The 57,671-nt window shown below is 63.3% G+C and carries 42 protein-coding genes and 3 pseudogenes (1 of these 45 running past the window's edge); 22 read left to right on the forward strand and 23 right to left on the reverse strand.

What is annotated here, in order from left to right; all coding sequences use genetic code 11:
* The 3 genes from GGR61_RS17380 to GGR61_RS17390 form a co-directional block, all read right to left on the reverse strand.
* On the reverse strand, nucleotides 1–458 hold a 458-nt coding region (locus GGR61_RS17380; protein ID WP_184622941.1), incomplete at its 3' end, for a condensation domain-containing protein.
* A 5-nt stretch (nucleotides 459–463) separates the two neighbouring features.
* Complete coding sequence (locus GGR61_RS17385; protein WP_184622943.1) at nucleotides 464–6,862, reverse strand: non-ribosomal peptide synthetase; 6,399 nt, start codon at nucleotides 6,860–6,862, stop codon at nucleotides 464–466.
* Nucleotides 6,859–20,451 (reverse strand): non-ribosomal peptide synthetase, encoded by a 13,593-nt coding sequence (locus GGR61_RS17390; RefSeq protein ID WP_184622945.1) that lies wholly within the window; start codon nucleotides 20,449–20,451, stop codon nucleotides 6,859–6,861. Before GGR61_RS17390 ends, GGR61_RS17385 begins: the two co-directional genes overlap by 4 nt.
* Nucleotides 20,452–20,897: 446 nt before the next feature.
* Here GGR61_RS17390 and dpgA point away from each other — a divergent pair, with 446 nt between their 5' ends.
* From dpgA to GGR61_RS17425, 7 genes are all read left to right on the forward strand, one after another.
* The gene (dpgA, locus tag GGR61_RS17395; protein ID WP_184409502.1) at nucleotides 20,898–21,992 is read left to right on the forward strand and encodes a 3,5-dihydroxyphenylacetyl-CoA synthase DpgA; all 1,095 of its coding nucleotides are present in this window, start codon (nucleotides 20,898–20,900) and stop codon (nucleotides 21,990–21,992) included.
* Between the two features lie 39 nt (nucleotides 21,993–22,031).
* Nucleotides 22,032–22,775, forward strand: coding sequence for an enoyl-CoA-hydratase DpgB (gene dpgB, locus GGR61_RS17400; protein ID WP_184622947.1), 744 nt, complete (start codon nucleotides 22,032–22,034; stop codon nucleotides 22,773–22,775).
* Nucleotides 22,772–24,049: a (3,5-dihydroxyphenyl)acetyl-CoA 1,2-dioxygenase DpgC gene (gene dpgC / locus GGR61_RS17405; RefSeq protein WP_184622949.1), complete on the forward strand. Its 1,278-nt coding sequence runs from the start codon at nucleotides 22,772–22,774 to the stop codon at nucleotides 24,047–24,049. The genes dpgB and dpgC overlap by 4 nt, the downstream gene beginning before the upstream one ends.
* Entirely contained in the window at nucleotides 24,046–25,392 is a 1,347-nt protein-coding gene (locus tag GGR61_RS17410) for a PLP-dependent aminotransferase family protein (RefSeq protein WP_184622951.1), read from the forward strand. Before dpgC ends, GGR61_RS17410 begins: the two co-directional genes overlap by 4 nt.
* On the forward strand, nucleotides 25,389–26,186 hold the full coding sequence (dpgD, locus tag GGR61_RS17415; RefSeq protein ID WP_260288234.1) for an enoyl-CoA-hydratase DpgD: 798 nt from the start codon (nucleotides 25,389–25,391) through the stop codon (nucleotides 26,184–26,186). Before GGR61_RS17410 ends, dpgD begins: the two co-directional genes overlap by 4 nt.
* 76 nt (nucleotides 26,187–26,262) lie before the next feature.
* Entirely contained in the window at nucleotides 26,263–27,978 is a 1,716-nt protein-coding gene (locus tag GGR61_RS17420; protein WP_184622953.1) for a cyclic peptide export ABC transporter, read from the forward strand.
* A gap of 105 nt (nucleotides 27,979–28,083) precedes the next feature.
* Nucleotides 28,084–28,302, forward strand: a complete 219-nt coding sequence (locus GGR61_RS17425) for an MbtH family NRPS accessory protein (RefSeq protein ID WP_053834197.1) — start codon at nucleotides 28,084–28,086, stop codon at nucleotides 28,300–28,302.
* A 112-nt stretch (nucleotides 28,303–28,414) separates the two neighbouring features.
* On the opposite strand, the gene GGR61_RS17430 is transcribed toward GGR61_RS17425, so the two are convergent.
* Together GGR61_RS17430 and GGR61_RS17435 are read right to left on the reverse strand one after the other, a co-directional pair.
* Nucleotides 28,415–30,013: an MBL fold metallo-hydrolase gene (locus GGR61_RS17430; RefSeq protein WP_184622955.1), complete on the reverse strand. Its 1,599-nt coding sequence runs from the start codon at nucleotides 30,011–30,013 to the stop codon at nucleotides 28,415–28,417.
* A 14-nt stretch (nucleotides 30,014–30,027) separates the two neighbouring features.
* Nucleotides 30,028–31,611, reverse strand: a complete 1,584-nt coding sequence (locus GGR61_RS17435; protein ID WP_184622957.1) for an MBL fold metallo-hydrolase — start codon at nucleotides 31,609–31,611, stop codon at nucleotides 30,028–30,030.
* Nucleotides 31,612–31,809: 198 nt separating this feature from the next.
* Here GGR61_RS17435 and GGR61_RS17440 point away from each other — a divergent pair, with 198 nt between their 5' ends.
* The gene (locus tag GGR61_RS17440) at nucleotides 31,810–32,763 is read left to right on the forward strand and encodes a TauD/TfdA family dioxygenase (RefSeq protein WP_184622959.1); all 954 of its coding nucleotides are present in this window, start codon (nucleotides 31,810–31,812) and stop codon (nucleotides 32,761–32,763) included.
* Between the two features lie 185 nt (nucleotides 32,764–32,948).
* Nucleotides 32,949–33,332: a DUF3653 domain-containing protein gene (locus tag GGR61_RS17445; RefSeq protein WP_184622961.1), complete on the forward strand. Its 384-nt coding sequence runs from the start codon at nucleotides 32,949–32,951 to the stop codon at nucleotides 33,330–33,332.
* 25 nt (nucleotides 33,333–33,357) lie between these two features.
* On the opposite strand, the gene GGR61_RS17450 is transcribed toward GGR61_RS17445, so the two are convergent.
* The 12 genes from GGR61_RS17450 to GGR61_RS17505 form a co-directional block, all read right to left on the reverse strand.
* Nucleotides 33,358–33,495, reverse strand: a complete 138-nt coding sequence (locus GGR61_RS17450; RefSeq protein WP_184622963.1) for a hypothetical protein — start codon at nucleotides 33,493–33,495, stop codon at nucleotides 33,358–33,360.
* Between the two features lie 39 nt (nucleotides 33,496–33,534).
* Nucleotides 33,535–33,828, reverse strand: coding sequence for a hypothetical protein (locus GGR61_RS17455; protein ID WP_184622965.1), 294 nt, complete (start codon nucleotides 33,826–33,828; stop codon nucleotides 33,535–33,537).
* Nucleotides 33,815–34,087 carry a hypothetical protein gene (locus GGR61_RS17460; RefSeq protein WP_184622966.1) on the reverse strand — a complete coding sequence of 91 codons (273 nt, stop codon included), beginning with the start codon at nucleotides 34,085–34,087 and terminating at the stop codon, nucleotides 33,815–33,817. The genes GGR61_RS17455 and GGR61_RS17460 overlap by 14 nt, the downstream gene beginning before the upstream one ends.
* A 196-nt stretch (nucleotides 34,088–34,283) precedes the next feature.
* Nucleotides 34,284–35,459, reverse strand: coding sequence for a zonular occludens toxin domain-containing protein (locus GGR61_RS17465; RefSeq protein ID WP_184622968.1), 1,176 nt, complete (start codon nucleotides 35,457–35,459; stop codon nucleotides 34,284–34,286).
* Nucleotides 35,456–35,776 carry a DUF2523 family protein gene (locus GGR61_RS17470; RefSeq protein WP_184622970.1) on the reverse strand — a complete coding sequence of 107 codons (321 nt, stop codon included), beginning with the start codon at nucleotides 35,774–35,776 and terminating at the stop codon, nucleotides 35,456–35,458. The genes GGR61_RS17465 and GGR61_RS17470 overlap by 4 nt, the downstream gene beginning before the upstream one ends.
* Entirely contained in the window at nucleotides 35,776–37,149 is a 1,374-nt protein-coding gene (locus GGR61_RS17475) for a hypothetical protein (RefSeq protein WP_184622971.1), read from the reverse strand. The genes GGR61_RS17470 and GGR61_RS17475 overlap by 1 nt, the downstream gene beginning before the upstream one ends.
* 127 nt (nucleotides 37,150–37,276) lie before the next feature.
* Nucleotides 37,277–37,534 (reverse strand): FeoB-associated Cys-rich membrane protein, encoded by a 258-nt coding sequence (locus GGR61_RS17480; RefSeq protein ID WP_184622974.1) that lies wholly within the window; start codon nucleotides 37,532–37,534, stop codon nucleotides 37,277–37,279.
* A 22-nt stretch (nucleotides 37,535–37,556) separates the two neighbouring features.
* Entirely contained in the window at nucleotides 37,557–37,805 is a 249-nt protein-coding gene (locus GGR61_RS17485; protein ID WP_221237437.1) for a hypothetical protein, read from the reverse strand.
* A 3-nt stretch (nucleotides 37,806–37,808) separates the two neighbouring features.
* Nucleotides 37,809–38,105 (reverse strand): single-stranded DNA-binding protein, encoded by a 297-nt coding sequence (locus GGR61_RS17490; protein ID WP_184622976.1) that lies wholly within the window; start codon nucleotides 38,103–38,105, stop codon nucleotides 37,809–37,811.
* Between the two features lie 104 nt (nucleotides 38,106–38,209).
* Complete coding sequence (locus GGR61_RS17495) at nucleotides 38,210–39,283, reverse strand: replication initiation factor domain-containing protein (RefSeq protein ID WP_184622978.1); 1,074 nt, start codon at nucleotides 39,281–39,283, stop codon at nucleotides 38,210–38,212.
* Entirely contained in the window at nucleotides 39,280–39,432 is a 153-nt protein-coding gene (locus GGR61_RS17500) for a hypothetical protein (protein WP_184622980.1), read from the reverse strand. Before GGR61_RS17500 ends, GGR61_RS17495 begins: the two co-directional genes overlap by 4 nt.
* Nucleotides 39,425–39,631 carry a hypothetical protein gene (locus tag GGR61_RS17505; RefSeq protein ID WP_184623009.1) on the reverse strand — a complete coding sequence of 69 codons (207 nt, stop codon included), beginning with the start codon at nucleotides 39,629–39,631 and terminating at the stop codon, nucleotides 39,425–39,427. The genes GGR61_RS17500 and GGR61_RS17505 overlap by 8 nt, the downstream gene beginning before the upstream one ends.
* 155 nt (nucleotides 39,632–39,786) lie before the next feature.
* Here GGR61_RS17505 and GGR61_RS21400 point away from each other — a divergent pair, with 155 nt between their 5' ends.
* Nucleotides 39,787–40,263 carry a DUF3693 domain-containing protein gene (locus GGR61_RS21400; RefSeq protein ID WP_184622981.1) on the forward strand — a complete coding sequence of 159 codons (477 nt, stop codon included), beginning with the start codon at nucleotides 39,787–39,789 and terminating at the stop codon, nucleotides 40,261–40,263.
* A 417-nt stretch (nucleotides 40,264–40,680) separates the two neighbouring features.
* Here GGR61_RS21400 and GGR61_RS17515 read toward each other — a convergent pair.
* Nucleotides 40,681–41,817: pseudogene (locus GGR61_RS17515) on the reverse strand (IS3 family transposase).
* A 342-nt stretch (nucleotides 41,818–42,159) separates the two neighbouring features.
* On the opposite strand from GGR61_RS17515, the gene GGR61_RS17520 reads away from it, so the two are divergent.
* From GGR61_RS17520 to GGR61_RS17560, 9 genes and pseudogenes are all read left to right on the forward strand, one after another.
* Nucleotides 42,160–42,390, forward strand: coding sequence for an acyl carrier protein (locus tag GGR61_RS17520; protein ID WP_184622983.1), 231 nt, complete (start codon nucleotides 42,160–42,162; stop codon nucleotides 42,388–42,390).
* 10 nt (nucleotides 42,391–42,400) lie between these two features.
* On the forward strand, nucleotides 42,401–43,249 hold the full coding sequence (locus tag GGR61_RS17525; protein ID WP_184408466.1) for an alpha/beta fold hydrolase: 849 nt from the start codon (nucleotides 42,401–42,403) through the stop codon (nucleotides 43,247–43,249).
* Nucleotides 43,246–45,033 carry a non-ribosomal peptide synthetase gene (locus tag GGR61_RS17530; protein ID WP_184408467.1) on the forward strand — a complete coding sequence of 596 codons (1,788 nt, stop codon included), beginning with the start codon at nucleotides 43,246–43,248 and terminating at the stop codon, nucleotides 45,031–45,033. Before GGR61_RS17525 ends, GGR61_RS17530 begins: the two co-directional genes overlap by 4 nt.
* Complete coding sequence (locus tag GGR61_RS17535; protein ID WP_184408468.1) at nucleotides 45,020–45,949, forward strand: chlorinating enzyme; 930 nt, start codon at nucleotides 45,020–45,022, stop codon at nucleotides 45,947–45,949. Before GGR61_RS17530 ends, GGR61_RS17535 begins: the two co-directional genes overlap by 14 nt.
* Nucleotides 45,950–45,958: 9 nt before the next feature.
* On the forward strand, nucleotides 45,959–46,381 hold the full coding sequence (locus tag GGR61_RS17540; RefSeq protein WP_184622986.1) for a coronamic acid synthetase: 423 nt from the start codon (nucleotides 45,959–45,961) through the stop codon (nucleotides 46,379–46,381).
* Between the two features lie 9 nt (nucleotides 46,382–46,390).
* Nucleotides 46,391–47,152: an alpha/beta fold hydrolase gene (locus GGR61_RS17545; RefSeq protein ID WP_221237438.1), complete on the forward strand. Its 762-nt coding sequence runs from the start codon at nucleotides 46,391–46,393 to the stop codon at nucleotides 47,150–47,152.
* Nucleotides 47,153–47,157: 5 nt separating this feature from the next.
* Nucleotides 47,158–47,796 (forward strand): alanyl-tRNA editing protein, encoded by a 639-nt coding sequence (locus tag GGR61_RS17550; RefSeq protein WP_184408470.1) that lies wholly within the window; start codon nucleotides 47,158–47,160, stop codon nucleotides 47,794–47,796.
* Between the two features lie 32 nt (nucleotides 47,797–47,828).
* Nucleotides 47,829–48,440: a LysE family transporter gene (locus tag GGR61_RS17555; RefSeq protein ID WP_184408471.1), complete on the forward strand. Its 612-nt coding sequence runs from the start codon at nucleotides 47,829–47,831 to the stop codon at nucleotides 48,438–48,440.
* 83 nt (nucleotides 48,441–48,523) lie between these two features.
* Nucleotides 48,524–49,271, forward strand: a pseudogene (locus GGR61_RS17560) (IS5 family transposase).
* Nucleotides 49,272–49,284: 13 nt separating this feature from the next.
* Here the strand turns inward: GGR61_RS17560 and GGR61_RS17565 are convergent.
* The 5 genes and pseudogenes from GGR61_RS17565 to GGR61_RS17585 all read right to left on the reverse strand — a co-directional run bounded on the left by GGR61_RS17565 (nucleotide 49,285) and on the right by GGR61_RS17585 (nucleotide 54,576).
* Complete coding sequence (locus GGR61_RS17565) at nucleotides 49,285–50,247, reverse strand: IS1595 family transposase (protein ID WP_184622988.1); 963 nt, start codon at nucleotides 50,245–50,247, stop codon at nucleotides 49,285–49,287.
* A gap of 195 nt (nucleotides 50,248–50,442) precedes the next feature.
* Nucleotides 50,443–50,739 carry a DUF1330 domain-containing protein gene (locus tag GGR61_RS17570; protein WP_184622989.1) on the reverse strand — a complete coding sequence of 99 codons (297 nt, stop codon included), beginning with the start codon at nucleotides 50,737–50,739 and terminating at the stop codon, nucleotides 50,443–50,445.
* A 470-nt stretch (nucleotides 50,740–51,209) separates the two neighbouring features.
* On the reverse strand, nucleotides 51,210–52,655 hold the full coding sequence (locus tag GGR61_RS21405) for a HAMP domain-containing sensor histidine kinase (protein WP_184622997.1): 1,446 nt from the start codon (nucleotides 52,653–52,655) through the stop codon (nucleotides 51,210–51,212).
* Nucleotides 52,652–53,248 carry a response regulator transcription factor gene (locus tag GGR61_RS17580; protein ID WP_184408475.1) on the reverse strand — a complete coding sequence of 199 codons (597 nt, stop codon included), beginning with the start codon at nucleotides 53,246–53,248 and terminating at the stop codon, nucleotides 52,652–52,654. The genes GGR61_RS21405 and GGR61_RS17580 overlap by 4 nt, the downstream gene beginning before the upstream one ends.
* A gap of 185 nt (nucleotides 53,249–53,433) precedes the next feature.
* A pseudogene (locus GGR61_RS17585) lies at nucleotides 53,434–54,576 on the reverse strand (IS3 family transposase).
* Between the two features lie 921 nt (nucleotides 54,577–55,497).
* Here GGR61_RS17585 and GGR61_RS17590 point away from each other — a divergent pair.
* The 3 genes from GGR61_RS17590 to GGR61_RS17600 form a co-directional block, all read left to right on the forward strand.
* Nucleotides 55,498–57,027, forward strand: a complete 1,530-nt coding sequence (locus tag GGR61_RS17590; protein ID WP_184622998.1) for a class I adenylate-forming enzyme family protein — start codon at nucleotides 55,498–55,500, stop codon at nucleotides 57,025–57,027.
* A gap of 85 nt (nucleotides 57,028–57,112) precedes the next feature.
* The gene (locus tag GGR61_RS17595; RefSeq protein ID WP_184408477.1) at nucleotides 57,113–57,364 is read left to right on the forward strand and encodes an acyl carrier protein; all 252 of its coding nucleotides are present in this window, start codon (nucleotides 57,113–57,115) and stop codon (nucleotides 57,362–57,364) included.
* 11 nt (nucleotides 57,365–57,375) lie between these two features.
* A protein-coding gene (locus GGR61_RS17600) for a beta-hydroxyacyl-ACP dehydratase (protein WP_184408478.1) crosses the window boundary here: on the forward strand, nucleotides 57,376–57,671 show its 5' portion. 202 nt of this gene lie beyond the right edge of the window; the window shows 296 of its 498 coding nt (coding positions 1–296); the start codon lies at nucleotides 57,376–57,378; the stop codon falls past the right edge of the window.

Here is a 57,671-nt window from a genome sequence, read left to right on the forward strand (position 1 = left end):
AAGGGCGTGCTGGTCTCAAGCGCGGCATGGCGTTGAGCATCTGCATGCGGATCTGCTGCCTGGCGCAGATCGACACATTGCAGCGCAAAGCCGATGTCCGGCGCTGCGATCAACTGGATAGCGCCATCGTCGGCGGCGACAAAACTGGTGCGCAGGGCTTCATGCCGCGCCACGATCCGGTCCAGCGCCTGCTGTAGCGCGGGCAGATCGAGGACGCCGTGCAGATTCACGCCGCCGGCAAGCAGATAGGCCTGTGCGGCACGGGCGTCGAACTGGGCCAGGAACCACAGACGTTGTTGCGCAAACGACAGCGGCACAATCTCACCGTCGTTGCGCGGCTGGATGGTCTGCTCTTCAACGCCCGTAGGCCCCGCCTCGCTCAATAAGGCCCAGAGCCGATGTGCCTCCTCCGTGCTCAGGGTCGAAATATCCTGCGGAAACTTGGCGGAAGAGGTCATGGGGTTTAGCGTTCCACTTTGGCTTTGGAAAGAAAGTTCGCGGCTTGAGCGGCTTGCAATTGCGCAAGACGCCCGGTGAGCACCAGATAGGCCATCTGATGCAGGGTCGGCTGCGCGAACAGGCGCTGGATCGGGATATCGCAGTGCAGGGTTCGGCGAATGGCTGCAGCCAAGCGCACCGCCAGCAACGAATGCCCACCCAGGTCGAAGAAACTGTCGTGGCGGCCGACCCGTTGGACGCCGAGCAACTCGCACCACAGCGCGGCCAGGGCCTGTTCGAGCGGACCATCGGGTGCCTCATACGGCCGCTGTCCGAAGTCTTCGCCTTGTGGTGCCGGCAATGCACGGCGGTCCAGCTTGCCGCTGGGTGTCAGCGGCAGGGCATCCATGCACACGTAAGCCGCTGGCAGCATGTAATCGGGCAGGCGCGTATGCAGCTGTTGGCGCACGGCCTCGGGGTCGATGTGTTTGGTCACCAGGTACGCCACCAGGCGTGGTTCGCCCGGCTGGTCCTCGCGCGCCAGCACCAGCGCATCGTCGATGCCGCCGCAGGCCAGCAGCGCCGATTCGATCTCGCCCGGTTCGATGCGGAAGCCGCGCAGTTTGAGTTGGCCGTCGTTGCGGCCCAGGAAGTCCAGGTATCCCTCGGCGTGCCAGCAGGCCAGGTCGCCGGTCTTGTACATGCGCTGGCCGGGGCTGCTGGCAAACGGGTCGGGCACGAAGCATTCGGCGGTTAGATCCGGGCGGCCCAGATAGCCACGTGCCAGCGCCGCGCCGGCCAGATGCAGTTCGCCGCGTGCGCCGATCGGCAGCGGCTGCGCCGCGCGATCCAGCACATGGGCCTGGGTGCCGGCGAGCGGACGGCCGATGCCGCTCGGCATGTCCGCGCCGACAGCCTGGACGGTGGCCACCACGATGGCTTCGGTCGGGCCGTAGGTGTCCAGCAGCGGCGTGCGGGTGCCTTGCACCCAGGTCTGGCGCATGGCCGGGGTCAGTGCTTCACCACCGATAATGACCTGGCGCACGCAAGTGGGGATATCCAGCGACTGCGTGCACAGCTGCGCCCAGAAGCGGGTCGGCAGATCCACCACGGTGATGCCGGCCTGCGCGCACTTCGGCCAGAACTGCTCGGTGTCCAGCCAGGTGTCATCGCGCAGCACCAGGCTGGCGCCGCTGCACAGGGCGCCGAAGAGTTCTTCCACCGAGGCATCGAAGGCCAGCGTGGCAAATTGCAGCACGCGGTCCTGCGGGCCGAGCCCATAGGTGGCGATCAATGCCTGCAGCCGCGTGACCAGCCCCTGGTGCGAGACCATCACGCCCTTGGGCCGGCCGCTGGAGCCGGAGGTGTAGATCACATAGGCCAGCTGTTGCGGATGCAGCTGCGGCAGGACCGGCAGGTGGTCCGGATAGGCCGCAGCGGCCGCCTGCTCGGTGGCGATGGCCAGCACCGGGATGGTTTGATCGCCAGCCAATCCTGCGCTGTCAGCGTCCTGCACGATCACCAGGGTCGGCTTTGCGTCCGCCAGCACCCCGGCCAAGCGCTCAAGCGGTTGGCTGGGCTCCAGCGGCAGATAAGCCGCGCCGGCCTTGAGCACGGCGAGCACCGCCACGATCTGGGCGATGCCGCGTTCAAGGCATAGCGCCACGCAGCGGTCTGGCCGCGCGCCCAGCGCGATCAAGCGATGCGCCAGCTGGTTGGCCTGCCGGTCCAGCTGCTGGTAACTGAGCGCGCTCTGGCCGCAGACCAGGGCGATGGCCTCAGGCGTGTCGGCCACCTGCTGGGCGAACCATTGGTGCAGGCAGCGCGTGTCGGTCGCTGCGGTGCCGCGCTGATTGAAGTGCTGCAGCTGCTGGCCCTGGCTGGGCGAGAGCAGCGCCAGTCGTGTCACCGGTGCCTGGTCGTCGCTGGCCATGGCCTGGAGCAGCACGACCAGACTGTCCAGCTGCTGCTGGATCGTTGCCGGGTCGAACAGCGCCGTGGCAAAACGCAGGCTGCCGACGATGCACGGCCCGTCCAGATGCAGATCCAGATCCAGATCGTACTTGGCATCGTGGGCCGGCCCGAGCGTGACCTGGCTGTCCAGCCCGGCCAGCGCCAGAATCACCTGAGGCGTGTTCTGCCAGGTGAACATGACCTGGAAGACGGGATGATGGGCCAGGCTGCGTAACGGTTTGAGGGCTTCGATGAGCTGCTCGAAGGGCAGGTCCTGATGCTCCTGTGCGGCCAGCGCGGTGCTGCGGACCTGGGCCAGCAATGCAGCGACAGATGGATGCCCACGCAAGTCGATGTGCAGGGCCTGGGTGTTGACGAACAGGCCGATCAGCGCCTCGGTCTCGGCGCGGGTGCGGTGGGCGATCGGGACGCCGATGACCACCTGGTCCTGGCCGGCCAGACGCGCCAGCAGCACGCCCCAGGCGGCGAGCACGGCCATGAACAGCGTGGTGCCGTGGCGCTGGCTCAGGGCGATCAGCGCCTGGGTCAGTTCTGCATCCAAGCGCACTGGCAGCGCGTCGCCGGCGTAGTCCTGTTCGGCCGGGCGCGGGCGATCGGTGGGCAGCTCCAGCAGCGCCGGGGCGCCCTCCAGGTGTTCGCGCCAGAAAACCAGCTGGCGCTGCAGCAGCGGTCCTTCGATCCAGCGACGTTGCCACACGGTGTAGTCGGCGTACTGGATCGGCAGCGGCGGCAGCGGATCGGGCTGACCTTGGGAAAAAGCGCTGTAGAGCGCGCCCAGTTCGTGCAGCAACACGCCGATGGACCAGCCGTCGGCGATCAGATGGTGCAGGGTGATGAGCAGGCGATATTCGTGCTCGGCCAGGCGCAGCAAGCGGCCGCGAATCAGCGGGCCATGTGCCAGATCGAACGCGGTGCTGGCTTCACGTTCGGCATGGCGTTGGGCTTCGTCATGCGGATGCGGTGCGTGTCGAAGGTCAATGATGTCCAGGGCGAGGTCGATCTGCGGCGGTGCGATGCGCTGGGTAGCGCCGTCATCGCCTTCGACAAAACAGGTGCGCAGGGCTTCATGCCGGGCCACGATGGCATTCAACGCCTGCTGTAGCGCGGCCAGGTTGAGTGTGCCGTGCAGGCGCACGCTGCCGGGCATCAGATAGGCCAAGTCGGCACGCGGATCGAACTGGGCCAGAAACCACAGCCGCTGCTGGGCAAAGGACAGCGGCAACTGGCCTGCGCGCGGCAGCGGCACGATGGCCGGCAGTTTGCTGGCCGCCGCGTGGTCCAGAGCCTGGGCCAGCTCGGCCAGGCGCGGCTGGGCAAACACCGCAGCCAACGGCAGTTCCAGGCCCAGCGCGCTGCGGATGCGCGAGAGCAGCTGCACCCCGAGCAGCGAATGGCCGCCCAGAGCAAAGAAGCTATCGTGGCGGCCGATCTGTTCGACCCCGAGCAGCTCGCTCCACAGCGCGGCCAGGAGGACTTCGCGTTCGCCCTGCGGGGCCACATAGGTCTGCACGTCCAGGGCGCTGGCATCGGGTGCCGGCAGAGCGCGTCGGTCCAGCTTGCCGTGGCTGGTGGTGGGGATGGCGTGCAGCACGACATACGCCGTTGGGACCATGTACTCGGGCAAGCCGGCGGCGAGCCGATCACGCAGCGGCTCAACGCTCAGGCCATCGCCGACCAGATAGGCGACCAGACGCTTGTCGCCAGGCCGATCCTCGCGCAGCAGCACCGCTGCATCGCGCACGCCCGGGCACGCCAGCAATGCCGCTTCGATCTCGCCCGGCTCGATGCGGAAGCCGCGCAGCTTGACCTGATCGTCGTTGCGGCCAAGAAACTCGACGCTGCCCTCGGCACGCCAACGGGCCAGATCGCCGGTCCGATACATGCGCTGGCCGGGTTGAGTGGCAAACGGATCGGGAACGAAGCGTTCGGCGGTCAACGCCGGACGGTGCAGGTAGCCGCGTGCAACCTGCACGCCGGCGATGAACAACTCGCCGATGGCGCCAATTGGCAGCGGCTGGCGCTGCGCATCCAGCACATACAGCGGCGTGCGCGGCAGCGCGGTGCCAATCGGCGGCAGCAGTGGCCAGCGCTCGGTGTCGGTCGGCAGCAGGTGGGCCGAAGCGACGTGGGTCTCGGTGGGGCCGTAGTAGTTATGCAAGCGGCAGGCCGGACGCGCGGCAAAGAAGGCGCGGATCGCCGGGGTGATGCGCAGCTGTTCGCCCGCGGTGAGCACCTGCCGCAGCGGACAGTCCAGCGCATCGAGCGCCGGATCGGCCAGCACCGTCTCGGCCAGCGACTGCAGGGCGATGTAAGGCATGTACAGGCGCTCGATGCGCTGGGCGCAGACATGACGGTACAGGGCATGTGCGTCGCGCCGCTGCGTGTCATCGATCAGTACCAGGGTGCCCCCGGTGCCGAGGGTGCTGAAGATTTCCTGGAAGCTGGCATCGAAGCCCAACGCAGAGAACTGCAGCGTGCGCAGCGCCTGCAGCCCGGCCGCAGCGCAGTGCTCGGCTTCCCAGTGGAGCAAATTGAGCAGCGGGCCATGCGGCATCACCACGCCCTTGGGCTGACCGGTGGAGCCAGAGGTATAGATGACGTAGGCGGCCTGCAGCGGCGAGCTGGCGCGTGCCGGTGCGGTGGCCGGCAACGACTGCCACGCTGGCTGTCGAGCGTCGGCCAACACCACCACCAGGTCCGCAGGCAAGGCCAGTGCGTCGACGCAGGCCGGCGTGGTCAGCAGGACACACGCCCGGCAGTCCTGCAGCATGTAGGCCTGGCGCTCGGGCGGATAGCTTGGGTCCAGCGGCACATAGGCAGCGCCGGCCTTGAGCGTGGCCAGCACCGCCACCACCATGGCGATGCCGCGCGGCAGGCACACGGCCACACGGTCGTCGGTCGCCACCCCCAGCGCACACAGGTGATGGGCCAGCCGGTTGGCCTGGGCATCCAGCTCCGCATAGCTGAGGCGGGTGTCTTCAAACACCAGCGCGATGGCGTCCGGGGTGGTGGCGACCTGGCGTTCAAATGCGTGATGCACCTGGTGGTCGCTATGCGCTTGCCCGGGTTGGTCGTTGAACGCGTACAGCACCTGCTGGCGCTGCGAGGCCGTCAGCAGCGGCAGGCGCCATAACGGCGTGTGCGGATCCGCGAGCAGGGCCAGCAGCATCTGCCGCAGCGCGGCCAGGGCCTGTTCGGCCAGCGGCACTGGCAGCCGGTCCGGATTGACGTTGAATTCCAGCACGACTGGACGCTGCTTGCTGTAGCGCCGCACGAACACGCCCAGCGCAGTGTCTTCATACCCGGCGTGCAGCGGCAGCATGTGACAACGGCCGCCGACGATGGGCGCATCGCCGAATGTGCTGAAGTCCTCGACCGACACACTGATGTCGAATGGCCGCGGCGCCCGCTGTCCGGCCTCGCCCAGCTGGCGCAGGGCATGGTGCAGCGGGCAGCGGGCGTGGCGCATCGCCGCGCGCAATTCCACCGCGATGGCGCGCATGGCGGTGGCGATGTCCGCGTGCGGCGAGACGGCCAGGTAGAGCGGCAGCTGCGTGGACAGCATGCCGAACATGTCGCGTTCGATCGCGTTGTGGCGATTGTGGACGGCAAGACCAATCGCAATCGGCGCGTGGTGATTGTTCAGCCGAGACAGGCCGCTGGCCAGGCAGGTCAGGATCAAGCTGGTGAACGAGCCGCCCAGGCGCTCGGCCAGTGCGCTCAGGGCCAGGAAGTCCGGGGTGTCGAGCGCGCAGCTGAGCTGCACGCTGCGCTGATGGCCCAGCGCAGCGGTGATGCTGGGATACAGCGGCTCCGGTCGCGCTTGCAGGCGGGCGCGCCAGTACGCCAGATCGCGCTGATAGCGGCTGGAGCCCAGATAGGCCTGGTCGGCATCGAGCGCTTGCAGATAGGACGGCGCTGGCGGCTGGCGGGGCTGGCCGCGCAGGCGCTGGTTGTAGCAATCGACCATCTGCTTGGACAGCATGCCCAGTGAAACGCCGTCGGCGATGATGTGGTGGCAGCGATACAGGCAATAGCCAGCGGTGGCCGAGGTCTGCAGCCACTGGATGTCCCACAGCGGTTGGGCATAGCGCAGCAACGGCTGTGTCAGCGCCTGCCGGATGTGTTCCCAGGCGCGTTGCTGGCCGTCGTTGCTGTCCGAATAATCGTGCCAGGGCAGCGAAACGGGCATGGTCTCCAGCACGTGCTGGCTCGGCAGCGGCGATCCTTCGACCAGCACCATGCGCAGGGCGTCGTGGCGCGCGATCACCGCTGCGACGGCGTGCTCCCAGGCATCCCGGCACAGCGTGCCCTCGAAGTGCATCACGCAGCCGATGGTGTAGCTGGGCTGGTCCGGGGCGAGCAGTTGACCGAGCCAGACACCTTGCTGGGCCGAGCCGAGCGGATGCACCGCAAGCAGGGCCGGAGAAGCCAGCTCGATAGCGCTCATGCAGTCCCCTGGATGGTCATGCGCGCAGCGCTGTCGAGCGCCTGTTCGATGCGGCGCGCGAGTGCGGCGATATGTTCGGCCTCGATCAGCGTGGTGTGTTCGCCTTCGACCGGGATCCGTTCGATCTGCGCATCGCTCAGCAGACGCTGCCAGCCATAGGCGTCGCTGGCCGGTTCGGGCTCGGTGGCCTGGAACAGATGCAGTCGGCAGGCCGTCGGCAATGGCTGCACCGCAAAGGTGGGCCACAAGCGATTGAAACAGGTGCTGGTAACGCAGCTATGCAGCAGGGCCGCGACCGTGGTCTGCTCTTCACCCGCCAACTGCGCCAGCATCGGATCGCTTTGGCAGGCCAGGGCCATGTCCTGGTAGGCGCTGTTGCCGATGCGATCCAGCAACGACCGCAACGCGTCCTGGACGTCATCGCGATCCTGGTAGGGGCGATGGCGTTGCAATCCTTCCAGTTGACGCAGCAAGGTCCGGCCAATCGCATCGTCGAGCGTGTCTGTTTCCGTTGGCGCTGCCGGCACGTCGCAATCAAGCAGACCCAGGAAGCCGACGGGCTGGTCGTGCATGCCCAAGTGCTGGGCGATGGCATAGGCGAGCAAGCCGCCGGAGGAGTAACCTAGCAGATGATACGGACCGTGCGGCTGCACTGCCTGGATCAGCTCGACCATATGTGCGGCCAGCGCCTCCAACGTGGCCGGCAGCGGATCTGGCCAGGGCAGGGCATAGACGGGGATATCGGTATCGATGTAGGCGGCCAGCTCGAAGGCATAGGTGATGTCGCCCACCCCGGTCGGCAGCACAAACAGCGCAGGCCGGGTGCCACCGCGACGGGCCGCCAGCGCCTGCTGCCCCAGCGTCTGCACGCCTGCGGTCAGATGCGCAGCCTGTGCGCGCAGGGTCGGGGATTGGTACACCATCTGCACGGTCAGCTCGAAGCTGCTGCGCTTGGCTGCAGCGATCAGCCGCACCACCGATAGCGAATGTCCACCCAATTCAAAAAAGTGGTCGTCGCGGCCGATACGCTGCGGTCCCAGCACGCTGGCCCAGAGTTTGGCCAAGGCGCGTTCGATGGCATTGGCTGGCGGTACGTAGCCCTGACGCAGCGGCATGGCCGCATCCGGCAACGGCAAGGCCTGACGATCGAGCTTGCCGTTGGCGTTGAGCGGCAGCGCCTCCAGCTGCCGATACGCGGTGGGAACCATGTAATCGGGCAACTCCGCCGACAGCTGCGCGCGCAAGCCATCAGCAGAGAGGCTGCGCGCATCGCCGACCCAATAAGCGATCAGGCGAATATCGCCATGGTCGTCATCGCGGGCGATGACGGCCGCCTCGCGCACGCCGTCGCAGCGCAGCAGCGCTGCCTGGATGTCTCCCAGCTCGATGCGGAAGCCGCGCAGCTTGATTTGATGGTCGTTGCGGCCGATAAATTCCAGGGCGCCATCGCTGCGCCAGCGCGCCAGGTCGCCAGTGCGATACATGCGCTGGCCTGGCCGCTCGGCGAACGGATCAGGGACAAAGCACTCGGCGGTCAGCGCCGGACGATGCAGATAGCCGCGCGCCACCTGGACGCCGCCGACCATGAGTTCGCCGACGACGCCAGCCGGCACTGGCCGGCGACGTCGATCAAGCAAGGACAGTCGCACATTGGCCAATGGCCGGCCCAGCGTGGGCAACGGATCATCGGACTGGATCGCGGCGACGGTGACATCCACCGTGCATTCGGTTGGGCCATAGACATTGAAGAAGCCGATATGCGCGCACTGACTCAGGCGTTGCCACATGGCGGGAGGGATCGCCTCGCCACCGATCAAGACCTTCTTCGGTACCCCGGCCGATGCATCGAGCAAGCCGTGGTCGAGCAGCAGTTGCAGCTGTGCGGGAGTGCAGTCGAGCACATCCAGGCGTGATTGGCGCATCCAGGCCAGCAGCGCCTCGCCATCCAGGCGAAGCGCCTGCGGGACGATGACCAGGCTGTCGCCGGAGAGCAGTTGCACCCACATCTTGACCGAGGCGTCGAACGACAGCGAGGCATTGACCGATACGCGCAACGGCGTGGACGTGGCGTCCCCATGCACGACCCGATCCAGGGCCTGCCATAGATTGACCACAGCCGCGTGCTGGACCATCACCCCCTTGGGACGTCCGCTGGAGCCGGAGGTGTAAATCACATACGCCAGGTGGTGCGGGCATAGACCTTGCTCAGCCGGGTCGGGGTTGCGCTCGGGCTGCTGCGCCCAGGCGCTGCTGTCATCCAGCCAAAGCAGCGGAACCTTGCCGGTCGGCAACAATGCACTCAGCGCGGTGTGGCTGAGCACGCAGTGCGGTGCGCTGTCCTCAAGCATGAAGGCCAGGCGTTGGGCCGGATAGCTCGGGTCCAACGGCACGTAGGCGGCGCCGGCTTTGAGTACCGCCAACACCCCGACCATCATCTCCGGACCGCGCTCCAGACACAGCGCCACGCGGCTGTCTGGCCTCACACCCAGCGCGATCAGGTGATGGGCCAGGCGGTTGGCCTGCACGTTGAGCTGCGCATAGGAGAGCGCGTGATCGCCAAACAGCACGGCGATGGACTGTGGGCTGCGCGCCACCTGCTGTTCAAACACCTGGTGCACGCAATACCCCGCAGCGGCTGTCGGCGCCGCCGGATGGGATGCACACGCCGCGGCGATGTCCTGCTGCGGCAATACGTCCAACGCCTGCAGCGGCGTTGTCGGCGCCAGCCGCAAGGCGCTGTCCAGCGCAGCCAAGGCCTGCAGCATCATCCGGCCGGCGCGCTGGGCGCCGACCCTGGGCATGGCCTGGATATCCAGCGAAAATCCGTGGGCATCGCCCTGATCATTGACCGACAGCAACAGCGCGTAGTGGGTGCGTTCCTGCACTGACAGCGACGTGATCCCGTCCCAGGCGTGATCGGGACCGGCAGCGGCCGTGCGCCCGTCACCGGCATGACGGTAGTTCAGCACCGCAGTAAACAAGGGCGCCGGCGGCTGCACGCCGCTGCAGCGCTGGGCCAGCGCCAACGGCGCATGCTCATGCCGCAGCAGCTGGGCAAGCCGGTGTTGCATGTCCTCAATCGCCTGGGCAATGCCCGTTGCGTCGCAGTCCAGACGCAGCGGCAAGGTGTTGAGGAACATGCCGAGCACCCGATCAGCGCCATCGCCAGCCCACATCCGTCCGAACAACACCGTGCCGAACACCACCGTGTCGCGATCACTGCTGCGTGCCACGACCAGGGCATAGGCCACATGGAACAGGCTGGCAACGCTCACGCCCATGCGTCGGGCATGGCTGCGCAGGCTGTGGGCCAGCGTGTCATCCAACGACAGATGCGCTTGTTCGCTGTCGCGCAATGCATCGTCGCGTGTGGGCAGTCCGAACGGCGCGGTGGGTACATCGATATCGGCCAGCATCTGGGTGAAGAACGCTTGGTGTTCCGATGGCGGCATCCCCAATTGCGCATGCGCGATGAAATCGCGGAACGGCAGCGGCGGCGGCAAACGGTCCTGATGCCCGGCCAGGCAGGTCTGGATCTCGTCCATCGCCAGTTCCAGCGTGGTGTGGTCCATCACCAGGTGATGGTGCTGCAGACCCAGTAACCAGCGATCCTGGCTGCGGTCGTGGACCACGTGCGCGCACAACAGCGGTGCCTGCTGCAGGGACATCGGCGCCTGCGCCACATGCTCGCGCAGGCGCTCGACCGAACCGGTCCACGGGTGCTCTTGCACCGACAGCGGCGCATGCCGCCAGACCACCTGCATCGGGGCGCTCAGCCGCTCCCAGACAATGGCGGTGCGCAGGATGTCGTGGCGGGCAATCACGACCTGCAGGGCGGCAAGCAAGCGATCCAGACCGGCGCGCGTGTCCACGCACAGCAGCGTGTGCTGCAGGTATGGATCGCGCACGGTGTCGGCCAGGTGGTGGAACAGCAAGCCTTCCTGCAGCGGCGCCAACGGATAGATGTCCTGGACGTTGGCCGCGCCGCCATCGACGCTGGCCACCACCAGATCGATCTCGGCCTGGGTCAGCGCGGCCAGCGGCAGCAGCTCCGGGGTAATCCGACCACAGTCCGGGGCGATCAGGTTGGGGGGGATGACCACCTTGACGGCCGTCTGCAGACCCGCCGCCAGGCCGGCCAGCGTCGGTGCACTGAACAAACTGCGCACGTCCACGTGCCAGCCATGCCGGCGCAGCCGTTCGATCAGGGTGACCGCCAGCAGCGAGTGCCCGCCCAGGGCGAAGAAGTTGTCGTGGCGACCCACGCGTGCAACGCCGATCAATTCGCACCACAGACTGGCCAGGGTCTGTTCCAGCAATCCCTGCGGTGCGGCATAGGCATCGCTGGCCAGGTCGTCACTGCCCGGCGCTGGCAGGCGTTTCCGATCAAGCTTGCCGTTGGCGGTGAGCGGCAGCGCGTCCACACAGACATACGCAGCCGGCACCATGTACGCCGGAAGCTTGGCGCTCAGCATGGCACGCAGGGCCTCGGGGGTGACCGCGCTGGCCACGACATAGGCCACCAGGCGCCGCTCGCCGGGGCGTGGCATGTCGGTCAGCACGATGGCTTCGCGCACGCCGGGACAATCGCGCAAGGCCGCTTCGACGTCGGCCGGCTCCACCCGGAAACCGCGGATCTTGACTTGGTCGTCGTTGCGGCCGAGGAAGTCGAGCGTGCCGTCGTTGCGCCAGCGTGCCAGGTCGCCAGTGCGATACATGCGCTGGCCGGGTGCGGTGGCAAACGGATCAGCGATGAAGCGCTCGGCAGTCAGCCCTGGCAGATCCAGATAGCCCTGGGCCAATTGCGCGCCGGCAAGATGCAGTTCGCCACTGCTGCCGATCGGAGCCAGTTGGCCGTGCCGATCCAGAACGTAAGCGCAGGTGCCGGGCAGGGGCCGTCCGAGCGGCAGGCGTTCGGCGCCAGGTTCGACCGCTGCCAGCGGATGGATCACGCCAAAGACCGTGGTTTCGGTGGGGCCATAGCAATGCAGCAACCGCTGCGGGGGCGCCTGGGCGAGCAGTTCGCCGATGGCGCGCGCGTCGACCCGGTCGCCGCCGGTCAACAGACAGCGCAGTTTGGGCAGCCAGCCAGCCAAGGCGCGCCAATAGCTGGGCACCAGCCCGGCAGTCAGGTGCAGGAGGCTGACCGCGTTGCTGGCCAGATGCTCGGCCAGGGCTGGCGGATCGAGCAAGACGTGCTGCTCGACGACGACGATGGCCGCGCCGTGCAACAAGGCAACCCATACCTCAAAGGTGGCCGCGTCAAATGCCGGGTTGGCCAGAAACGCGACCCGGTCGTCGGCCTGGATGGGGACATGTCCACCGCCCATGGCAAAGGCGACCACCGCCTCATGGGCCACTACCACACCCTTGGGCGTGCCGGTCGATCCAGAGGTGTAGATCACGTAGGCGGGGCTGTGCGCGGCGACCGCGATCGGCATCGCCTGGCGCTGATCAGCAGGCGCCAGGCAGTCCAGATCCAGGCGCGGCAGCTGCAGATTCTTCAGCGCGATGCCGCTGTCGCTGAGCACTGCACGCGCCGCGCAGTGGCCGATGAGTTCGACCAGGCGCTCGCCCGGATGTTCCGCATCCAGCGGCACGTAAGCCGCACCGCAATGGAGCACGGCCAATTGGGCGACGATCAGCTGGGCCGAGCGTGGCAGCACCACCGCTACCCGGTCGCCAGGCTGAACACCGGCGGCCATGAGCTGCTGCGCCAAGCGCTGTGACTGAGCCAGCAGCTCGGCATAGGACAGGGTTGCGGCCTGGCTGACGATGGCCGGGGCATCAGGGGTCAGCGCGGCCTGCTGCGCGAACAGGGCATGCAGGCTCGCCTGTGCCAACGTGCGCGCTGGACGAGCATGGCTCATCTCCAGCAGCTGGCGCTGCTGCGCTGGCGGCAGCAGCGGCAGGCAGGTGACACGCTGCTGGTCGCCTGCCGAGATCGCCTGCAAGATCTGCACGAACTGGGCGACGTGGCGCTGGATGGTGCTGCGGTCAAACAGCGCGCTGGCATAGCCGAGCGTGCCGACGATGCAGCCATCGTGTTCCTGCAAGCCCATGCTCAGATCGAACTTGATCGTCGGCAGCTGCAGGTCCACGCCCTGCAGGCGCAGGCCGGGCAGGGTCAGCTCCGGTTCGGGCAAGTTCTCCCAGCTCAACATCACCTGGAACAGCGGATGGGCGCCCAGATTGCGATCCGGGTTGAGGGTCTCGATGAGTTGCTCGAAGGGCAGATCCTGATGGCTCTGTGCGGCCAACGCAGTCTCCCGCACCTGGGCCAGCAGGCTGGCCACAGTCGGGTTGGATGACAGATCCACCCGCAGTGCCTGGGTGTTGACGAAGAAGCCAATCAGCGGCTCCAGTTCGGCATGGGTGCGGTTGGCCACCGGGGTGCCGATCACCACATCCGACTGCCCGGACAGGCGCGACAACAGCACCGACCAGGCAGCTAGCAAGGTCATGTAGACGGTGGTGCCGTGGCGCTGGCCCAGCTGCTTGAGCGCGGCACTGTGAGCGGGATCCAGGCTGAAGTGGACCATGTCGCCGGTGTAGTCCTGGCGCGCCGGGCGCGGCCGGTCGGTGGGCAATTCCAGCAAGGTCGGCGCGCCTTGCAGATGCGCGCCCCAGAAGTCGCGCTGGCGCTGCAGGGTCTGGCCGCTGATCCGGCGACGCTGCCAACTGCTGTAGTCGGCGTACTGCACCTGCAGCGGCGGTAGCGGATCGTCGCGACCCTGCACAAATGCGCTGTACAAGGCGCCCAGCTCGCGGATGAACACACCCATCGACCAACCGTCAGAGACGATGTGGTGCATGGTCACCAGCAGCAGATGTTCGTGCTCAGCCAGATCCAGCAGACGGCCACGCAGAAGCGGGCCATGCTGCAGGTCGAAGCCGGTGGTGGCCTCCTGGAACGCGTGCTCGCGGGCGGCGGCCTCCGGGTCGGGCAGCGTGGTCAGGTCGATACAGTCCAGTGAAAACCCGGTCTGCGGGTCCGCGATCAACTGCACCGGCGCGTCGTTGTCGACCCCAAAAACGGTCCGCAGCGACTCGTGCCGGGCCACGATGCGGTCCAGCGCCCGACGCAAGGCCGTGCGGTTCAGCGGACCGCTCAAGCGCACCCCGCCGGGCATCAGATAGGCCAGCTGACTGTGCGGATCAAAGCGGTCCAGAAACCACAGCCGCTGCTGTGCAAAGGACAGCGGCAGCGCTGTGCTGCGGTCCACCGCCACGATGGTCTGTGCCTCGCCAGGGCTGCTGCGGTCAAGGCATCGCGCCAGCGCCTGCAATTGGGTGTGGGTGAACACATCGCCGATCTGCAACTCCACCCCCAGACTGTCGCGGACCCGCGCAATCAGTTGCACCGCCAGCAGCGAGTGTCCGCCCAGGTCGAAGAAATCATCGTCGCGGTTGACCTGATCAATCGCCAGCAACTCGCACCACAGCTGGGCCAGGGCCTGCTCGTTGGCCCCTTGCGGGGATGCGCCGGCCGGATCGCTGCGTTCGGCATCCGGCGCCGGCAGCGCCTGGCGATCAAGCTTGCCGTTGGCGGTGAGCGGCAGCGCGTCCAGGCGCACATAGCTGGCCGGCACCATGTAGTCCGGCAGCCGCGCCGCCAGATGCGCCCGCACGGCATCCACCTCCAGCGACGAGGTGACCACATAGGCGACCAAGCTGCGCTCGCCTGTCCGGTCTTCGCGGACCAGCACGGCGGCGTCATGCACGCCCGGTGCCGTGCGCAGCACGGCCTCGATTTCGCTCGGTTCGATGCGGAAACCGCGCAGCTTGACCTGCTGGTCATCGCGACCGACGAACAGCAGCGTGCCATCCTCGCGCCAACGCACCAGATCGCCGCTGCGATACATGCGCGCGCCAGGCAGCGGCGCAAACGGATCGGGAACAAACCGCTCGGCGGTCAGATCCGGGCGGCCCAGGTAACCGCGCGCCAGCTGTGCGCCGGCGATATGCAACTGGCCGTTGACGCCAATCGGCAGCGGCTGCTGCCGGCGGTCCAGCACGTGCAGGCGCACATTGGCGATGGGGCCGCCGATGTGCACCGCTTGCCCGGGCAGCACCGTGCCAAAGCTGACCCCGGAGACGGTCTCGCTGGGGCCATAGGCGTTGATCAGTTGCACGCGCTCATCCGCCAGCGTGTGCCAGCCCTGGACATGCGCAGGGTTCAGCGCTTCACCGCCGCAGACCACCAGGCGCAACGTCGCCGGCAGTGGCGCCACGCTGTGCGCCTGTTCGGCCATCCAGGCATGCCAGTAGGCGGTGGGCAGGTTGAGCACGCTGATCCGCTGCTGCTCGATCACCCGCACGAATTCGGCGATGGCCGGCAAGCGCTGGCCGGGCAACAGGACCAGCGTGGCGCCGCTGGACAGGGTGGCGAAGATTTCGTCCACGGCGATATCGAAACTGGGCGAGCTGCATTGCAGCACCCGGTCGCCGCTGCGTAATCCGTAGCGGGTGGCGGCGGCCACGCAGTAATTGCGCAATCCGCCATGGTCCACGGCCACACCCTTGGGCGTGCCGGTCGAGCCGGAGGTATAGATCACATAGGCCAGGTGCTGGGGTTGCAGCGCCGGTACACGCGGGGCGGTGTGCGGCGGCTGCGCCCAATCTGGATGTGACTGGTCAAGTAGGAGGACCGGGATGCCAGCCTGCGTGCCCAGCTGGGCCGCACCCTGGGCATCGGTGAGCAGCACGCACGGGTCACTGTCGGCGAGCATGTAACCCAAGCGTTGCAGCGGGTAAGCCGGATCCAGCGGCACGTAGGCGCCGCCGGCTTTGAGTATGGCCAGCATCGCCACGATCAGCTCAATGCTGCGGCCCAGGCACAGCGCCACCCGGCGGTCCGGGCCCACGCCCAGGTCGATCAGGTAGCGGGCCAGCTGATTGGCTTGGGCGTCGAGTTCGGCATAGGACACACTGCGTTGGGCATCGACTACCGCAATGACCGATCCGTTTTGTTCGGCATGGCGTTCAAACAGCGTCTGCACACCGGTACCGTCAGCCATCGCGATGTCAGTCGCGTTGAAATCCTGCAGCCGTGCCAGTTCCTGCGGCTCGATCACAGACAGGGTGGAGAGCGGAGCGCTGTCGGCGGAAGCCATCCGGCCCAGCAGGGTCAGCAACTGGCGGATGTGGCGTTGGATGGTCGAGCGGGCGAACAAGGCGGTGGCAAACCCCAGGCTGCCGACGATGCAGTCGGCGTCTTCCTGCATCGACAGTTCCAGATCGAACTGCGCGCTGCGGCCGCTGCGCTCCAGCGACTCCAGGCTCAGCCCCGGCAGGGCGAGTTCGCCCTCCGGCGCGTTCTGCCAGGCAAACATGACCTGGAACACCGGATTGTGCGCGTTGCTGCGCACCGGGTTGAGCGCCTCGACCACATGCTCGAAAGGAATGTCCTGACAGGCCTGCGCAGCGAGTGCCGTGGCCCGGGTCTGGGCCAGCAACGCGGCCACGCTCGGGTCCTGGCTCAGGTCGATGCGCAAGGCCAGCGAATCAACAAACAGCCCGATCAAGGATTCAAGTTCGGCCTGATGGCGATTGGAGATGGGGGTACCGATCACCACCTCGCGCTGCCCCGACAAGCGCGACAGCAGCGCGGCCCAGGCCGCCAGAATGACCATGAACAAGGTCGCGCCATGACGCTGGGCCAGCGCCTTCAGCGCCGCAGACTGCGCGGCATCCAGGCGGAAGGGCAGCACTTCGCCGCGATGGTCTGGCTGCGATGGGCGCGGGTAGTCGGTGGGCAGGTCGAGCAGCGCCGGGGCGCCGCGCAGGTGCTCCACCCAGTGCGCCAACTGGCGCTGCAGCCGCTCGCCGGCGATCCAGCGGCGCTGCCAGATGGCAAAGTCGGCGTACTGGATCGGCAGCGGCGGCAGCGGATCGTCCCGCCCTTGCACAAAGGCGCTGTACAAGGCGCTCAGTTCATTGACCAGCACTGCGCCTGACCAGGCGTCGGCGACAATGTGATGCACGGTCAACAGCAGAATGTGGTCGTGCTCGCCCAGGCGTAGCAGTCGACTGCGCAGCAACGGCCCGCTGGCAAGGTCGAAGGGTGCCTGGGCCTCCGATTCGACGTGTGCGTAGGCGGCCTGCAGCGGATCGCTGTCGGCGCTGAGGTCGTGATGGACCAGTGCAAAGCCGCGATCGGCTGGCTGGATCACCTGTTGCGGCTGTCCGTCCACCGTCACAAAACAGGTCCGCAGCGCTTGATGGCGTTCGACGATGCGCTCCAGCGCACGCCCCAGCGCCGTCACCTCAAGGCTGCCGCGCAGTCGCAGCGCGTAGGCCAGCGAGTAGGCGGTGCCGATTTGCCCATGCATGTCGATAAACCACAGGCGCTGCTGCGCAAACGACAACGGCAGCGGCCCATTCTGCGGACACGGCACCACTGCCGGCGGAGTATCAACCGACCCACTGGTCAAGGCCGCGGCCAGATCGGCCAGGCGCGCATGCGCGAAGATCCCGGCCAAGCTCAGGTCCAGTCCAAGCCGTTGGCGCACGCGTGCGAGCAACTGCACCGCCAGCAGCGAGTGTCCACCCAAGGCGAAGAAGTCGTCGTAGCGGCCGATTCGTTCGACCCCGAGCAGCTCGCTCCACAGCGTGGCCAATTGCGTTTCCAGCTCGCCCTCCGGGGCGACGTAGGCCTGCACGGCGAGCGCGTCGGCATCGGGTGCGGGCAGGGCACGGCGATCGAGCTTGCCGTTGGCGGTCAGCGGCAGCGCATCGAGCTGCATATACGCGGCCGGCAGCATGTAGTCCGGCAGACGCGCGCCGAGCTGGGTGCGCAACGTGTCGGCGTTGAGCGTGATATCGGTGTCGCCGACCAGGTAGGCGACCAGGCGCTTGTCGCCGGTATTGTCTTCGCGGGCGATGACTGCTGCCTGGCGCACGCCATCGCAGCCGCGCAAGGCGGCCTGGATCTCGCCCAGTTCGATGCGGAAGCCACGCAGCTTGACCTGCTCGTCGTTACGGCCGAGATACTCGAGGCTGCCGTCGGCACGCCAACGCGCCACGTCGCCGCTGCGGTACATGCGTTCACCCGGCCGCTCGGCGAACGGATCGGGGACGAAGCGTTCGGCGGTCAGGCCGGGACGGCCGAGATAGCCACGTGCCAGCCCGGCGCCGGCCACGTGCAGTTCGCCAGCCACGCCAACCGGCAGGCACTGGCCATCGTCTGCCAGCACATAGGCGCGCAGATCGGCCAGCGGCGCGCCGATCGGGCTGTGCCCCGGGCGTTGCGCATCGTCCGCCGTCAGCGCATGGGCGGTGACATGCACAGTGGTCTCGGTGATGCCATACATGTTGAGCAGGGCAGTGCGCTGGCCGTGCTGAGCGAACCACGGTGCCAGGGCGGCCGGTTGCAGCGCTTCGCCGCCGAAGATCACCAGGCGCAGGTTGTGCTGAAGGGGGCTCTCGCGTTGCGCATCGAGCAGCGCCTGGAAGGCGCTGGGGGTCTGATTGAGCACGCTCACACGTTGCTGGCAGAGCAGGGCATGGAACGCGGACGGATCGCGTGCGGTGTGCTGCGGCACCACCACCAGGCGTCCGCCGTGGGCCAGCGGGCCCCAGAGTTCCCACACCGAGAAGTCGAAGGCGCAGGAGTGGAACAGGGTCCAGACATCGTCGGCGCTGGGTGAGACACAGGCACGGGTGGCATGCAGCAGGCGCACGACCTGAGCATGGGCCACGACCACGCCCTTGGGCGTGCCGGTGGAGCCAGAGGTGTAGATGACATAGGCCGGATGCTGCGACAGCACGTCGCTGCGCTGCGGCGCGCGTGTCGGCTGCTGCGCCCATACCGGGTCAGCGTCCAGCAGCACCGTGGCGATCTCGGAATCGGTTGGCAGCGTGGCTGCCAGCGCCTGATGGGCCAGCAGCAGGCGCGGCTGCGCATCGTCGAGCATGAAGGCCAGCCGCTGCGCGGGGTAGGCGGGGTCCATCGGCAGGTAGGCGGCGCCAGCCTTGAGCACGGCCAGGATGGCCACGATCAGGTCGATGCCGCGCTGCAGATACAACGCCACGCGATCTTCCGGCCCGATGCCCTGGGCGATCAGATAATGGGCGAGCTGGTTGGCACGGATGTCGAGCTCGGCGTAGCTGATGCTCACATCGTCGTGCACCACCGCGATGGCGCGCGGTGCCTGCGCGACCTGTTGCTCAAACACGGTATGTAGGCAGCGATCGTCGGCAAACACCCGCTGGGTAAGTGCCCGCGTCTGCAGCCACTGTTCGCGTGCAGGCGCGCTCAGCAGCGGCAGTCGATCAACGCGGAGGCTGTCGTCAGCCACCATGCCTTGCAGCAGGGTGATGAACTGGGCCAGATGGCCTTCGATGGTGCTGCGTTCGAACAGGGCAATCGGGTACTTGATGCACGCACCCAGTCCGGCCGGGGATTCCTGCATCGCCAGTACCAGATCAAACCCGCACATGTCCGATGCATCGGCCAACGGCTCCAGCTCCAGTCCAGGCATGTGCAGGGATTGGCTACCGCTGAAACCATCCAGACTGAAAAGGGTCTGAAATACCGGCGTATGGCTCAAGCTGCGGTTTGGCTGCAGCGCTTCGACCAGGCGCTCGAATGGCAGCGCCTGGTGATCTTGCGCGTTCAACACCACATCGCGCACATAGGCCAGCCATTGCGCCACGCTGGGCGTGCCCGATACGGTGAGCCTCAGCGCCAAGGTGTTGATGAAGCAGCCGATCAGTGGCTCCAGGTCCGGATGGGTCCGTCCGGCCACCGGCGTGCCGATCACCACATCGTTGGTCGCACTGATGCGCGCCAGCAGTAGCGCCCAGCCGGCCAGCAGCGTGACAAACAACGAACATCCGTGGCGTCGTGCCAACGCATTCAACCGCTGGCCCAACGCAGGCGGCAGCAACACCTCCACCACCGAGCCGCGATAGTCCTGCATGGCCGGTCGTGGATGATCCGTCGGGAGTGCCAGCAGCGACGGGGCGCCAGCCAATTGCGCAGTCCAGAAGCGCAGCTGTGTCTCCAGGGTATCGCCCTGCAACTGCTCGCTTTGCCAGATTGCATAATCTGCATACTGGATCGACAAGGGCGGCAACGGATCGGGCTGTTGCTGGATGAAGGCCCCGTACAAGACTTCCAGCTCGCGCAAGAGCACACCGATTGACCAGCCATCGCAGGCGATGTGATGGAAGGTCAGCAGCAGGACGTGTTCGTGCGCTGTCAGCTGCAACAGGCGACCACGCACCGGAGCGCCCAGTTCCAGGTCGAAAGGCTGCCTGGCTTCCTGCTGCACGATGCGCGCGACCGCAGCTGGGTCCGCAGCGCAATCGCTCAGGTCCTGATGCACCAGCGGGAAGCCGGTTGCCGGCTGGATGCGCTGACGGATCTGGCCATTGACTTCGACCAAGCTGGTGCGCAGCACCTCATGCCGGGCCACGATGCGATCCAGCGCAGCGTGCAACGCGTGGATGTCCAACTCGCCGATCAGGCGCACACCATTGGCGATGTGGTAGGTGATCGACGCCTGCGGATCCAGCCGGGCGAGCAGCCACATGCGTTTTTGCACGAACGAGGCAGGAAGGGTCTTTGCAGACTTATCCATGATGGACGGGATCCTTGAGCAGGCCTGACCAGCACCGGAGCGTGCGCCTGGCAGTACGTGGCGGAAGACGCGGCACTTGGCGATCGCGCCGGAACAGGATCATCGACATCGGGCGTTGCACGTACCTGACCCAACTTGCAGTTGCGTAGGTAGGTTTTGTAGTGCTTCGGGCACCTGCGCACTTGACTGGCAGTGACTGCGGTTTGTCTTTAGCGGTCGTGTCTGCGCTAACCGCGCAACCACTTCGCCTTGCCACCAACCCGGCGCTCGCCCCCGCAGCGCCGATGCAGGGTGTCGTGTGCGCGCCCTGTCCAGTGACGCTGACAGGCAACTGATCGGCGCACACGAGCAAGTACCCCGACAGGGCATCGACCAGCATGCTCGGCATCGCTGTCGCCCTGATCGTTTGGCGATTCATCCCGGGCAACGCTGGAACCTGGATACGCATGAATTTCAATGCGGCTATTGCATCGACGGACGCACCGCCATCCACCGTGCCGCGCATTCGTGGCGTCGGTACCGCAACGCCTGGCAGCCGCTACTCGCAGCCGGATGTGCTGGACCGCTTCGGCATCGAAGATCAGCGGCGGCGCCTGGTGTTCCTGCGCAACGGTATCGACTCGCGCAGCCTGGTCCTGCCGCAGCGCGACGACACAGGCGCGGCGCCATGCGAAACGCAGGCGCAGTTGCTCGACAAGCACCGCGACATCGGCCTGGAGATCGGCGAACACGCATTGACCCGCTGCCTGCAATCGATCGGGGCGCAACTGGACCAGGTGCAGTACCTGTGCTGTGTCACCACCACCGGGCTGCTCACGCCGGGCTTCAGTTCGCTGCTGATCCAGCGCCTGGGATTGCGTCAGGACTGCGTGCGTCTGGATGTGGTCGGCATGGGCTGCAACGCCGGCTTGAACGGCTTCAACTCGGTCGTCAACTGGGCCAACGCCAATTCGGGAAAACTCGCGATCCTGCTGTGCATCGAGGTGTGTTCGGCGGCCTACGTCGACGACGAGGGAATCGAGACGGCAGTGGTCAACAGCTTGTTCGGCGACGGCGCCGCAGCGCTGGCGGTGATCGCCGACAGCGCCGATGGCCATGGCGGGCCGCGTGTGTGCAAGTTCGCCAGCCAGGTGATTCCCGAGGCGCTGGATGCGATGCGCTTCGTCTGGGATCAGGCGCATGGCAAGTTCCATTTCCGTCTGCACAAGGACGTGCCGTACGTGGTCGGTGCCAATGCGCCGACCGTGATCGACCGCCTGCTCGAGGGAACCGGTCTGCGCCGCCGCGACATCGCCCACTGGCTGGTGCACTCGGGTGGACGCAAGGTCATCGACGCGATCTCGGCCAACCTGATGCTGACCAGCCACGACATGCGCCACACCATCGACGTGTTGCGCGACCACGGCAACATGTCCAGCGGTTCGTTCCTGTTCTCTTATGCACGCCTGATCGAGGAGGGGCAGGTTCGCCCTGGCGACTGGGGCGTGATGATGACGATGGGGCCCGGCTCGTCGATCGAGACCGCGCTGCTGCGCTGGTAGACCACACCTGATTCCGACCATCGACCCTATGGATTTTTCATGAGCGATCCATCAAGTCCCCTGGTGCATCTCGTGCATCTGGATATCGACGCCGCCAGCGCGCTGAACGACGCACAGATCCAACGGCTCACCGCCGCCTGCGATGAAGTCGAAGACGCCGCGATACCGGCGGTCCTGATCCTGCACCTGCGCGGGACGGCCAAGCTGTCGGCCTCAGCATGCTGGCCGGGCGCGGTGAGCCTGGACCTGGTGAACCGCTGGGAAAAGGCGATGCGCCGCTTCGAACGCCTGCAGGGTCTGTCGCTGGCCTGGATCGAGAACACCTGTTCGGCCGGCATGCTGGACCTGCTGCTGGCGGTGGACCAGCGCATCGCCGCGCCCACGGCCAGCGTCTGCGTGCACAACGGCGAAGCCGCATGGCCGAGCATGGCGATGCGGCGCATGAGCACCCGCCTGGGGATGGGCGCGGCGCGCGCCGTGTTCCTGTTCGAAACGCAGCTGTGCTGCACGCGCATGGCGCAGTTGGGTGTGGTCGATCAGGTCAGCCACGATGGCCAGGGCGCGATCGCCGCATGGCTGGCGTCGCTGGCCGGCGTCGACGTGCAGGTGCTGCCGAGTCGGCGCCTGCTGCTGCTCGAAGGCGCCGCCCATTCCTACGAACAGGCCGTGGGCCAGCATCTGGCCGCGTGCGATGTGGAACTGCGCCGTCGCCAGCTGCGTGCCGTGCAGCATGCAGCTGCCGATTGCGGGCACGACGCTCCGGCGCAGATGGTGTCGGCATGACGCCGCTGGCAGACGACCTGGCGCAGCTGCAGGCATTGGCGGCCTGGTCCGAACAGGCGCTCGCCGCCTTGCCAGTGCCTGCACAGCGCGATCAGACCCAGGCCCAGCACGCCGCCACCGTGCATGCGCGCTGCCGGGCCGCGCGCATGGATTTCATGCGCCACCACGGCGACTGGCTGTATGCGACGCTGACCCAGGAGCGGACCCTGGCGCTACGCCTGGACGAGGTCTTGCACGCTGCCGCCGAGCTCGTGCCTGGCCTGCTGCCCAGCCAGGCGCAGTGGGCGCACGAAAGCACCTGCATCCAGTCGGAAAAGGAAGGCTGGGAGATCGACCAGGGCATCGTCCTGTGGGGCGTGCTGCGGCAGCCGGAGTGCGGCCACCATCTCATCGAAAGCCTGCTGCGGCCGACCACGCGCGCGCTCGAACTGTTGCCGCAGTTCCGCAGCCAAGCGCAGGTGCAGATCGGCCCGGTCCATCTGGAACGCCGCGATGGCGCCGCCTGGTTGACCGTCGCCAACCAGACCGGCCTCAACGCCGAGGACAATGACTTGGTCGAGGCGATGGAAGTGGCCGTGGACCTGACCTTGCTCGATGAGCAGGTCATGGTCGGCGTGGTGCGTGGCGGCCCGATGCAACATCCCAAATACCTTGGCCGGCGGGTGTTCTGTTCGGGCATCAACCTGCAGCATCTGCACCAGGGCAAGATTTCCTTCGTCGACTTTCTGCTGCGTCGCGAGTTCACCTACCTCAACAAGATCCGACGCGGCCTGTGCTGGCCGGGCGCAGATGCGCGCCAGCGCACCATCGAGAAACCCTGGGTCGCGGGGGTGGACGCCTTCGCCATCGGTGGCGGCCTGCAATTGCTGCTGGTGTTCGACCATGTGGTGGCCGAACGCGAGGCCTATTTCGTCTTGCCTGCGGCCAAGGAGGGCATCGTCCCGGGCTCGGCCAATCTGCGCCTGGGTCTGCGTACCGGCAATCGGATCGCCCGCGACATGATCCTGCGCGGACGCGTGATCCGTGCCGAGGAACCGGATGCCGCAGGCCTGACCGACGACGTCGTCGACGCCGGCGACATGGATGCGGCGATCGCCCGGGCGGTGCAGCAGATGCGCAGCGAAGCGGTGGCGCCCAACCGACGCATGCTGTGCGTGGCGGAAGAATCGCCGGAGGATTTCCGTCGCTACATGACCGAATTCGTCCTGGTGCAGTGCAGCCGCATCTATGCCGACGACGTGCTTGCGCGCCTGCGCCAGCGGTGGTCCGCATGAGCGTGCATCCCAGCGCCGCGTTGGCTGATCTGCCGCCACCGGCACTGGCGACGCTGGACCCGCGTGAGTTGCATCCCAGCCTGGGCGAGCCGGTGCTGGGAGCGATCGATTTTCTCAACGAAGTGATCGACCGCTATCCGGACGCCATTTCGTTCGCACCAGGCGCACCGGCGCCGGCCTTGCTGGAACCGCTGGACCTGAGCGCCCACCTGCAGACCTATCTCGCGTACGTGGCGCAAACCGAAGGCCTCAGCGAGCTGCAGGTGCGTCGGCGCCTGTTCCAGTACGGCCCCAGCCGCGGCATCATCAATACGCTGCTGGCGCAGGCGCTGCGCCAGGATCAGGGACTGCAGATCGCGCCGTCGAGCATCGTGGTCACGGTCGGCTTCCAGGAGGCGATGTTTCTGGTGCTGCGGGCGCTGTTCGCCGCGCCCGGCGACGTCCTGGCGGTGGTGCAACCGTGTTTCGTCGGCGCGATGGGCGCGGCGCGCGCGCTCGACATCGCGCTGCTCGGCATCGACGAGCACGATGGCCGCGTCGATGTGGATCAACTGCATCGCGCCTGTGCCGAACTGCGCGCGCAGGGCCGCCGGGTGCGCGCCTTGTACGTGGCGCCGGATATCTCCAATCCCTCCGGGAGTCTGCTCGATCGTGGACAACGCCAGGCCTTGCTCGATGCGGCCGACGCGCACGATTTCTGGCTGCTGGAAGACAATACCTATGGCTTCACCGTCCCGCACGCGCAGGGCGTGCCGTCGCTGAAGGCGATGGATCGCACGGGCAGAGTGATCCACATGGGCACCTTCGCCAAGATCGCCTTGCCGGGCATCCGCGTCGGCTTCGTGATCGCCGATCAGCGCGTGGCCGATCGGCCGCCGCGGGTGCTGGCCGATGCCCTGGCCACGCTGAAGAGCATGGTGACGGTCAATACCTCGCCGGTCTGCCAGGCGATTGCCGCCGGCATGCTGTTGGGCAGTAGCGGTTCGCTCGCTGCGCTGGGCGCGGATCGCGGAGCGTTCTACCAGGGCAAGCTCGCCCGCCTGCTGGCTGCGTTGCGGCGCGAACTCGGCGATCTGGCCGCCGCGCATCCGGGCTTGCGCTGGAACCGACCCAACGGCGGCTTCTTCGTTTGCATGCAGCTCGGCATACCGGTGGATGCGGCGTTGCTGGAGCTGTCCGCACGCGACTACGGCGTGCTGTGGACACCGATGCACATGTTCTACGTGGACGACGGTGGCCAGCACAGCCTGCGCCTGTCCTGCAGCTATCTCACCGATGCGCAGATCGACGACGGAGTCGGACGCCTGCGCCGCTTCCTGTGCGACCCGCGAGTCCTCGGATGAACGACATGCCGGTGCTGTTCGAACGCGACGGCCATGTCGCCCGCATCACCTTGAACCGCCCGGCGGTGCTCAACGCACTCGATCTGGCCACCCATGCCGCGCTTGCCGAGGCCTGGGACAGCTTCGAGCACGACGATACGCTGTGGGTCGCCGTGCTCAGCGGCAGCGGCGAGCGCGCCTTCTCGTCAGGTCAGGACCTGAAGGAACTGGCAGCGCGGCTTGCCAACGGCGCGCCGTCCTCGTCGTTCGGCAGCCAGGGCGCGGCGGGATGGCCACGCCTCACCGAACGCTTCGAGCTGTGCAAGCCGGTGATCGCCCGGGTCAACGGTCTGGCGCTGGGCGGCGGATTCGAACTGGCCTTGGCCTGCGACATCATCGTCGCCGCCGATACCGCCGAGTTTGCATTGCCCGAAGCGCGGCTCGGCATGATTGCCGGGGCCGGCGGGGTGTTTCGCCTGACCCGGCAATTGCCGTACCGCACCGCCATGGGCTATTTGCTCAGTGGCCGGCGCATCGGCGCGGCGCGAGCGCTGGAGCTGGGGTTGGTCAACGACGTGGTCCCGGCCGCGCAGCTGGATGCGTGCGTGGACAGCTGGCTGTCCGATCTGCTGGCGTGCGCGCCGTTGTCGCTGCGCGCGATCAAGCAGGCGGCGGCCACGGCGGCGTGCTTGCCGTTGGCCGATGCCTTCGCCACCCGCTATCCCTGGGAGGAACGTCGGCGCCACAGCCAGGACAGCCGCGAAGGGCCGCTGGCGTTCGTGGAAAAGCGCGCCCCGCGCTGGTCCGGCCGATGAGCGCGGCAACGCCGTCGGCGAGCGGCCACGTGCTGGCCGATGGAACTGCCTCCACCACAGCCAAAGAAGAGATGCCATGTTGATCCAGCGCTATCTGCGTCGTCATGCCCGCATGCTGGCCGGCATGTCGCTGCTGTCGGCGGCCAGCGCGGGCACCTCGATGCTGCTGCTGGACTACCTCAACGCCACCGCGACCAATGCGCTGCATGCCGATATGCGCGATGCGCTGCTGCGCGGCAGCTTGCTGCTGGGCGCCGCGCTCGTCGTGCGCCTGCTGTCGGCACGCCTGGCGGCGCGCGTCAGCAGCGGACTGATGGCGGACCTGCGCGTGGAGTTGTCGGCGCGCTTTCTGGAGCTGCCGCTGGAACGGTTGATGCACCGCAAGCACGCGGTGTTCGGCGCGCTGATCGGCGATGTCGGACGCCTGGCGCAGATGATCCAGATGGGGCCGGTGCTGTTGACCAACAGCCTGCTGTCGCTGGGGGGGCTGCTGTACCTGGCCTGGGTGTCGCTGCCGTTGTTTGCCGTGGTGGTGCCTTTCATCGGCCTGTCGGGCGTGCTGTTCTACGTCACCCGGCGCTTCACCGGTCCGGCCTTCGACCGTATGCGCAAGGCCGAGGAAACACTCAACGGCCTGCTGCGCACATTGGTGGAGGGCAAGAAGGAACTGACCCTGTCGCCAGCGCGGGCCGGGCACTTCGCCCAGGCGCAGTTGCGGCCGGCGATCGAGAGCGCGCGCCGCACGCAGTTCGACACCAGCATGCATTGGGGCATCAGCGATGCCTGCGCCGAGCTGATCGGCTATGGCTGGGTGCTGGCCGCGATCCTGGCCGGGCGCTATCTGTTCGAACTGCCCTCGGCCACGATCCTGCAATTCGTCATCACCGGGCTGTTCATCAGCGGTCCGCTCAATGCGCTGTTCGATCTCGGTGCCCAGGTCGGCAGCGCATCGGCGAGCGTACGCCATCTGCGCGAAGTGGGATTGGACGATGCGCCGTCCGCGCAGCCCTCGGCAGCGGTCGCCGCCGCACCGGCCAGCATGGCGCCGACCTGGACCACGCTGTGCCTGGAACAGGTGGTCTATCGCTATGCCGGCGACAACGGCGATCACTTTCAGTTCGGCCCCGTGGACCTCACCTTGCGGCGCGGCGAAACGGTGTTCGTCACCGGCGGCAACGGCAGCGGCAAATCGACCCTGCTGCTGCTGCTCAGCGGTCTGCTGAGCCCCAGCGAGGGACGCATTCTGGTCGATGGACAGGTATTGGGGACCAGCCTGTCGCTGACCAGCTACCGGGCGATGTTCAGCGCGGTGTTCTTCGACTTCATGCTGTTCGAGCACGCCATCGGGGCCGACGCCGCACCGGCCGATCCGGCACAGGTGCATGCCTGGCTGGAGCGCGTGAATCTTGCCGAGAAGGTCGGGTTCGACCAGGCGGCAGGCGTGTTCGACAGCGTGGATCTGTCGCAGGGACAGCGCAAACGCCTGGCCCTGGTGCAGGCCTGCCTGGACGACCGCCAGGTCATGATCTTCGACGAACTCACCGCCGACCAGGACCAGGCGTTTCGTGAGCGTTTCTACACCGTCTTGTTGCCCGAGTTGCGCGCGCGCGGCAAGACGCTGGTGCTGGTGACCCACGACCAGGGTTACCGGCACCTGGCCGACCGTGTGCTGACGCTGGACTACGGGCACCTGGTCGGCCCCGAGCCGACACGCAACGCGCAGTGCCCTGCGGACCTGCGCGGGCCGGCGCTGGAAACACTGCAGGTCCCCGGCATACCGCCGGGGACCTGATCGAAAGACCACGGGCGCGTCGAACCTGCGGCCGACGCCCCGCGCATCGCGCATCGCCCGATGCGTGCAACACGCCGCCACTCATCCCCACCGGAGGACGTACAGATGTCGATCCAAGACGACGAGCAAGACCAGATCTACGTCGTGGTCATCAACCACGAAGAACAATATGCATTGTGGCCGGACTATGCGGACGTGCCGAATGGCTGGTCGGTGGTGTTCGGCCCCAACCCGAAGCAGGCCTGCCTGGACTATGTCAACGAACACTGGACCGACATGCGTCCCAAGAGCCTGCGCGACGCCATGGCAGCGGCGGAGCACTGAGCACCGCGTTACTGCCCTGCCTCCTGACGGGATACCGTCGGGAGGACAGGGCGGGGTAGGGGGAGGGGAGGCAGGCGAAAAGGCAAAAACCGGCGTGGCCGGTTGTCCACGCTCAGCCTGCGGACAGGGTGAGTTCCTTCATTGCGAAAAGACGCTCGCCATCGATGCCACGCGCGCGGCAATAGGCAAGGAAGCGATCAGCCTCGCGCAGGCCCAGGTGCTCGCCAGACTGGTTGATCGCCAGCACATGATTCAACCAGGGCTCCTGGCCCATTGCATACACGTAGGCGCTGCGCGCGGGCCAAGCCTCGATCAGCGCGATGGCCTCGTCGGCATGCGAGCCGCGATCACGCCGGCTGCGGTCCAGCTTTGGATCGATGCGCCGGGTCAATAGATGACCATAGCCCCAACTCAGCGGCGAACCCTCGCATTCCATCCCCAGGAACAACGCATCGATGTCGCCTAGTTCGGCGGCGATATGCCGGTACAGGGCCGGATCCAGGTTGCAGGAATCGGCCAGGCACGCAGTGCTGCAGCCCTTGAGCTGCACGTGATAGCCGGCCTTGCCCTGGATATCCAGATCGCTATGTTCGCCGAGGAACGGCAACGCCGTAATGGCCCCATCGGGCAGCGCAATGCGTTCAAATTCGTGCAGTTCGATGACCCGCTCGAATCCAAGCGCCTGCAGCATGAGTTTCAGCGACGGATCCTGCAGGCGTCGCCCGGCGCTATGCGGCACCACCACGCTGCCGATCCGGTTGCGGAGCCTGAGCAGGATCTCCGGACGGATATGGTCGCTGTGCCCATGGGTGATCAGCACGTAATCGATGCGCTCGGGCAGATCGGCCAGGGTGTAGCGGGGCAGGTCGGTCGGATACTCGTAAGCGACAAACGGATCGATGAGGATGCTGACCTGGTCAGATTCAATCAGCAGGCAGGCGTGGCCCAGATAGCGGATCCGCACCCCGGTAACGGGTGGACGATGGCGCTGAGCTGGCGGCGCAAGATCGAACAAGCGCGCAAATCCTGGACGCTGCGCGGCAGTGATGCCGAGCAGTTCGGCCAGTTCATCGACCACCACCGGCGTGTGCTCGGCGCAGAACAAGGCATCGAGCCGGGTATCGTCCCAGGGCAGGCTCAGCACCGGGGTCTCAGTTGATTCAAGCACCGGTGTGCTGCGCTCGTACGGCAGCCAGTCGCGTTCGACCAGGCCAAAAGCGAATTGTTGCAGGTCGCGTCGATAGAAGCGGCTGCGATACATCAGGCCTTCGAGCAAGCGCAGGCCGGGATGATCGTTGAGGTCGTAGACCAGTTCGACCAGGCCCGCCAGTTCGGCAGGGATCTGCGCGTACAACGCTTCCAGCGACTGCCCCGTTGCCTGCCGGCGCAACAGATCGTCCAGGGCCTGCAGCGCCGCGGCCAGCGCCAGCGTATCGCCTTGCATGGCCCGGGTGCGCTCAAGCAACTGCGCGATCTCGGTGCTCTTGTCGGTGGGATAATTGATCCACGGCCCGCCCATCAGAACAGGATCGCGCGCCGCCTGGGCGTGCTGCGCGGGCGCACGCAGATAGGACTCCAGGATCGGCAGCTGCTGCTTGGCCACCACCAGCGCAGACTGCACCGGTGGGATCAGCATGTCCCACAGGATCCAGTGATTCAGCAGCGGACGCGCCACGGCATTGGCGCGCAGATAACGTGGTGCATCGGACATGAGCGATACCTGGACTAGAGCGTAATTTCGCAGCGGCCGAACAGCAGTTCGGCATGGCGTCCTTTCGCGTGGGCGGTCGCCTCCAACTGGCGCGCCTCGCGGAACTGCGGCAGATCTTCGGAATACAGAATGCTGGTGATGTGCGTGACCCAGGGTTCGGCGCCCATGGCGTAGACGTAGAGCCGTTCGGGCAGGAAGAAGTCCTGCAATGCGCTGGCCAGCGCGCAGTCGCAGCCGTCCAGGCGCCGCGACTGGTCTTCGCCCCGGGTCAGCATCTTCTGTAGCAGCGGGCCGTACAGCCATGTCGCTGGTGCACCGACGCATTCCATCCCCAGGAACATGCAGTCGATCTTCGGGAACAGCGCCTTCAGTTGCGCGTAGCACTCCACCATCGGCGGACGCGAATCGGCGAACAGCACGCACACCTTGCCGTCCAGTTCCACCGCGTGGACCAGTTTGGCGCGGATATCCAGGTCGGCATGTTCGCCGTAGAACGGCGCGCCGACGATTCTTCCCTGCGGGAACCGCAGTTCCTCGTAGTCGGCCAGTTCCACCACATTGGCGAAACCGCATTGCTCCAGGCACAGTTTCAGCGAAATGTCCTGCAAGTCGCCGCCGCCGGCGCGTCCGACCACCACGGTGCCGACGCGGTGGCGGATCCGCAGCAACGCTTCCATCACCACGTGATCCTGGTGCGGATGGGTGATCAGCAGATAGTCGATCTTGGCCGGCAGATCGTCGAAGGTGAAATGGTCGATGGCGCATTCGCCCGGATAGCTGATCAGCGGATCGATCAGGACGCTGACTCCGGCGCCTTCGATCAGCACGCAGGCATGGCCGAAGTAACGCACGCGCACGCCGTCCGGCGTCGGGTGTTCGGGCAGCGGCGCATCGGTCAGCAAGGCGAGGGCTTCTGCGCGCGTGGTACCGGCTGGCGCGTGGCGAAGGATCAGATCGGCGAGGGCATCGGCATCGGACATGCCGCCGCACAGCTGGTCCCAGAACGGATCGGCGAAGGGCACGCTCAACTCCAGCGAACCGGCTGCCGACGGCAACTGCGGCGTGCTCAGCGCGAACGCGCGTTCCTGTTCGCTGACCGGTTCCAGCACTGCGGTCTGCAGACCGGGATCGTAGGCGTCGCTGGCGTAGAACTGGCGTTCCATGAAACGCGCACCAGGCTGCTTGCTAACATCGTAGAAGATTTCCAGCTTGTCGCGGATCAGCGGATCGATCTTGCCGTACAAACCGGCCAGGCCGGCGCCCTTGGCTTCGCTGTGCAGCAATTGATAAAGCGCGGCGATCGCCTCGGCGTAGCGCAGCTGGGGCGCGCAGCGTTGCAGGGTTTGATCGCGCAGCTTGCGGATATCGGCGACATCGCCGGTATGGTCGATGAAAGGGCCGCCACGCATGTCAGGCTCGCGCAGTGCCGCGCGGTGCTGTTCCGGATCCTCCAGGAACGAGTCCATCATTGCCAGATGCGAGTGTTCGGTATACAGACCGAAGGTGAGTGGCGAAATCAGATACGGATGGGCGAACCAGCCATTGATACGCGGGAGCAGGCGGACGTGTTCGGACAGCCGGAAGCGGGGAGATGTCATTAGGGTAGCGACCATGCAGGGCATAGCAATGATGAATTGCAGTCTGTGACCCGGGCGGTGCCGATGCTTGCTTGATCGTGGCAGCGACTTGTCGCAGCGCGCCAACGCGCGGCAGGTCTATATCCAAAGGCGCGTGCGTCCTTGACAATAGCGATCGCCCAAGCATGACAACCCAACGTTTAATGATAAAGAGGACATATGCTCAAATATTCCCCGTTATTTGAAAGCAGAAAGGGGCCAACCATCATCTCACCGACAAGCGGGCGGCACTCGCTGGTTGATGTCATCGTTCCCGACATGCCGCGCTACCGGCAGGAACTCAACGAACATGGCGCCATTCTCTTGCGTGGCTTCGAGGTCTCTGAAATAAAACACTTCGATGAATTTGTCGAAAGCGTATCGCGACAACAGTACAAATACGTCTATCGATCCACGCCGAGGACCGAGATAACGCACCGGGTATCCACCGCGACAAACTATCCAGCGCGCCTTGAAATTCCGATGCACAACGAATGTGCGTACCATACGACGTGGCCGCTCTTGTTGGCGTTCTGCTGTATTGAAGCACCGGCTGAAGGCGGACAAACCCCGATCGCCCCGATGGGCGAAGTGTCCCGAAACATTGGCAAGGAACTGATCGAGCGAATGGAAGAAAAGGGGGTCGAATATATTCGCCATTACCACCCGAACATCGATCTTCCCTGGGAAACCGTCTTCCAAACAGAAGATCGATCGAAAGTCGACGAATATTGCGCAGATAACGGCATCTCTTGCCACTGGAGCGCCGACGGCTTGCTTCGCACCTCGAATCGGGCGCAGGGCATCGCTTTCCATCCGGAGACTTCTGAGAAAGTCTTCTTCAATCAGGCTCACCTGTTCCATGTCTCCAGCCTGGGGCACGCGCAGTCACAAGCAATGATGAACATGTTTGGCGCCGACAAGCTGCCAAGGCATGCGCGCTTCGGCGACGGCACGGAAATCTCCGAGGATGATCTGCACCGGATCCAACAGGCTTTCTCTAGCGAGGCGCTGATGTTTCGTTGGCAGCCTGGCGATGTCTTGCTGCTCGACAACATGAAATTCGCGCACGGGCGCAAGCCGTACAAGGGATCTCGCGCCGTGTTCGCGGCGTTGATGGAGCCTAGTGGCTGATATTGCTCATCGCGATGGGCATTCGGCAGGTATCTGTGCGAATGGCTCAAGGTGGGCGGCAGGCGAGTCAGTCGGTCAAACGGCGTTCTGACATAATATACATTATGCGAAGTCGCTGTATTGACGCTCCTGTGCGCCGTGGCGGCCTATCACTGCTGGTCCCTCCACAGGAAGCGGACTGGACGATGAAGGTAGACACCTACGATCGCGTAGACCTGACCGGCCCTTGGGCCGGTTTTGGTTTTCAAGGGGGCAAGTTCTTCACGCCCGAGGGTCGCGAGCTGCACCCCACGAACATGACCTTCTGGTCGCTGACGTGCTGCATCGCGCGGGAGTGGTCAGTGATGATGGCCGAGGAACGGCAAAGCCGGCGAGACGTGCCGGGAACGCCTGTGGCCACAAGGACGCCAGGAGCTAGGAAGTCTGAGCCGTGCAAGGTGATCTACCTGCGGGATGTGCTGCAGCGTGGCCGCAAAAAGCGGTCTGCAGTGGTGGATGGCGCGGGGTCCGCCGATCGAGCGCAGGTAGTGCGTAGGACGCGTGGGCCTCGAGGTCCACGGCGCGGGTGAGGCGTTATCCGTAGGGGCGCTGCCCCTACACCCCTTTGTTTCGTGATGCGTCACGTATCCGGCGACGGTGGAGGTAATTGTCGATGACGCCAAGCACAGCGCCGAGGATCATGGCAGCGACCATGACTAACCCGGCAACAGACATTGCAATGTCTTCATTCATGGCATGTCCTTTTCGTGATGAATCACGATTTAAGTGGGCTTATTTATCTGACGCGTCAGAATTATTGATCGGATAGCGACTAGACAACTCGGCGACCAGGCGTGCGACGGTCTGCGCGGCAGATCCGTTGTCGATGGACTTGCGGATCAAGTCGAGCAACAGGCCATCAGACAATTGCCGAGGCGCTGCATGCCCCACGCGCAGACGCCGCGCCTTGCGGGCACGGTAGTCGGCAGAACGTTCGGCAGCAGACATGGCAACCTCGCCGCGAGGTGGACGGCCCACTGGACGATGTTGTTTTTCTGACGCGTCAGAATTATCAGATGACTTCATGGCGCTCCTGGATCTCCTTCGCATAGATCACGACCAAGCTATGCATGCCTTCAGACACGGCACGGCGCAAGGCGTCGATGATGGCCATATCGCTCATGTCAGCGATCTTGACCTCAGCACGAAGCTGTGATTTGCGGCGTTGGCGATAGGCGCGGCTATGGTCAGCAGCAGTTTGCGCTGACAACCCATTGAGCGGCGGACGGCCGCGACGCTTGGGCAGCTGCATTTCAAGGGTGCCGGGGTCTTTTTCGTCACGCATCACATAATCCCCTTTTTGCCTTCGCGGCGACCAGCCATGTACCACCGAAAGATGCCGAAGAAAATCAGAACTGCGATTTGAATCCCGACGAGAATATCTTTGGTATCCATGCCCTGCCCCTTGATCTGATGTATCTATATTAATCTGACGCGTCAGAAAAGTCTAATAATGATTAGTTATATGACGCGTCACGGAACTACATTTCGAGGGTGGTGGGCGCAGTGAAGCTGCCGCCCTTGGCCTGCGGAGATTCGGGGAAGGTGCCCTGTGTGCGGGTTGCCTTGCCCACGACCATGCCGGGCGCAGGTTGTGACATGCCTTGTGCGGCCTGCGGGGGCTGTGACTGCTGTTGCTGGCTCCCCTGCCCCCTGCGGCCATACGGGTTATAGGGAGCGCCGTGGCGGGCCACCGTGCGGCATTGAGGCTGGTCGAGCTCGTAGCGGGTGCCCTGCTCAGTGAAACAGCTGCACGAGGCTTCCTGCATGCGTCCAGCGGCATCACGCCCGGCGAGAGAAGACATGCAGTACAGCTCGGGGTCGGCGGTGATTTCGCGCTGGTCATAGGCGGGTGCGGTCCAGGGCATCGAACCGAATCGGGGTTCGTGGATCCTCGCATACTCGGTGCGCGTTCCGAGGTTGCGTTGTGATCCGACCAATCCACCGCCAGGGCGCGCCGTCGCTGCCGCTCCGTCACTCCCTGGCGTTGTCTTGGCCGCTTCTTTGAGGCGATCCCCGTCAAGCTGGTTGTGTATGCGATTCGCCACAAACACGACGCCACCGATGATGAGGACCAGCAGCACGCCGGCTGCGTAGTAGTACCAAGGAACTCCGCGTTTGGTGGTATCCAGCTCGGTGGACTGATACATGCCCATCGGCCGCTTAGGAAGCCTGACACGCTTGAGCATCAACGGGTGCGCTTTCTCGGGGCGCGACTCATAGCGGTCGAAGATCCGCAGGTGCACGAAGTTCATACCGAAACGGCGCCGAACGTGCGTGTGCGTCTCGATCAGATCATGCACAAAGCTGTCCATCTGTTTGGCAGGCGACTGACACACGAAGATGAAATCTAGGCCGCGATGGCGATGCTTGGCGAGTTGCTCAACCCAGTGCGGGGTCTTGGTGCCAGGGCCGCGCTTAGGGAGCATGTCGTGCTCATAGCACTCATCGATCAGACAAACAGAGCCGTCAGGCAGAAACGCAGGCCAGTCCTTGAACTGGTCGGGCGTGATCGGCATCAAGCCGCATTTTTGGTAATCGAGCTGACGGATGTTGCCGGCGTAAACCACCCTGCCCTCATCCTTAAATTTGAGCGCCAAGTCGAGCGCATGCAGTGACTTGCCGTGGCCTGGTTGGCCGGTGAATTGGTAGATCATGCGCCCTGCTCCTTTCCAATCATGCTTTCGAGTGCTGAAACAGAAGTGACGAAAGCGCGCATGCCGACACGGGCAACGATAGCGCTGACGATGAGTGTCATAAACACGTCGATGCCGGAGGCAGCAAGAATGGTCAGCACGTTGTCAGGCATGCCGCTGAACTTGTCTGCGATCCACTGCTTCACCGCCGGCATCGAGTAGGTGAAGTTGACCCAAGTCAAGCCGATGCCCGCCATAACGCGACCAACAATTCCACCAGCGCCGAGCTTGAGAGCGGTAATCAAAAGGCCGGTGAGTTTGCTAAGAATTGCGTCCATCAGAAGATTGACCTACCACCAAGAATGGTGAATGCGATGAAGGAACCGAGGGCGATAAACACCATGCGCACCGCAGCGAAGAAACGACAGATCCAATCCCACTGATCGAGGTCAACCGATCCATATTTGCCGAGGCTGACAGAGCCGAATTTGGGACAGGATCCACCACCGCCGAGGAAGCCACCGCTATCGAGCATGCCGACACCAAGTGCAACGGTGCGATGCGGTTTCTCCGGATCAGCGCCAGCACCGCCAGTACCATCGCCATTGACCTTGGTCCACTCTGGCTGACCGGTGCCAGTGCCATCACCCTTGGCGAGAAGCTTCTCTGCAGCGCACGCGCTGCGCCACTGGAACATCATCGAGCTGTACTCGACCGCGTCGCACTTCTCACCTGTGCAGACAGGAGAGGCGTTACAGGTGCCGCCGCTAACATTGCGGTTTCTGCGAGTGTTGCAATCGATACGCCATTGAATACGAGCCTGCCCACACATGATGGCGTCGCCGCTGCAGCTGGGCGGGTTCTCGCAGTTGTCGCCACCTGAAAACTGGCTCTTGTCACCATCGCCGGGTTCGTCGGGATCGCCGTCGCCGTCGCCATCTTTCTTGCAAGTGCCATCGGGTCCGCGCACCTCGCCTGCAGCGCATTGACCATCACCAGGCAAACACCCGCCTGCAGGAGACTTGATCTGCCCGGAAGGGCACTCGTTGTTCGATGGGCCGCACGTGCCGTCCTGCTGCAACGTCATGCCCTCGGGGCACTGATTGTCGGTGCACTGGCCGTTGGCCTTCTTGATCTGGCCCTTGGGGCACTCAGGCGGAGCGTCAGGCTCGCACATGGCGAGGTTGGCGTTGTAGTGGAAGCCACCACCACAGTCGTTGTTATCGGGCTTGCACACTGTGTCAGCGAGATAAGTGCCGTTCCACGTGCCATCAGAATTAGGCGTCCATGTCTGCAAGCAACCAGTGTTGCACTGGTAAGAGCCGCTGACAGGTGTGCCGCTCAATGAGCCAGGAAATGCGCCGTTGTAGTCGGGGCGCTTCTTGCACTCCGCGTCGATCGGCCAGATGTAAAACGGATCCTTGCCGGAACAGCCGACGATCTGCGCGCCGTTAGAAGTCATTCCGTAACAGGTGTATTGCGGCCAATCGCCAAACTTCTCGCAATCAGTGGTGACTTGCCTGCCGTTCGACCAGGCAGAGTGACCAGCAGACGCAGCTGCACATGCGGCGTAGGCAGAGCCCTTGTCTGGAAAGCCTGCAGCATGTGCGCGCCCCATGCCGCACCAGGCGAGGACAGCTGCGACCAGTACGTATGCGAGCCGGCGTGCGATCGCAGAGGCGAAGACGCGGGCGATCCAATGCAGTCGCATCACACGCCCTCGTAGGCGAGCCAGATCGCGCCGAGGACACCAACGATGATGACGTATCCAATCATGAAATTTTCCCCAAAAAAAAGGGGCAGGATCACCCTGCCCCGTTGGTGCGGAACAGGCGGGATTACTTCGCGCGCTTGATGAGGCTGTAAACCACGAAGCCGATGGCGATCAGCACCAGGGTGCCGAGCAAGCCGACGATGATGGTCTGTGCGCCGGTCAATTCGGCCTGTGCGGTGCCGCCGATTTCGCTGGCGACCTGGGCGAAGGCTGCAGGCGATGCCATGGCAGCGACCGAGGCAACGGCTGCTACGGCCTTGGTGCGGGTCTTGGTGGCGAAGGAAACGACGTTGTTGCGGGCGTTGCGCAGTGCGATGTTCATGGTGACTCTCTCCAGTGAGTGATTAAAACGAGTTGTTGCGGCTTTCAAGTTGTGTTGTCCGAATGATCAGCCGCGCGACCAATCCGACAGTCCACGTCCCCACAATGGCGAACGCGATTTGTGCGCCATCCGCTGCGCTGAGATACGGAAACAGCGTGGGTGGATGGCTATAGAACGGGGCCGAACACTGACCGGTAGATGCGTCGAAATCATCGACCTTGCACGTCAGTACGAGGGTCTGGGTGTGCACTACCGGATCGTTGTCGGCCATGGCTTAGGCAGCGCGTGCGGGCGCGGCGGCGCGGGGCTTGAGCTTGGCGAACTTGCCCAGCGCGATGTTGCCCTTGTTAACTTGGAGCATGCCGGCGACATCCAGCTCATATTCGCCAGGCGCAAACGCCTTCTGGCCGTCTTCCAGGCGTGCCTCGTAGGGGTAAACGAACCCATCGACCTCAAGGCGGCATTTCTGCTTGCGCGTGGTGTAGCTGCGCTCCTTGCCCTTCTCATCTTCGAACGTGCCGCCACGCTCATCGACTTCGCTGTTCAACACGGTGACCTTGATTGCGCTCATGGTGTAACCCTTTTTAGGTTTGATTGATCCCGAAGATCCGGGTGATTCTGTTGACCACATTTGCTGTTACCCACGTCGGTGGCCATAACGACGTGCAGCGAATTTCAGTCGGCGCAATCAGGGAACAGCTCATCCAACTGGTTGGAGATCCGTATCTCTAGATCGAGCTGTTGCAGGTTCTTGAAACGACCAGGCACACCGTCATGGGTGAGGTAGCGGTCCAGGACCGACACGGCGTATTCGTGGCTGCGGGTGTTGAGCGCATTCCACAGCACGCGGAGGGCGCTGCCTGCCTGGGTGTCGATGAAATCGATCATGGCCTTGACCGAGGGATTGACCATGCGTTCCTTGAGCTCGAAGCGTTCCAGTTGGCCGATGACAAAGTCAGCGAGCAGCGTGTAGGCGCTCGCAAAGTGCTTGCCAGGGTCGGACATGGCGCTGAGAGGCAGGATCATGCGCTTGGCGTAGAGGCGTACTTCGCAGCGCACCCACTTGCTCTCAGGGTCACCGAGTTGCTTGCCTTTCTCGTAGACGCACAGCTCTTTGTGGCCCTTCTGGCCGACGTAGAAGGAGCAGCCCTTGTCGTTGCCTTCGTCACTGATGTGCTTAGCGAGCGGAGGCCGGCCGTTCATGGTGAAACCGCCCTGCTGGTACGCCTCGCGGAACTGTTCAACGTCGAAGGACAGACCCATGTGGTCGTCAACCGCGACATCGAGGCGCGTGAGGTGTGCACCCAGATCCTCCGCAATGCGCTCGGCATAGGGCCAATTGGGGACGTGCGTGCACCCCTGCCCTGTCAGGCTGATGCAGACCTCGCCAGCATCAGAGATACCCACGCGGCCACAGACGCTAGAGGTCTCATCGATGAGGATGGCGCTGCGCTGATAGCGGAAATTCCACAAGCGATCGACCAGGGCACCGGCAACGATGCTGCCCGAGGTGCCGAAGACATACGACACCATGTCTTGAACGCTCATCCGCTTGAGCACCTTGATGGCCTTGTCGGTGTCAAAGACCAAAGTGCAGAAATCGACTATCGGCGCTGAAAGACCTTCGATGGTCTGAGACTTTTGGCCCGTGTTACTGCTCGGGCCACCCGGCTTCGCCGGGCTTGCGGCGGTCTGATTGCAGGGTGCGACCGGTGAAAAGGGTAGGCAAAGGGCGAACAGGGGCGTCACAGAGCCACCGCCGGGGTGTTGCCGATGAGCTGGATGCGCTGCTCGATGAGCGCATCGTAGACAGACACCAGCAGCTGCTGGCGGGCAAGTGCAGCGCGAGCACGCAGGGAGTAGAGCTCGTGGAGCTTCGGACCGGGGAGGTCAAGCACAACGCACCTCACGCTTGGCGTTGGCAATGAGGGCAGCAGAGCGGTAGTTGCGGTCAACGCGGTTGAACGCGGACTGGCGGCGATAGGCGACCGCAGAGATGGCGGCGCGCAGGAAGGCGCACGCGATCAGCACCAGCGAGCCGGTCAGAATAAAGTGATGCGTCACGAAATTTCCCCTGTTACTGTCGTTCGCAATCACCTGCTTCTGGCAGTAGCCCCTCTCGGGACGGTGACGGCTACCCTACCCAGCCCGGGCTCCCCCCGGGGGGTACCGGGGGGCGGGGTGTGGTCCACAAGGACGACACACGAGCATGTAATCTAAACGGACCACATCTTGTCAACCACGAGGACACCATGGCAGCCGTAGACGAGCTACTTGACAAAGTGAAAGAGAGTTGCTCTCTCCCGTCAGACATGGCTTTGGCGACTAAGTTGGGTATCCAGCGACAGCTTCTTTCGAAGGCGCGGATGGGCGATAAGCCGCTGTCAGATGAACGAATTGCGCAACTTTGTGCGATGGCTAAGCTTGACGGCGGATCGTGGATGGCACGCATTCACGCCGAGCGCGCAGGGTCTCCAGCAGAACGTGCACTGTGGCGATCAGTGTTGGACAGGCTAAGCGCGGCCGCCGCGGTGGTCGCGCTGGTAGTAATCGGAGTGCACACAGGAGCTCATGAGGCGTTGCTGATAGCCCTCTCCCCTGTCGCCATAACGCCGACCCTCTATACATTATGCGAAATTGACTGTGTTGACGCTCCTGTGCGGCCTGGCGGCCTATCTGTCAGTTTTTTAAATTCGTGTCCTTTTTCCTCGGAGCGTGCCCCTCATTGATTTGTAAGGACTTTTTCTCTCCCACGGGACACGATCCTAAGTAAGGCCTGGGTGCTCTCCGCGTAGTAAGCACGACACCATGCCTTGCTTGGCATCAGGGAGCCGTTTTGCCGCGACTTCGCTTAGACCGCACAGGTTCTGGATGCTTGGGCTGACTCCGTCCAACATTCAGCGCTGCTTCTCGCCGGCTCGTAGCTAGCTTCCGCAGCATTTCACTGGCGCCTTCTGCACCGGTGGCACGCAAAGCTAAGGCGTCGCGCTGCTGGCCAAGTTCGGCCAGCTGACGCTGAAGCTGCTCTACAAGACGCTCCAGCTCCGAGGTCCTTGCAGCAGCGAGCTGTTCCGCTTGCTGAGCCTCGTGTGTCAAGCTTTTCAGCCGGGCAAGTTCGGTCTGCATGGTGTGCCGATCTTGGACACTCAAGACCCTCGTTGCGCGTAGCGCCGTTCAAACTCTACAGGCGACAGATCGCCAGTTGAACCATGACGGCGTTTGGGGTTGTAGAACATCTCGATGTAGTCGAATACCTCGGCGCGAGCGGCGTCCTTGGTGGGATAGACCCGCCGCCTGATCCGCTCGCGTTTGAGAGGCCGAAGAAGCTCTCCACCGGGTCATTGTCGTGGCAGTTGCCGCGCCGACTCATGCTGCAGACCAAGCCATTGGATGCCAGAAAACTGCGCCGGTCGTCGCTGGTGTAGACCGACCCTTGGTCCGAGTGAACCAGGCAGCCGGAGGCGGGTTTGCGCCGCCACACTGCCGATAGCAGGGCCTGCACGACCAACTCGGTATCGGCCCGATCGCGCATCGCCCAGCCGACCACCTGTCTGGAAAACAGATCGATCACCACAGCCAGGTACATCCAGCCTTCGTGCGTGCGGATGAAGGTGAAATCACTGGCCCAAGCCGTGTCCGGCTCGGTCACGTCGAACTGCCGATCAAGCAGGTTGGCCGCCGCCTTGCACTGCGTTCCACCATGGAAGCGCGGTTTGCGGCCATAGTTCACCTGGGCACGCAGTCCTTCGGCGCCATCAGCCGATGCACCCGATGGCGACTGCAACGCTCACCCAGATCGCGCAGATCCTTCGTAATCTTGCGATGCCCATAGACACTGCCGCTGGCCAGCCAGTGGTGCTTGATCAATCCCAGCAGGCGTTGGTCTTCCTTTGCGCGCGCACTGTCGGGCGAGCGTAACCAGGCGTAATAACCCGCCCGGTTGACCCGCAACACCCGGCACATCGCACACACCCTGAATTCCCCGCAGTGGGCTTGCATGAAGGCGTACTTTACCCCTTGGCAAAGTACGCGGCGGCCTTTTTTAGGATGTCGCGCTCCTCGGTCACTCGACGCAACTCTGCCTTCAGCCGCCGAACCTCGGCGCTCTGGTCCACCTCGGCGCGATGCACCACGCCAGACTTGCCGAACTTGCGCAGCCAGGCGTACAGGCTGTGCGTCGTGACACCCAGCCGCTCGGCGACTTCTGCCACCTTGAACCCACGATCGGTCACTTGCCGGACCGCTTCGATCTTGAACTCATCCGTATATCGCTTGCTGCTTATGGACACCTCCGAATCGACCATTTTCCATGGCCTTGAGATGTCTAGGAAACCCTGGGCGTATCAGTATCAATTCTTGCGCGAACTTCTGAAACACCACACTCGGCATGGACTCCGTATACCTCCAGTAAATCCTATCCCCTGGGCCCTTTTCGTCAAAATGGACTATGGGCGCTCGCCCGGTACGCCTTTAAGGTCGGTTCGTGGTTGAGCGCGGGCCGTCTCCTTGAACGAGCAATCGCCCCACGTCAGCCTCCTGCAGGCCGCCGGCTGTCGCGCTGTGGTGTGAAGCTTACCGATGTGCCGGGCAACCGTCCCCCTTATTGACGACGAGGCAGGTAAACCATGAGCTCAGCAAAACTCGATCAGATCTTTGAGGCCATTTTTCAGCGTCCAGTGGGAAACGACGAAGATATCTTCGACCTGGGTGCCAATTCTCTCACAGCTATCCAGTTGATTGGTCAGATAAACGAGGCGTTTGGCGCCAACATCAATATGGAGCAGTTCTTCCTGGCGCCCTGCAAGCAAACGGTGCTTGTGCAGTTGCAAGTCGCCCCTGTGGCAGACAAAGCCTGAGAGGGTTGCCATGCACAGCCTGGTGACACTGAACCTGGAGCTAGAGCGAGCCGGAAAGGTGATCTGTGTCCAGAGCTTGCCGTTCGACCCCGCCAGAGAAACCCTCCTATTGTTGTCGCCCGTGGGTACCCAGTGCTTCTACATGAAGAACGCCGCACTCTTTCTGATCAGCCATTTCAATCTGATCATCCTGGAAAGCGACACCTGGCTGGCGTACGCCAACGCACCCGGAGTCAATCCCGAAGAAGGCGTTGCGGACTTTATCCGCCAGTTCAATGCAGCACTGCCAGAAACCGTGCGGCTAGATGCACTGGTAGGCTATTGCTCCTCAGCGCCCTTAGCACTCTTGGCAGCCGGCCAAGGTGCTTGTCGCACCTTGCTACTGCTTAATGGCGCGTACTTTCTCAAAGATGACGGGGTGATCAAGAGCCAATACGAGCGCGACGTGGAGCGTATGATGCAGTCCATTCCCCAAGGCAATTGCGCCCAGGTCTACGAAGCCGTAAGTCTGTTGTATACCAACAGCGCCTATACCCCGAGTGACTATCGCTACCAGCAGGTTCGCCCGCTGCGAGACCTGTCTGCGTTTCGCCAGTACCTAATGTTCCTCAACAGCCTGGCGAGCCTGGAACTGGCCAGGACTGCGCAGACCTTAAAGACGCCCACGCTGGTGTGGTGCGGCAGCCAGGACCGTTATACCGACACCGCATCTTCCCGGTACATCGCCCAGTTGCTCCCTCACAGTGAACTGGTGGAAGACCCTGATGGCCAGCACCACGATTTTGTCGATGGCCGCGAACATTTGTACCAGGCGATAACCCGTTTTCTGGCCCTTCACAAGCAGAGGGCCGTTCAATGAACTCCCACCCTTCAGTCCCCCCCAAAGCCTACCGCCGATTCGAGTCGGTCTGCACGCAAGCGGCAGACGCAATTGCGGTAGTCGAGGAAGGAACACTAGTTACCTATCAACAGCTCCAGACGCAGGTGCTGGAACGTAGCGAAGAGCTAACAAGTCATGGTCTGGCAGACCATCCTTACCTGCCACTGCTGGCCAACCGGTGCCTTGAGTATCTGGTAACGGTACTGGCCTGCTGCAAACTAGGAATTGCCTACGTCGCCATTGAACCAGGCACACCAAACAAACGCCTGATCGCCTTGCTGGAGCAATTGGGCTGCACCCATGTGCTATTGCTCGGTCAGCCAGCAGACTGTCGCCCTGACCCGCGGCTAACGTGCTTTCGGCTGGACGACTGCGGCACCCTGAGCTCCGACGGTCCCGCGCTACGCCAGCCTATGCGACGGCGTATGGAGGATGCCTCGGTGATAACGGTGATGTTTACCTCTGGCACTACCGGCGTCCCCAAAGGGGTACGCATAAGCCATGATGGGTTGCTGAATCTAGTAGACAACGTACAGCACCAAGTCCAGGGCAAGCCCGGCAGCTATGTACATCATTCGTCCATCGGCTTCGATGCTGCCTTGTTCGAAATCTGGGTACCGCTGCTGACCGGTGCTCGCCTCACCCTGCAACCTGGCGCGTTCAATATAGATGCACTGGATCACTGCGTACGGGCGGCTAGGTGTGATGTGCTGTTACTGACCACCTCACTGTTTCACCTGGTGGCGCAGCACCGCCTTTCAATGCTCGACGCGGTACGGGTGCTCTACGTTGGCGGCGAAGTACTCAAACCGGTGCATGCCCGCGCACTGCTGCTGGCCAACCCCAGCATCACCTTGGTGAATGGCTACGGCCCGACCGAGAATACGGTGTTCTCCACTTGGTACAGCCTGAACAAGCCTGAGGACGCTGAGCGTGACGCACTGCCCATCGGCCACTTCCTAAGCCAGGTGCATGGAAAGGTTGTCGACCCCCAACTGCAAGAGGTAGAGATCGGCACACCCGGCGAGTTGCTACTCACGGGCGTCAATCTGGCCCTGGGTTACCTCGACGAAGCTTTGACTCAGACCCGCTTTCTGCAACTACCGGAAGGCACCTATTACCGGACCGGCGATTATGTCATCCAAGATGAGCACGGCAGGCTTTTCTACCAGGGCCGCATCGACGAACAGGTAAAGATCAAAGGCTTCCGAGTAGAGATCGCCGAGGTCGAGCATGCGCTGACCCAACTGCCTGGTGTCGCCCAGGCGGTGGTGCAGGCGCATGCCATGAACGAATTGGAAAACAGCCTGCACGCTTACATCGTGTTCCAGTATGGCTGGCCAATTGTTGAAGAAGACCAGCTCATGAGACTACTGGGCGACCGGCTTCCCCGTTACATGGTACCGGCGCGGATCCACTACTTGGCGGAACTTCCGTTGACAGCCAATGGCAAGGTCGACAAGCGTTCCTTACCGCCACCGGAGCAGGTCGCGGTGACGTCCCTGCAGGCCGGCTCGGCAGTGCTGGATATCTGGTCGGGTATCCTCGGCACCAGCAACCTGCAGCTGGAAAGCTCAATTTATGGATATGGCGCCTCATCCTTGAGCGTGGTCATGGCCCATAGCCGCATCAACGAACTACTCGGCAGAAGAGCCCCTTACGACGAAGTCGCCAGGCTGAACACCTTGCAAGAGTGGGTGCAGTACTACGCAACCCATGAAGACCCAGTAACTTCTATCAGGAGCCAACATGGAAATCACTGACTTTTCGTTGACGGAAGAGGAGCTTCAGCAATTTGATCGGGATGGGTATATCGGTCCCTTCACGCTCTATGAGCCTGAAGAGATGAAACAGCTGCATAAGACGGTCCGAGCACAACTGTTCAACCGTACCCATGCGCCCTACGACGCGCCGTTGGATGCCCAGATCACCAACTACGACCGCCACCTGGATGTGGACTTGCTGACCCGTCATGTGTTTCGCAGGGAGATCGTGCACCGGGTGCGCAGCATCCTCGGTCCGGACGTCATCTGCTGGCGTAGCGAGTTCATCCCTAAATACCCAGGCAACGAAGGTACTGACTGGCACCAGGCAGACACCTTTGGTCACGCATCAGGCGAGCCGCAACTGGTATGGCCCGAGGGCGAGCCGTTCGGCGGCGCTATCAATGTGTGGACGGGTTTCACCGATGCCACCGAAGAAAACGGCTGCATGCAATTTATCCCCGGCAGCCACAAGCACATGAACTACGATGAATCCAAAGGTATGACCTTCGACCCGGTTGCCAACAACAATGTGGTCAAGGGGCAGTATGCACGGGGATTCCAAGGCTACGACTACACCACGCTGCAAAAGGACAAGTCGTGGAAGCCGGATGACGCCTCGGCAGTGCCGATCGTGATGAAAGCGGGCCAGTTCGTAATCTTCCGCTCGATGCTGATGCACAGCTCGCTACCCAACTCGACAACCGACAAGACCCGCCTGGGCTATGTGGCCCGCTACGTACCCGGACGGGTCAAGGTTTACCCAGATACAGATTATGTCAAGGAATTCGGGGGCGAGTATCGGCTTGACCGGTTCAGCGTGGTGCAGGTGGCCGGTACCACCACCGACCGCCAGAACAGAGTGGCCAGCAAGAGCCTCAGCGGCATGGACTTGAAGCCACTAGTCATTTACTGAGGATCGATCATGGAACAGCCCTCTTACCTGGCAATCGATCACATCGCCTATGCCACCCGGTCTACGGAGAAAACCTCCGCGTTCTTCGCGGCCCTGGGGTTCGAAGTGCTGTTCCACAAAAAACCCATCGAGAAGTTTGGCGTGTTGATAACCAAGCTGCACTCGCCAGTCGGCGAAATCGTGGAAGTGGTCGAACCCTTTCGACCTGACAGCGTGGTCAGCCGGCTCCTGGTGAATGTGGAGGCCTGTATCTACCACGCAGCCTTCAGGGTCAGCGATATCCAGACTGTCCAGACGTCTCTGGCTCGTATCGGAGGCGTCACGGTAACCGCACCCATGACCATCCCTTATCCGGCCACGGAGGAACATCGCTCGCTGACAACCTCGCACATGTTCCACCCCGCGGTGGGCCTGTTCGAGATCACCGGTTGAGGAGCAGCCATGGCCGATCCTTTGGTGGTGCAACGGCCCTGGCTTGCCCCCCTGCCAGGCGCCCCGATGAACGCTGCTCGCCTGCTGCTATGTTTTCCTTATGGAGGGGGTGGCGCCTCTGCGTTCAATGGTTTGAGCCGGCTAGCCGATGTCGGCGTTACGGCATGGGCCGTGAAACTACCTGGGCGCGAGGAGCGGAGTACGGAAGCGCCGGTCACGCGGGTCGCGCAGGTTATCGAGGCGATCGTCGATGCACTGCAAAGCGTAGGCATACCCTATGCGTTTTACGGCCACAGCTTCGGTGCTGGGTTGGCGCTGGATGTAACCCACGCGCTAGCCGAACGCAACCAGCCGCTGCCGACGCATTTGATCCTGTCAGGGCGCATGCCGCCCCATACCGGCTACTCACCGCTACTGGGTGCGATGGACGACCAGCAACTGTGGCGGCACGTACGCTCAGAGAGCCCCTTGCCACTGCCGACGGATGCCTCCTGCAGTTTCGCCAGGCAGGCGCTGAGCAAGCTCAAAGCTGACTTGGCGCTCAATGCACAACTCACTTATCGCTTTATCCGACCGCTGCCAGTGCCCCTGTACGTTCTCGGTGGCCGGGACGACCCATTGCTTGAGCTCCAACGCCTGGACGAATGGCAGCGCTACACCAGCACAAGCTTCCATAGCGAATGCGTGCCCGGCGGACATTTTTTCTTCAACATCGATTTTCAGCGTTTGTACCTGCCACTTTTAACCACTCTGGACGAACAAGGCAGCTGAGCGTCATGGAACGTGCATTCTGGACCACCCCTTATCTCTCGTCCCTAGACGCTCAGGTTCTAAGCATTGATGGGCGCGACGTGGTTATCAGCCCGACGATTTTCTTCGCCGAATCCGGTGGCCAGGAGTCGGATAAGGGTTACATCAACCGCATCGAAGTCACCCAGGCCACGGTTGTCGACGAGCGCATCATCTATCGCTTGGCCAGAGAGCCTGATTTTGTCGTGGGTGATCTAGTCAGCGTGGAGATCGATTGGCCTCGCCGATATGCACTTATGCGCTTGCATTTTGCCGCTGAAATCGTGCTGGAGTTGTTCTACAGGAAATTCCCAGGTCTGGAAAAGATCGGTGCGCATATCGGCCAACATAAAGCGCGGATCGACTTTGCCTTGGAAGGCAATATCAGTCAGTACTTCCCGGAGATCCTGCAGGATGTAGAGCTTCTGGTAGCCGCCGCTCTACCAATTGAAAGTCGCTTTACCGACGCCGACCGGTTGCGCCGTTGCTGGTACATCGAGGGATTTTCCACGGTGCCTTGTGGCGGCACCCATCTGCGCAACACGGACGAGGTCGGGCGCATTCGCCTCAAGCGCAACAACATCGGGGCGCACAAAGAGCGCGTCGAAATTTACCTAGTGGATTGACTGCCCAAGAGTGGCACTGGGAGACAGCCATCATGCTCAACATCATGTCTGCACTTGGGTTGTTGCTATTGATGCCGGGACCTACGAACACACTACTGCTACGGTCTGGAGCGCTAAGCGGCTTACGGCGTGCCTGGTCTTTGAGCCTGCTGGAGTACTCAGCCTACCTATTGCAGATTTCCTTCTGGGGGTGTCTTCTCAGCCATATCGGTGACAGCGCACCCTGGTGCCTGAAAGTGATGCAACTAATATCAGTGGCTTATCTGATCAAAACCTCATACCGGCTATGGCGCGATCTCGACAACCCGCGCCATCCATCACCCAAGGACCAGATCTCCAATCTTTATTTTTTTCGGCTGACCCTGATTAACCCCAAGGGTCTATTGGTGGTCTCGTTCATCGCTCCCGAGCAGACCTTTACCGATATCACGCTGTACCTGTATTTCGTCGTACAACTAAGTCTGACGGTAATCCCGATTGGCTGCGCCTGGGTGCTGCTTGGCGCATACATCAAACGCAGCAGGCACGCCTGGCTTACAACGCTGAACATCAATCGCACCGCCTCGGTGATCATTTGCTGCTTCGCGGTGGCGATCCTTTCCCAATTGACTGACTCACTGATCAAGAGCAGCGTGGCTTTTTAGGGGTTAGCAGGCTGCGGAAATACGACTAAGAGCGGCTAATAAAAACACTTGAATCTTGTCTCCACGGAGGCAAAATTGCCCACATGACACGTCGCAAAGAGATCCCCATAGCGCTGTGGAAGCGCATCGAACCATTGATTCCGTAAGTAAAGCGCTCGCCCAAAGGTGGACGACCGCGTATCAGTGATCAGCAAGCCCTCAACGGCATTGTCTATGTCCTGCGGACCGGTATCCCCTGGGAGGACCTGCCTGCGGAACTGGGGTATGGCAGCGGCATGACCTGTTGGCGCCGGTTGCGTGATTGGCAGGCTGCCGGTGTGTGGCATCGTCTGCATCAGGTGTTGCTGGCCGAGTTACGTCGCGCCGATGCGCTGGATCTGAGCCGAGCCAGTCTGGACGCGGCCAGTGTGGCCTCCCCCCGGGGGGGCCTACACCGGGCCAAACCCGACAGATCGCGGCAAACTCGGCAGCAAACGGCATATGATCGTCGATCGCAACGGCGTGCCCTTGGTAGTCTGCATCACTGGGGCCAATCGGCACGACTCTGTCGTGTTCGAGGAGTTGCTTGATGCCTTGCCTGCCATCTCCGGTAAACCAGGGCATCCGCGACGCTGGCCAGACAAACTGCATGCCGACAAAGCCTACGACGTCCAACGGTGTCGCACCGTTCTCAAGCAACGCGGCATCATTGCGCGGATCGCCCGCAAAGGGATCGAGCGCAACGACCGGTTGGGCCATCATCGCTGGGTCGTCGAGCGCACCCACGCCGGGTTCGCAGGCATGGGTAAACTGCGCATCCGCTTTGAACGCCGCATCGATATCCACTCCTGATTAGCCCTAACTCTCAGCCGTGAAAATTGCTCGCTGCGCGTAAAGCCGGTTCTGGCCATGGTGCGGATTGCATTATGGCCTTGGTAAGTCGTGGCAGCATGTCGCGCAATCGAAATCGACGATTAAATCGGTAGGCCGCTTCTCCCAGATACCGCCTTGCGTATTTGCCTTGCGCGATGGCGTGATACACCCCGCTTATGGCGCGTTTGAGGTTACCCAGCACCACGTTGACCCAAGGTGCACCGGTCGCTTCGGTTGCAGCACGACCACCGCCTGTGTCCAGCGTGGTATGCGCGTGGCCGGCGTCCTCCAGCCGGCGGAAACAGGCCAGCCCATCGGTATAGACCTCGCACCCGGGCGCCAGGCGACGGGCAATCCAGTCCTGCAGCGAGGCGTTGTCGAAGCTGCGCATCGGCTCGATTACCACAAAGCGCGGTGCGGTGAAGGTGTCATCGGTCTGCACCGCAATCAGGAACGGTTGTTTGTTCTCCGATCCGCGTCCAACCTTGCCACCGTTGCGCTCACCGCCCAGATAGGCATCGTCGATCTGCACGAAACCCGCCAGTTTCCGCGTGGATTCGCGCTCGGCCATGACCTGCATGATCTTGTGCTTCATCCGCCAGGCTGTCTTGTAGTTGACCCCCAGATGACGCATCAGCTCCAGCGCGGCCATGTTGGTCTTGGTCGAGGTCAACAGGTGCAACGCCAGCATCCAGGTGCGCAGCGGCAGTTTGGTGCCTTGGAACATCGTGCCTGCAATCAGGCTGGTCTGATGCCGGCACGCGCTGCACTGATAGTAGATGACAGCACCACGCTTGAAGCGCGAGCGCGTCCGCCCGGCACAGCAGGGGCAGCGAAATCCCTGCGGCCAGCGCCACTTGTACAATGGGCGGTAGCACTTGGCCTCGGTGCCGTAGGACGCGAAGAACTCAGGCATCGACAATCCTGCTTGGAACTGCACGGCATTGATGCTCATCACGCCACCTCATTGGCTTCAGGTGACTGCAGCATCCACAAAGCGCGGCGCAGATCCTGCGACTGGCGGCTGAAGGTCAGGGCTAATCAGGTATCCACTTGGCACTGCTCTCGCTTGCATGTTCCATCATCTGCTTACGGCTTCTTCCTGGGTTTTGTTAGCCGCTCTAAGAGCCCCTGGCGGGTCATATGAACTCTAGTTTTCCAATCCTTCTACAATGAACAACTGCATGCCATCGGCCGCACCTTCGCGGAGCTCTCTAGCTCTTTTGTACTCTTCAGAGTGGTAGAAATTCTGTGCTGCATCAACCGAAGGAAACTCTACAATGACCACGCGACGGCTTTCAGCCTCTCCCTCCAAAAAAAACTTCTCGCCGTCCCTCGAGATGAAGCGGCCTCCATGAGCTTTCACAATATCAGGCGTTAGCCGCTTGTAGTTATTATACCGGGCTTGGTCGGTGATTTTCATTTTACCAATAAGATAGGCGCTCATTTAACCCTCCACGCATCAAAGCAAAATCCCGAAAGCGGGTGCCATAATTTTTTGCCAAGAGGGTCACCTTCGCCATGGGCTTATCATAGGAAAGCAAGCCATCTGCTCTTTAAAGGAGACGGCCCACGCTCAATCACAAGCCGACCTTAAAGGCGTACCGGGCGAGCGCCCATAGTCCATTTTGACGAAAAGGGCCCATGGGATAGGATTTACTGGAGGTATACGGAGTCCATGCCGAGCTCATCGAGCTTGCTCATTGATGCTCACGCCTTGTTCCGTTCCAGCGTGGCCCTGATGTTGTTAAGAGAGGCTGCCGGGGACAGCGGTCAGCGAAGCCGGCAGGATCGAGGAGCGGCTTGCTCAGGCGTTGCCGGCACCCGATCTCATACTGTTCGATGTGCAGCTGGAAGGTACCAACAGCCTTGCAGCTCAGGCGCTCGGTAAAACGTCGCCGGCATCCAAGACTCTCGCTAAGTCTTGGATGTATCGGGCACGAGGACCCTCTCACCGGTGACTACCACCGGCCTGACCAAGGGGAGATGCACGCGGAAAGTGCTGCCGTGCCCCTCTCGGGAAACCAGGGTCAAGGGATGGCCCAAGAGACGGGCCAACCTGGCAACGATGGCAAGCCCCAGACCTAGCCCTTCGTGGGTGTGCCGGTTCGAATGGTCAAGTTGATGAAAGTCGCGGAAGATTTCCTGTTGATGCTGGGGAGCGATACCGATACCGGTGTCGACGACTTCGATCTTGGTGCAGCCATGGCGCCGCCGGCAAGCGACCAAGACGCCCCCTCTCAGGGTGTAGCGGATCGCATTGTTGATGAGATTTCGCAGTATCAGCTCCAGCAAGGCGGGATCGGACAATGACAGTAGCTCCGTATCCCGCGTGCGGTAGCTGAGGCCCTTGCCGTTGGCGAGGGGTGCCAGCTCAATTTCCAGCCTATCCAGCAGCGGCTGCAGGGCAAAAACGTGCAAAGTCGGCTGCAAGGCTCCCAGTTCGATGCGTGATAGGTCCAGAACCGTATTCAGCATGTCGGTAGTGGTCGTGACGGCCGTCCGGGCCTTGACCAGCAGTTGCCGTTGTTGGGGACCGAGCGAACTGCCGGCCAAGGCTGCCAGAAAGAATCCCTGAGCCTGCAGGGACTGGCGCAGGTCATGGCTGGCGCCAGCCAGTAGCTGACAGCGGGCCTTATCCGACTGCCGCGCACGATGCAAGGCGATGCGTACCTGCTGCAGGTCACGGTGTGCCCGCTGGGTGGTCTCATCCAGCAGCAATTGCCGTTTCAATTGCTCAACCAGACGCTCCCCACCCGTGCGTGCCCATTGGCAGAGTCCCAGGCCATAGAGCAGGAAAGTGATGCTCAGGATCTTGTGCAGGTCATCGCCAACGCGCAGAAGCCACATAGCGATCAGTACCGCCGGCAGCAGGATGCTTCCCAAGTACAGACTGGGCACAGCGCACTTCAGGGACGCGTTGACATTGCCGAGCGCGGCGAGCAGCACCAGCAGCAAGGCGCTGAAGGGCGTAGGAAATGCCTGCTGCAGGGCAATTCCGCACAGCATGGTCCAGACGACGCCTTCCAAGGTCCCCGCCAGCATCAGCACCAGAGTCACTGGCTGCACCAGGCCAACGTCCAGACCGAATCTTAATACCCGGCGAGCATATATTACTTGCCACATCCTAAGACTCAAGACGGCGACATACCAAAGCAACAATTGCGTTTGGATAAGGTCAGGGGCCCAGTCATTGCTCAGTGGGGCGAGGGGCGCCAAGGAAAAGCTGGCATGGAAGCCGTCGAGCAGGGTGAAGATCAAGATCAGGCTGGTAGCAAGCAGGGTGGTCTTGACCAGTGATTGGGTGAGTTCGTCCAGGATGAGCCGTAAGGCCTCCTGGCATGAGCGGGCATCATGCCTCACAGGACGAGTCCTAGGCGGCGTGCGGCATCGGCCGCTTCGGTACGGCTGGACACCTGGAGGATGGTCAGTATTGCCTGGACATGGCTGCGGACCGTGTGCTCCGAGCGCCAGAGCTGCAAGGCAATCGCCTTGTTCGTCAACCCGTGGCACAGCAACCCGAGCACCTCGCGCTGGCGTGGAGTGAGCGACAAAGGAGTGGCGGCGGTAGTCATTGGTTCGGGTGGCTCCCCGGAGATCAGCGCCTGGATCCGCTGCAGAAAGCGCTCCGGACATTCCGTCTTGGCGTGAAACTCCACCGCACCTCGTTGGATCGCCTCGCACACGATCGCCTCCTGGTCGAAGGCTGACACGATCACCACCTTCGCCAGCGGCCAGCGCTCCAGCAGCAAGGCTATACCTTCCAGGCCATTGGCACCTTTCAGTTGCACATCGAGCAGTATGAGGTCGGGTACCGGCAACACCTGGGCAAGCGCCTCCTCGATCGTGCTGGCTTCGCTGACCGTCATCTGCGCCAGTCTCATTTCCAACATCAGGGCCACGCTGGAGCGGAACAGTGCGTGATCATCAATGAGCAGGATCGAAGCGTTCGGCATGGACTTCTTAAACCTCAGTCAGTACATCGCCTAGCCAAACCACTGTTGTGTTGGTGAACTAATTACGGATCGGGTTACGTTTCTTCTCGGCAATCATAGGCGGCAGTCCACCCTTGAATTGGTGTCGTGGTCAAGTTTTAGTGGACACCGCGATATGCAATTTGTGGACACCGCGATATGCAATTTCAGGTAGTGGCTTTCTCGTAGTCGGCTGGTAATCTGTAGCCGAAGGTCGAGCGCAGTCGGTGGGTGTTGTAGAAGCCGACGATGTAGTGGGTGATGTCGGCGATGGCCTCGTTGTGGTTTGCGTAGCGGCGCCGCCAGACACGCTCCATTTTCAGGTTCAGGAAGAACCGCTCCATCACCGCGTTGTCCCAGCAGTTGCCCTTGCGGCTCATGCTGGCCACGCGCTTGTGCTTGGCCAGCAGATCGCGGTGGGCCTGGCTGGCGTACGGGCTGCCACGGTCGCTATGCACGATCAGTCCCGGCTTGGGCTGGCGCAGGGCGATGGCCATTTGCAACGCTGTTCAGACCAACTCGGCGGGCATGTTCGGCGCCATCGCCCAACCGACGATCTTGCGCGAGTACAGGTCCAAAACGGCGACCAGATACAGCCCGCCGCGTTCGGTGCGGATGTAGGTGATATCGGCCACCCATGCTTGATCGGGGGCACCGGGATTGAAGCGCCGAGTCCAACAGGTTGGCTGCCACTGGCAGGTCATGTCGGCTGTCGGTGGTGTGCACGAATTTGTGTTTCCAGCGCGCCTTCAGGCCCAGCTGTTTCATCAGGCGGCGGACGCGGCAACGCCCCGCCGCCAGCCCCTGGGCCTGCAAAGCCGCACACAGCCGACGGCTTCCGTAGTTGCCGCCACTGGCCTGGAAGGCAGCCTGCAGCGGCGTTGTGAGCGTGCACGCGCGCGGTACTCGCCGTCGCCGACTGGCGGCATAGACGCCCGAGCGACTCACGTCCAGCAATCGGCACAGGCGGGCGGTATCGGCCTTCTTCTCCCACTGCTCGATCACCTGCTGGATCACTTCAGTTCCCGGGCGAAGAAGGCCGATGCTTTTTTAAGATCGAGACGTCCTCGCGCAGGCGCTGGTTGTCCCGCTCCAATTCACGAATGCGCTGCTGCTCGGACGTCAGCGCCTTGCCGATGCCGGCTTGGCCGGTCTGCTCGGCATCGTACTGGGCAAGCCAGCGGCGCACAGCGCTGTCTATCAGGTGCTGGTCGCGGCACACCTGCGCCACGCTCAGGCCCTGCTCTCGGATCATCTGCACCACCTGTAGTCTGAAGGCGGTATCGAAAGGTTCTGCGGTTTTTCGCCATAGCTTGCGCGGGGCTCGTTGGGGTGATCATCCCCTATCGAGGCGTCTATGAGAATTAGACCAGTAAATGGTGTGGCTACTGCTGGTCGCAGCGCTGCAGCAGTATCTGCCGATGTCTTGTTGCGCTTGTGCGGCGCCCAGGTAACCGAGGATCCGTTTCTCACGCTTCACCGATTGGCCTGGGCTTCCAGCGCCTGGGTCTTCTTCCGGTGCCGGGCATTAGCCCCTTGCGCGCGAGCGCAACCCCGCCACGCTCTATCCGAGGCTGATGCATCCAGCGACGCTGCGCCGACCCGACCCGACCCGACCCAGCGAACGGGCCGTCTCACGCTTGAAGTCGAGCGTAAAGGAACGATGTTGTGTGCTCATTGAACAACTCTGTGACGACTATTAACGCCCAATAAGCTCTCCGGGTGGGTGGGCCACCATACTTTTCGTCAAAATGGACTATGGGTCTCCGCTCGTTGCGCCTTTAAGGTCAATTCGTGGTTGAACGTGGGTCGCCTCCTTGAAAAAGCAGCCGGCTTCCGTCCTGCGGTGAACCCTAAGGGGAAGGTGGCCCTCCTTGCGATCAGTCATTCAGTGCTACAGAGCCACCTTGGAATGCCACCATGCTGGTATTTCCCCCCTGCACGGACGGAATCTGCTCTCACGTCCTGACGGCTGCACTCCAGGCAGGGTTGTTTCGGCTGCTTGCCTACGGAACGGGGCCCATCTCTTTGGCAGCGACTCCACGCTTGCAACCCGGCACGACGCGCCACTTCTGGTTTGCCCTACCAGTCGAGCAGCGGCGACCCCACCCGACCCGCTGTACGACGGCGTTAGACAGTGATGCCGTCGTACTCGGCCCGGCGCCTGCACCCAACCCAAACGCCTCGTCTTTTCCCATCTGCACGCCTGTGCAAGAAAAAGGTGATCTCGTATGAGTCTGTTTCCTGAGTTCTGCAGCATCGTCGCCCAACAGCCGAATACCACGGCCGTGGTGGAAGATCAGCGAGCGATTTCCTTCCGGGAACTGGCGCAACTAGCCGACAAGGTCGCCGCCGGGCTGCTGCAAGCGGGCCTGCAGCCGGGCGACCGGTTAGCTATCCACCTGGGTAATCGGCTGGAACTAGTGGCCTTGTACTATGCGTGCCTGGACATCGGCGTAGTGATGGTGCCGATCAATAGGCGCCTTATCGCCAACGAAATCGAGCATCTGCTCCACCACAGTGGCGCCCGTTACTACGTCGGCGACCAGGAGACCTACCGCCGTTGCGCCGCGGTGATCGCGGGCGGTGCGACGGTGGAACGGGCCTGGATCGTCGCGGGTGAGGAAGCGCTCGAGGAGGAGCACTGTCTGCCCTGGTCCGCTCTGCTCGTCGCTTCGCGGGGCAAGCGGACGCCTGCCCACGCGGAGTGGCTCGCGGCGATTTTCTATACGTCCGGCACCACGGGCATACCTAAGGGGGTCGTGCATTCCCAGGCGACCCTGGCGCAGGCCGTCGGCCTGATGGAGGCTATGCTGCCACCCCGCACGGCCCAAGGCGCTCTCGGCAAGGGGCCCGTCCATTCGATGCTGGATGCGATCACGCCCTGGAGCACCCTGATGATCCTGGCCGCGCACCGGCAGGGGCGGGCTGTCGTGTTGCTACCCGAACTGACGGCGGAGACGACCCTGGCGCTGCTACGACGACTGCCGCTGAGCTTTCTGAAAGGCGCTCCCTCGCACTTCAAAAATCTGCTCGCTGCAGGCGAGTCCTCGTCAGCCACTCCCCTTCCCTCGCTAACGAGCACCTATAGCGTCAGCGGCGGTGATCTCTGCCCTCCGGAACTGGGGAGGCATTGGCGCAACCTATGGGGCGGCGCGTTGCGTGGTTCCTACGGGCTGACGGAGTCCGGCCCGATCTTCTGCCAACCCGATGTCGCCGCCACCGAGCAGTCGTCGATCGGCTGGCCGCTGCCCGGTGTCGATCTGCAACAGACGGAGAACGGCGAGCTGTTGATTCGCTCGCCAGCCAGTACCCTGGGGCTGTGGAACGGCCAGGAGGTGGATCGCCTGCCTACTGCGCGCTGGATGGCTACGGGCGATCTGGTGCAGCGCCAGGACGATGGCGGCTACCTCATCATCGGTCGGGAAAAGGACCTCCTGAAATGCGACGCTTATTCCATCTCCCCCGTGGAGGTCGAGCACGCGCTGCTCAAGCTGCCCGACATCGCCGAAGCCGTGGTGTTTGGTGTTCCTGATCCCACCATCGGCGAGCGCCCGGTCGCGCTGTTGCGTACCGCCAATGGGCGGGAGCTTCCCGCGCAGCGGCTGAAGCAGCACCTCGGGGCGTTGATCGCGGAATACAAGCACCCCCGCCAATACCTGTTCGTCGAGCACATTCCGCTGTCCTCCACGGGCAAGGTGAGCCGCAAGCAATTGGCGAGCGACTACCGAGAGATCCTCGGCTCCGCGCCCTCTACCTAGTCCCTTCAGTGACGCGCATTGCCTGCGGGACCGGCTCTACAGCGGCCCCGACACCAACCCTTTGCCCACCGCTGGAGTTCTCAACGTGAACGAGATCGAAAAAAACATCGTCGACATCCTGGTCGATGACCTGTTCATCAGCACGCCCCGCGCGGATATCGACCTCAACGCCAACCTGCGCACTGCCCTGGGGCTGGACTCTCTCGGGTTCAGTGAATTGCGCGCCCAGTGCGAATACGCCTTCGGCGTCAAGATCGAGGACGAGGACTTCAATCCGCAGCATTTCGACTCGGTGCATGCGCTGGCCCAGTTGCTGACCACCCTGCAGGCCAAGTGAGGGCGATCGCCATGAGCCTTCCGGCGAGCGATAAGCAGCCCCATGCACCACGCACCATGGGTTTCACCGAACTCAAGACCTGGCTGCGCCATCGTCACCCAATGGTGTATCTGGATCGTGTGCTCGACTACGAGCCTGGCGTCCAGATCAAGACGTTGATGGCGGTGTCGGGCCAGACTGACGCGCTCGCGGGTCACTTCCCGGAGCGGGCGATCTATCCGGCGAGCCACCTGATGCAGGCCATTTCGCAGTCGGCGATCATCCTGTTCCAGCTATCGACCTCGCGCCTGGCGGACGATGAGGTCAC

The organism is Xanthomonas sp. 3058, assembly GCF_014199765.1.
In the GTDB taxonomy this organism is placed as follows: domain Bacteria; phylum Pseudomonadota; class Gammaproteobacteria; order Xanthomonadales; family Xanthomonadaceae; genus Xanthomonas; species Xanthomonas campestris_B.

Excerpts from the sequence above, each read along its gene's own strand:
- GGR61_RS17385 (WP_184622943.1), bottom strand. The coding sequence starts at position 6,862 with ATGAGCGCTATCGAGCTGGCTTCTCCGGCCCTGCTTGCGGTGCATCCG.
- GGR61_RS17390 (WP_184622945.1), bottom strand. The coding sequence starts at position 20,451 with ATGGATAAGTCTGCAAAGACCCTTCCTGCCTCGTTCGTGCAAAAACGC.
- dpgA (WP_184409502.1), top strand. The coding sequence starts at position 20,898 with ATGAATTTCAATGCGGCTATTGCATCGACGGACGCACCGCCATCCACC.
- dpgB (WP_184622947.1), top strand. The coding sequence starts at position 22,032 with ATGAGCGATCCATCAAGTCCCCTGGTGCATCTCGTGCATCTGGATATC.
- dpgC (WP_184622949.1), top strand. The coding sequence starts at position 22,772 with ATGACGCCGCTGGCAGACGACCTGGCGCAGCTGCAGGCATTGGCGGCC.
- GGR61_RS17410 (WP_184622951.1), top strand. The coding sequence starts at position 24,046 with ATGAGCGTGCATCCCAGCGCCGCGTTGGCTGATCTGCCGCCACCGGCA.
- dpgD (WP_260288234.1), top strand. The coding sequence starts at position 25,389 with ATGAACGACATGCCGGTGCTGTTCGAACGCGACGGCCATGTCGCCCGC.
- GGR61_RS17420 (WP_184622953.1), top strand. The coding sequence starts at position 26,263 with ATGTTGATCCAGCGCTATCTGCGTCGTCATGCCCGCATGCTGGCCGGC.
- GGR61_RS17425 (WP_053834197.1), top strand. The coding sequence starts at position 28,084 with ATGTCGATCCAAGACGACGAGCAAGACCAGATCTACGTCGTGGTCATC.
- GGR61_RS17430 (WP_184622955.1), bottom strand. The coding sequence starts at position 30,013 with ATGTCCGATGCACCACGTTATCTGCGCGCCAATGCCGTGGCGCGTCCG.
- GGR61_RS17435 (WP_184622957.1), bottom strand. The coding sequence starts at position 31,611 with ATGACATCTCCCCGCTTCCGGCTGTCCGAACACGTCCGCCTGCTCCCG.
- GGR61_RS17440 (WP_184622959.1), top strand. The coding sequence starts at position 31,810 with ATGCTCAAATATTCCCCGTTATTTGAAAGCAGAAAGGGGCCAACCATC.
- GGR61_RS17445 (WP_184622961.1), top strand. The coding sequence starts at position 32,949 with ATGAAGGTAGACACCTACGATCGCGTAGACCTGACCGGCCCTTGGGCC.
- GGR61_RS17450 (WP_184622963.1), bottom strand. The coding sequence starts at position 33,495 with ATGAATGAAGACATTGCAATGTCTGTTGCCGGGTTAGTCATGGTCGCT.
- GGR61_RS17455 (WP_184622965.1), bottom strand. The coding sequence starts at position 33,828 with ATGAAGTCATCTGATAATTCTGACGCGTCAGAAAAACAACATCGTCCA.
- GGR61_RS17460 (WP_184622966.1), bottom strand. The coding sequence starts at position 34,087 with ATGCGTGACGAAAAAGACCCCGGCACCCTTGAAATGCAGCTGCCCAAG.
- GGR61_RS17465 (WP_184622968.1), bottom strand. The coding sequence starts at position 35,459 with ATGATCTACCAATTCACCGGCCAACCAGGCCACGGCAAGTCACTGCAT.
- GGR61_RS17470 (WP_184622970.1), bottom strand. The coding sequence starts at position 35,776 with ATGGACGCAATTCTTAGCAAACTCACCGGCCTTTTGATTACCGCTCTC.
- GGR61_RS17475 (WP_184622971.1), bottom strand. The coding sequence starts at position 37,149 with ATGCGACTGCATTGGATCGCCCGCGTCTTCGCCTCTGCGATCGCACGC.
- GGR61_RS17480 (WP_184622974.1), bottom strand. The coding sequence starts at position 37,534 with ATGAACATCGCACTGCGCAACGCCCGCAACAACGTCGTTTCCTTCGCC.
- GGR61_RS17485 (WP_221237437.1), bottom strand. The coding sequence starts at position 37,805 with ATGGCCGACAACGATCCGGTAGTGCACACCCAGACCCTCGTACTGACG.
- GGR61_RS17490 (WP_184622976.1), bottom strand. The coding sequence starts at position 38,105 with ATGAGCGCAATCAAGGTCACCGTGTTGAACAGCGAAGTCGATGAGCGT.
- GGR61_RS21400 (WP_184622981.1), top strand. The coding sequence starts at position 39,787 with ATGGCAGCCGTAGACGAGCTACTTGACAAAGTGAAAGAGAGTTGCTCT.
- GGR61_RS17520 (WP_184622983.1), top strand. The coding sequence starts at position 42,160 with ATGAGCTCAGCAAAACTCGATCAGATCTTTGAGGCCATTTTTCAGCGT.
- GGR61_RS17525 (WP_184408466.1), top strand. The coding sequence starts at position 42,401 with ATGCACAGCCTGGTGACACTGAACCTGGAGCTAGAGCGAGCCGGAAAG.
- GGR61_RS17530 (WP_184408467.1), top strand. The coding sequence starts at position 43,246 with ATGAACTCCCACCCTTCAGTCCCCCCCAAAGCCTACCGCCGATTCGAG.
- GGR61_RS17535 (WP_184408468.1), top strand. The coding sequence starts at position 45,020 with ATGGAAATCACTGACTTTTCGTTGACGGAAGAGGAGCTTCAGCAATTT.
- GGR61_RS17540 (WP_184622986.1), top strand. The coding sequence starts at position 45,959 with ATGGAACAGCCCTCTTACCTGGCAATCGATCACATCGCCTATGCCACC.
- GGR61_RS17545 (WP_221237438.1), top strand. The coding sequence starts at position 46,391 with ATGGCCGATCCTTTGGTGGTGCAACGGCCCTGGCTTGCCCCCCTGCCA.
- GGR61_RS17550 (WP_184408470.1), top strand. The coding sequence starts at position 47,158 with ATGGAACGTGCATTCTGGACCACCCCTTATCTCTCGTCCCTAGACGCT.
- GGR61_RS17555 (WP_184408471.1), top strand. The coding sequence starts at position 47,829 with ATGCTCAACATCATGTCTGCACTTGGGTTGTTGCTATTGATGCCGGGA.
- GGR61_RS17565 (WP_184622988.1), bottom strand. The coding sequence starts at position 50,247 with ATGAGCATCAATGCCGTGCAGTTCCAAGCAGGATTGTCGATGCCTGAG.
- GGR61_RS17570 (WP_184622989.1), bottom strand. The coding sequence starts at position 50,739 with ATGAGCGCCTATCTTATTGGTAAAATGAAAATCACCGACCAAGCCCGG.
- GGR61_RS17580 (WP_184408475.1), bottom strand. The coding sequence starts at position 53,248 with ATGCCGAACGCTTCGATCCTGCTCATTGATGATCACGCACTGTTCCGC.
- GGR61_RS17590 (WP_184622998.1), top strand. The coding sequence starts at position 55,498 with ATGAGTCTGTTTCCTGAGTTCTGCAGCATCGTCGCCCAACAGCCGAAT.